The organism is Mesorhizobium sp. WSM4307 (assembly GCF_007003945.1).
GTDB lineage: Bacteria > Pseudomonadota > Alphaproteobacteria > Rhizobiales > Rhizobiaceae > Mesorhizobium.
In genome coordinates, this window is sequence record NZ_VFTB01000015.1 from 111,204 (window position 1) to 163,346 (window position 52,143).

51 protein-coding genes and 1 pseudogene (1 of these 52 cut by a window edge) are annotated in these 52,143 nt (G+C 62.3%); 15 read left to right on the plus strand and 37 right to left on the minus strand.

Annotation, left to right across the window (positions count from 1 at the left end):
* A protein-coding gene (gene mazG, locus FJV83_RS30925; protein ID WP_142887245.1) for a nucleoside triphosphate pyrophosphohydrolase crosses the window boundary here: on the plus strand, positions 1-732 show its 3' portion. The gene continues 93 nt to the left of window position 1, outside the view; the window shows 732 of its 825 coding nt (coding positions 94-825); its start codon lies off the left edge, out of view; it ends in the stop codon at positions 730-732.
* Between the two features lie 61 nt (positions 733-793).
* Here mazG and hflX read toward each other — a convergent pair whose 3' ends face one another.
* The 8 genes from hflX to dusB all read right to left on the minus strand — a co-directional run bounded on the left by hflX (position 794) and on the right by dusB (position 10,930).
* Positions 794-2,185, minus strand: coding sequence for a GTPase HflX (hflX, locus tag FJV83_RS30930; RefSeq protein WP_142887244.1), 1,392 nt, complete (start codon positions 2,183-2,185; stop codon positions 794-796).
* Complete coding sequence (gene hfq, locus FJV83_RS30935; RefSeq protein WP_006202172.1) at positions 2,186-2,431, minus strand: RNA chaperone Hfq; 246 nt, start codon at positions 2,429-2,431, stop codon at positions 2,186-2,188.
* A 145-nt stretch (positions 2,432-2,576) separates the two neighbouring features.
* On the minus strand, positions 2,577-3,440 hold the full coding sequence (locus tag FJV83_RS30940) for a D-amino-acid transaminase (protein WP_095775755.1): 864 nt from the start codon (positions 3,438-3,440) through the stop codon (positions 2,577-2,579).
* A gap of 100 nt (positions 3,441-3,540) precedes the next feature.
* The gene (locus FJV83_RS30945; RefSeq protein WP_095775756.1) at positions 3,541-4,902 is read right to left on the minus strand and encodes a sigma-54 dependent transcriptional regulator; all 1,362 of its coding nucleotides are present in this window, start codon (positions 4,900-4,902) and stop codon (positions 3,541-3,543) included.
* Positions 4,892-7,177 carry a PAS domain-containing sensor histidine kinase gene (locus FJV83_RS30950; protein ID WP_095775757.1) on the minus strand — a complete coding sequence of 762 codons (2,286 nt, stop codon included), beginning with the start codon at positions 7,175-7,177 and terminating at the stop codon, positions 4,892-4,894. Before FJV83_RS30950 ends, FJV83_RS30945 begins: the two co-directional genes overlap by 11 nt.
* Positions 7,178-7,305: 128 nt before the next feature.
* Positions 7,306-8,766 carry a nitrogen regulation protein NR(I) gene (ntrC, locus tag FJV83_RS30955; protein WP_010909344.1) on the minus strand — a complete coding sequence of 487 codons (1,461 nt, stop codon included), beginning with the start codon at positions 8,764-8,766 and terminating at the stop codon, positions 7,306-7,308.
* Positions 8,763-9,905, minus strand: a complete 1,143-nt coding sequence (locus FJV83_RS30960; RefSeq protein WP_095775759.1) for a nitrogen regulation protein NR(II) — start codon at positions 9,903-9,905, stop codon at positions 8,763-8,765. The genes ntrC and FJV83_RS30960 overlap by 4 nt, the downstream gene beginning before the upstream one ends.
* Positions 9,902-10,930 carry a tRNA dihydrouridine synthase DusB gene (gene dusB / locus FJV83_RS30965; RefSeq protein WP_142887243.1) on the minus strand — a complete coding sequence of 343 codons (1,029 nt, stop codon included), beginning with the start codon at positions 10,928-10,930 and terminating at the stop codon, positions 9,902-9,904. Before dusB ends, FJV83_RS30960 begins: the two co-directional genes overlap by 4 nt.
* A 244-nt stretch (positions 10,931-11,174) precedes the next feature.
* Here dusB and FJV83_RS30970 point away from each other — a divergent pair, with 244 nt between their 5' ends.
* The gene (locus FJV83_RS30970; RefSeq protein WP_142887242.1) at positions 11,175-12,398 is read left to right on the plus strand and encodes a bifunctional 2-C-methyl-D-erythritol 4-phosphate cytidylyltransferase/2-C-methyl-D-erythritol 2,4-cyclodiphosphate synthase; all 1,224 of its coding nucleotides are present in this window, start codon (positions 11,175-11,177) and stop codon (positions 12,396-12,398) included.
* Positions 12,395-12,883 (plus strand): CinA family protein, encoded by a 489-nt coding sequence (locus tag FJV83_RS30975; protein ID WP_142887241.1) that lies wholly within the window; start codon positions 12,395-12,397, stop codon positions 12,881-12,883. The genes FJV83_RS30970 and FJV83_RS30975 overlap by 4 nt, the downstream gene beginning before the upstream one ends.
* On the opposite strand, the gene FJV83_RS30980 is transcribed toward FJV83_RS30975, so the two are convergent.
* From FJV83_RS30980 to FJV83_RS31025, 10 genes are all read right to left on the minus strand, one after another.
* Entirely contained in the window at positions 12,880-13,335 is a 456-nt protein-coding gene (locus FJV83_RS30980) for a type II toxin-antitoxin system RatA family toxin (protein WP_142887240.1), read from the minus strand. The two genes, FJV83_RS30975 and FJV83_RS30980, sit on opposite strands and share 4 nt — an antisense overlap.
* 10 nt (positions 13,336-13,345) lie before the next feature.
* Positions 13,346-14,311: a lipoyl synthase gene (gene lipA, locus FJV83_RS30985; RefSeq protein ID WP_095793093.1), complete on the minus strand. Its 966-nt coding sequence runs from the start codon at positions 14,309-14,311 to the stop codon at positions 13,346-13,348.
* 137 nt (positions 14,312-14,448) lie between these two features.
* The gene (locus tag FJV83_RS30990; protein WP_095775765.1) at positions 14,449-14,706 is read right to left on the minus strand and encodes a GlsB/YeaQ/YmgE family stress response membrane protein; all 258 of its coding nucleotides are present in this window, start codon (positions 14,704-14,706) and stop codon (positions 14,449-14,451) included.
* A 99-nt stretch (positions 14,707-14,805) separates the two neighbouring features.
* Positions 14,806-16,251: a dihydrolipoyl dehydrogenase gene (gene lpdA / locus FJV83_RS30995; protein ID WP_095788723.1), complete on the minus strand. Its 1,446-nt coding sequence runs from the start codon at positions 16,249-16,251 to the stop codon at positions 14,806-14,808.
* A gap of 16 nt (positions 16,252-16,267) precedes the next feature.
* The gene (locus FJV83_RS31000) at positions 16,268-16,903 is read right to left on the minus strand and encodes an SGNH/GDSL hydrolase family protein (protein ID WP_142887239.1); all 636 of its coding nucleotides are present in this window, start codon (positions 16,901-16,903) and stop codon (positions 16,268-16,270) included.
* Positions 16,904-16,922: 19 nt separating this feature from the next.
* Positions 16,923-17,207 (minus strand): hypothetical protein, encoded by a 285-nt coding sequence (locus FJV83_RS31005; RefSeq protein ID WP_246691940.1) that lies wholly within the window; start codon positions 17,205-17,207, stop codon positions 16,923-16,925.
* Between the two features lie 14 nt (positions 17,208-17,221).
* Positions 17,222-18,598 (minus strand): pyruvate dehydrogenase complex dihydrolipoamide acetyltransferase, encoded by a 1,377-nt coding sequence (locus tag FJV83_RS31010; protein WP_142887238.1) that lies wholly within the window; start codon positions 18,596-18,598, stop codon positions 17,222-17,224.
* Positions 18,599-18,616: 18 nt separating this feature from the next.
* Positions 18,617-20,002 (minus strand): pyruvate dehydrogenase complex E1 component subunit beta, encoded by a 1,386-nt coding sequence (locus FJV83_RS31015; protein WP_095775769.1) that lies wholly within the window; start codon positions 20,000-20,002, stop codon positions 18,617-18,619.
* Between the two features lie 14 nt (positions 20,003-20,016).
* Positions 20,017-21,054: a pyruvate dehydrogenase (acetyl-transferring) E1 component subunit alpha gene (gene pdhA / locus FJV83_RS31020; protein ID WP_142887237.1), complete on the minus strand. Its 1,038-nt coding sequence runs from the start codon at positions 21,052-21,054 to the stop codon at positions 20,017-20,019.
* 193 nt (positions 21,055-21,247) lie between these two features.
* Entirely contained in the window at positions 21,248-21,571 is a 324-nt protein-coding gene (locus FJV83_RS31025) for a septum formation initiator family protein (RefSeq protein WP_142887236.1), read from the minus strand.
* A gap of 215 nt (positions 21,572-21,786) precedes the next feature.
* On the opposite strand from FJV83_RS31025, the gene FJV83_RS31030 reads away from it, so the two are divergent.
* Both FJV83_RS31030 and FJV83_RS31035 read left to right on the plus strand, forming a co-directional pair.
* Positions 21,787-22,305 carry a MarR family transcriptional regulator gene (locus FJV83_RS31030; protein ID WP_095793096.1) on the plus strand — a complete coding sequence of 173 codons (519 nt, stop codon included), beginning with the start codon at positions 21,787-21,789 and terminating at the stop codon, positions 22,303-22,305.
* Entirely contained in the window at positions 22,302-22,898 is a 597-nt protein-coding gene (locus tag FJV83_RS31035; protein WP_095775772.1) for a gamma carbonic anhydrase family protein, read from the plus strand. The genes FJV83_RS31030 and FJV83_RS31035 overlap by 4 nt, the downstream gene beginning before the upstream one ends.
* A 172-nt stretch (positions 22,899-23,070) precedes the next feature.
* On the opposite strand, the gene eno is transcribed toward FJV83_RS31035, so the two are convergent.
* Complete coding sequence (gene eno, locus FJV83_RS31040) at positions 23,071-24,345, minus strand: phosphopyruvate hydratase (protein ID WP_142875942.1); 1,275 nt, start codon at positions 24,343-24,345, stop codon at positions 23,071-23,073.
* A gap of 199 nt (positions 24,346-24,544) precedes the next feature.
* Between eno and FJV83_RS37600 the strand changes: the two genes are divergently transcribed.
* Positions 24,545-24,670 (plus strand): hypothetical protein, encoded by a 126-nt coding sequence (locus FJV83_RS37600; protein ID WP_095775774.1) that lies wholly within the window; start codon positions 24,545-24,547, stop codon positions 24,668-24,670.
* Positions 24,671-24,731: 61 nt separating this feature from the next.
* Here the strand turns inward: FJV83_RS37600 and FJV83_RS31050 are convergent, their stop codons facing one another.
* The 6 genes from FJV83_RS31050 to FJV83_RS37605 form a co-directional block, all read right to left on the minus strand.
* A complete protein-coding gene (locus tag FJV83_RS31050; protein ID WP_032933411.1) occupies positions 24,732-25,097 on the minus strand; it encodes a PRC-barrel domain-containing protein in 366 nt (121 codons plus the stop codon).
* 81 nt (positions 25,098-25,178) lie between these two features.
* On the minus strand, positions 25,179-25,382 hold the full coding sequence (locus tag FJV83_RS31055; RefSeq protein ID WP_142887235.1) for a dodecin family protein: 204 nt from the start codon (positions 25,380-25,382) through the stop codon (positions 25,179-25,181).
* 84 nt (positions 25,383-25,466) lie between these two features.
* Complete coding sequence (kdsA, locus tag FJV83_RS31060; RefSeq protein WP_019858015.1) at positions 25,467-26,327, minus strand: 3-deoxy-8-phosphooctulonate synthase; 861 nt, start codon at positions 26,325-26,327, stop codon at positions 25,467-25,469.
* Positions 26,324-27,214: a VOC family protein gene (locus tag FJV83_RS31065; RefSeq protein ID WP_142887234.1), complete on the minus strand. Its 891-nt coding sequence runs from the start codon at positions 27,212-27,214 to the stop codon at positions 26,324-26,326. Before FJV83_RS31065 ends, kdsA begins: the two co-directional genes overlap by 4 nt.
* 93 nt (positions 27,215-27,307) lie before the next feature.
* Complete coding sequence (locus tag FJV83_RS31070) at positions 27,308-27,598, minus strand: Dabb family protein (protein WP_095775777.1); 291 nt, start codon at positions 27,596-27,598, stop codon at positions 27,308-27,310.
* A 170-nt stretch (positions 27,599-27,768) separates the two neighbouring features.
* Positions 27,769-27,903 carry a hypothetical protein gene (locus tag FJV83_RS37605; protein WP_257784390.1) on the minus strand — a complete coding sequence of 45 codons (135 nt, stop codon included), beginning with the start codon at positions 27,901-27,903 and terminating at the stop codon, positions 27,769-27,771.
* 281 nt (positions 27,904-28,184) lie between these two features.
* Here FJV83_RS37605 and FJV83_RS31075 point away from each other — a divergent pair, with 281 nt between their 5' ends.
* A complete protein-coding gene (locus FJV83_RS31075) occupies positions 28,185-29,441 on the plus strand; it encodes a cyclopropane-fatty-acyl-phospholipid synthase family protein (protein WP_095775778.1) in 1,257 nt (418 codons plus the stop codon).
* 124 nt (positions 29,442-29,565) lie between these two features.
* Here FJV83_RS31075 and FJV83_RS31080 read toward each other — a convergent pair whose 3' ends face one another.
* Positions 29,566-31,545: a bifunctional 2',3'-cyclic-nucleotide 2'-phosphodiesterase/3'-nucleotidase gene (locus tag FJV83_RS31080; protein WP_142887233.1), complete on the minus strand. Its 1,980-nt coding sequence runs from the start codon at positions 31,543-31,545 to the stop codon at positions 29,566-29,568.
* 149 nt (positions 31,546-31,694) lie between these two features.
* Positions 31,695-32,960 (minus strand): NAD(P)/FAD-dependent oxidoreductase, encoded by a 1,266-nt coding sequence (locus tag FJV83_RS31085; protein ID WP_142887232.1) that lies wholly within the window; start codon positions 32,958-32,960, stop codon positions 31,695-31,697.
* Between the two features lie 162 nt (positions 32,961-33,122).
* Here FJV83_RS31085 and FJV83_RS31090 point away from each other — a divergent pair, with 162 nt between their 5' ends.
* Entirely contained in the window at positions 33,123-33,773 is a 651-nt protein-coding gene (locus tag FJV83_RS31090; RefSeq protein WP_095775781.1) for a 5-formyltetrahydrofolate cyclo-ligase, read from the plus strand.
* A 32-nt stretch (positions 33,774-33,805) separates the two neighbouring features.
* Here FJV83_RS31090 and FJV83_RS31095 read toward each other — a convergent pair whose 3' ends face one another.
* On the minus strand, positions 33,806-34,279 hold the full coding sequence (locus tag FJV83_RS31095; protein ID WP_095775782.1) for an Lrp/AsnC family transcriptional regulator: 474 nt from the start codon (positions 34,277-34,279) through the stop codon (positions 33,806-33,808).
* 157 nt (positions 34,280-34,436) lie between these two features.
* Between FJV83_RS31095 and ald the strand changes: the two genes are divergently transcribed.
* Entirely contained in the window at positions 34,437-35,552 is a 1,116-nt protein-coding gene (gene ald / locus FJV83_RS31100; protein ID WP_095775783.1) for an alanine dehydrogenase, read from the plus strand.
* A gap of 212 nt (positions 35,553-35,764) precedes the next feature.
* Positions 35,765-37,069, plus strand: coding sequence for an outer membrane beta-barrel protein (locus tag FJV83_RS31105; protein WP_142887231.1), 1,305 nt, complete (start codon positions 35,765-35,767; stop codon positions 37,067-37,069).
* A gap of 229 nt (positions 37,070-37,298) precedes the next feature.
* Here the strand turns inward: FJV83_RS31105 and FJV83_RS31110 are convergent, their stop codons facing one another.
* From FJV83_RS31110 to FJV83_RS31135, 6 genes are all read right to left on the minus strand, one after another.
* Positions 37,299-37,766, minus strand: a complete 468-nt coding sequence (locus FJV83_RS31110; RefSeq protein ID WP_095775784.1) for a DUF1203 domain-containing protein — start codon at positions 37,764-37,766, stop codon at positions 37,299-37,301.
* Between the two features lie 181 nt (positions 37,767-37,947).
* Positions 37,948-38,505, minus strand: coding sequence for an OmpA family protein (locus FJV83_RS31115; RefSeq protein ID WP_095793103.1), 558 nt, complete (start codon positions 38,503-38,505; stop codon positions 37,948-37,950).
* Positions 38,506-38,605: 100 nt separating this feature from the next.
* Positions 38,606-39,169, minus strand: a complete 564-nt coding sequence (locus tag FJV83_RS31120) for a GNAT family N-acetyltransferase (protein WP_142887253.1) — start codon at positions 39,167-39,169, stop codon at positions 38,606-38,608.
* Between the two features lie 5 nt (positions 39,170-39,174).
* The gene (sseA, locus tag FJV83_RS31125) at positions 39,175-40,071 is read right to left on the minus strand and encodes a 3-mercaptopyruvate sulfurtransferase (RefSeq protein ID WP_142887230.1); all 897 of its coding nucleotides are present in this window, start codon (positions 40,069-40,071) and stop codon (positions 39,175-39,177) included.
* 39 nt (positions 40,072-40,110) lie between these two features.
* Complete coding sequence (locus tag FJV83_RS31130) at positions 40,111-40,854, minus strand: alanyl-tRNA editing protein (RefSeq protein WP_142887252.1); 744 nt, start codon at positions 40,852-40,854, stop codon at positions 40,111-40,113.
* The gene (locus FJV83_RS31135; RefSeq protein WP_095793106.1) at positions 40,854-41,888 is read right to left on the minus strand and encodes a cysteine synthase A; all 1,035 of its coding nucleotides are present in this window, start codon (positions 41,886-41,888) and stop codon (positions 40,854-40,856) included. The genes FJV83_RS31130 and FJV83_RS31135 overlap by 1 nt, the downstream gene beginning before the upstream one ends.
* A gap of 226 nt (positions 41,889-42,114) precedes the next feature.
* On the opposite strand from FJV83_RS31135, the gene FJV83_RS31140 reads away from it, so the two are divergent.
* Entirely contained in the window at positions 42,115-42,936 is an 822-nt protein-coding gene (locus FJV83_RS31140) for an SDR family oxidoreductase (RefSeq protein ID WP_095775789.1), read from the plus strand.
* A gap of 94 nt (positions 42,937-43,030) precedes the next feature.
* Positions 43,031-44,005, plus strand: coding sequence for an alpha/beta fold hydrolase (locus FJV83_RS31145; RefSeq protein ID WP_095775790.1), 975 nt, complete (start codon positions 43,031-43,033; stop codon positions 44,003-44,005).
* 107 nt (positions 44,006-44,112) lie between these two features.
* Here the strand turns inward: FJV83_RS31145 and FJV83_RS31150 are convergent, their stop codons facing one another.
* On the minus strand, positions 44,113-45,534 hold the full coding sequence (locus FJV83_RS31150) for a DEAD/DEAH box helicase (protein WP_142887229.1): 1,422 nt from the start codon (positions 45,532-45,534) through the stop codon (positions 44,113-44,115).
* Between the two features lie 391 nt (positions 45,535-45,925).
* On the opposite strand from FJV83_RS31150, the gene FJV83_RS31155 reads away from it, so the two are divergent.
* Complete coding sequence (locus FJV83_RS31155; protein ID WP_095775792.1) at positions 45,926-47,458, plus strand: acyl-CoA carboxylase subunit beta; 1,533 nt, start codon at positions 45,926-45,928, stop codon at positions 47,456-47,458.
* Positions 47,459-47,469: 11 nt separating this feature from the next.
* Here the strand turns inward: FJV83_RS31155 and FJV83_RS31160 are convergent, their stop codons facing one another.
* On the minus strand, positions 47,470-48,999 hold the full coding sequence (locus FJV83_RS31160) for an NAD(P)H-hydrate dehydratase (protein WP_142887228.1): 1,530 nt from the start codon (positions 48,997-48,999) through the stop codon (positions 47,470-47,472).
* Between the two features lie 354 nt (positions 49,000-49,353).
* On the opposite strand from FJV83_RS31160, the gene FJV83_RS31165 reads away from it, so the two are divergent.
* Positions 49,354-49,692: a P-II family nitrogen regulator gene (locus FJV83_RS31165; protein ID WP_006205430.1), complete on the plus strand. Its 339-nt coding sequence runs from the start codon at positions 49,354-49,356 to the stop codon at positions 49,690-49,692.
* 62 nt (positions 49,693-49,754) lie between these two features.
* Complete coding sequence (glnA, locus tag FJV83_RS31170) at positions 49,755-51,164, plus strand: type I glutamate--ammonia ligase (RefSeq protein WP_010909302.1); 1,410 nt, start codon at positions 49,755-49,757, stop codon at positions 51,162-51,164.
* A 616-nt stretch (positions 51,165-51,780) separates the two neighbouring features.
* Here glnA and FJV83_RS31175 read toward each other — a convergent pair.
* Positions 51,781-52,036, minus strand: a pseudogene (locus FJV83_RS31175) (transposase); the annotation flags it as partial.
* Between the last annotated feature and the right edge of the window lie 107 nt (positions 52,037-52,143).

Consider the following 52,143-nt stretch of genomic DNA (forward strand, 5'->3'; position numbering starts at 1 on the left):
TTCTCGACCATCGCGCCCTATACGATCGAGGAAGCCTACGAGGTGGCGGATGCCATCGCGCGCGGTGACCTCAACGATCTGCGCGATGAGCTCGGCGACCTCCTGCTGCAGGTCGTCTACCACGCGCAAATGGCCGAGGAAGCGGGCGAATTCGCGTTCCCGGATGTCGTCCAGGCCATCACCACCAAGATGATCCGGCGCCACCCGCATGTCTTCGGCGACCAGGAAGCCCGCGGCGCCGGCATGGCCAAGGGCATGTGGGAGAAGATCAAGGCCGAGGAGAAGGCGGAGAAACGGCAAGGCCGTCTCGCGCGCGGTCTCGACCCCGAAGACAATGGCAAGGGATTTCTGGACAGTGTTCCGGTCGCCCTGCCCGCTTTGACGCGAGCGCTAAAACTTCAGGAGAAGGCTGCCCGTGTCGGCTTCGACTGGAGCGAGGCAGCCCCCATCCTCGACAAGATCGAGGAGGAGATCGGCGAGTTGCGCGAGGCTCTGGCGAAGGGCGAGACGGCCTCGATCAAGGACGAGTTCGGCGACATGCTGTTCGCCGTCGTCAATCTCGGCCGTCATCTCAAGCTCGATTCGGAAGCCGCTTTGAGCGGCACCAACGAAAAATTCCGGACGCGCTTCCACTATGTCGAGCAGGCTCTCGAGAAGTCCGGCAACACACTGGAGAAGGCCACCCTGAACGAGATGGAAGCGCTCTGGCAGGAAGCGAAGAGCGCGAAGTAGGCCTGTAGATCGGCAATTCGGGACGGAAACGCGTTTACACTTTTCCTATAGTTGCTCCGACCTAGCCGTTGTTTTTGCGACGCAATCGGCTTTCGATCTCTTCGCGGGCGCTTTGTGTAGCCTTGAGCGAGATGGTGGCGCTGCCGTCTTCATTGTCGGTGCGCGAAACGATATCGCCATTGCGATACAGCCAATCGACAAGGCCAAATTGTGCCGGCTCGATCGTCACCGTCAGATCTTCGAGCTCGCCCGCCATGCGCGTCTCGATGAGCGCCTTAAGCGCATCGATGCCCTCACCGGTCACCGCCGATATGGCGATCGGCGGACCCTTGCTGCCGTCTGCGGCATCGGCAAGCAGGCGGCTCCTGTTGCCTTCATCCAGCAGATCGATCTTGTTCCAGACTTCGATCACACGCTTGGTGTCACCGGCGTCGACACCGAGGTCGGCCAGGATGCGCTCGACATCCTCGGCCTGTGCCGCCGTGTCGGGATCGGAAATGTCGCGCAGATGGATGACGAGATCGGCCTCGACCACCTCTTCCAGAGTGGCGCGAAAAGCCGCGATCAAATGCGTCGGCAGGTCGGAGATGAAGCCGACCGTGTCAGACAGGATGATCGGCGTGCCATGCGGCAGGCGCACGCGGCGCAGCGTCGGATCGAGCGTGGCGAACAGCATGTCCTGCGCCAGTACGTCCGCCCCGGTCAGCCGGTTGAACAGCGTCGACTTGCCGGCATTGGTGTAGCCGACGATCGCCACCACCGGGAACGGCACCTTCTTGCGCTTGGCGCGATGCAGGTCGCGGGTGCGACGCACCGTTTCCAGCTCGTGCTTCAGCTTGATGATCTTTTCCTGCAACTGCCGCCGGTCGGATTCGATCTGGGTTTCGCCGGGACCGCCGAGGAAGCCGGCGCCACCGCGCTGGCGTTCAAGGTGGGTCCAGCTGCGGACCAGGCGGCCCTTCTGATAGTTGAGATGGGCAAGCTCGACCTGCAGCGTGCCTTCCTTGGTGCGGGCGCGCTCGCCAAAGATTTCTAGGATCAGCCCGGTTCGGTCCAGAACCTTGGCATGCAGTTCCCTCTCGAGATTGCGTTGCTGCACCGGGGTCAGCGGATGGTCGACGATGACCAGCTCGGCGTCGTTGTCCTTGACGAATTGGGCGAACTCTTCGACCTTGCCGCTGCCGAGCAAGGTTGCTGGACGCGGATCGTTGACCGTCACGACAGCCGTATGGACAGGGTCGAGATTGATGGCGCGCGCAAGGCCGACCGCCTCGTCATGGCGAGCGTCGGCCGAACGCGTCAGCCGCGGGCGGTTGGTGTCGTCGTCGCCGCGCGGCTGACGGGCAAGCACGGGCACAATGACGACGGCCCGGGTCGGCCCCATGGCTTCCGTCCCGGGATGATGCGCTGGTTTTCCGCGAACCGTGCCGTCCGCGTCCTTCTCACGTGCCAATCAGGCGCCCTGGCTTTCCTCGCCATCGAACATCTGAACCGGCTGGCTCGGCATGATCGTGGAAATGGCGTGCTTGTAGACGAGCTGGGAGTGACCGTCGCGGCGCAGCAGCACACAGAAATTGTCGAACGAAGTGACCACGCCGGTCAGCTTCACGCCGTTGATGAGGAAGATGGTGAGCGGGTTCTTGCTCTTGCGAACTGAATTCAGGAACAGGTCCTGAAGATTTTGCGATCGTTCCGCCATTGTTCTTGTCTTTCGCCGATCCCCTTCGGTTTGCAAGCCAATGCGCCAAATTGTCGGGCACATGTCAAGCGCGCAAACACCGTCTTGTCGTCAGTAACGACAAGCAGAACGAGATATATTGATGTTCATTCCACCTGTGCGGTTATCAGGCTGGACTTTTTTCCGCAATGTCAAAAAAGGCCTGCCGTAACGAAAGTGTCACTGAGCCGGGGTGCCCGTTGGCCACAGGATCGCCGTCAATGGCCACGACCGGCATGGCGATCGTCGTGGCGGAACTGATGAACGCCTCGCGCGCCGCCTTGGCCTCGGCGACGGAAAAACCGCGCTCTTCGATCTTCAGGCCGAGCTTCGCCGCAACCTCGAACATGGTCGTGCGGGTGATGCCGCGCAGGATGCCGTGATCGGCCGGTCTGGTAACCAGGACGCCGTCCCTGGTGACGATCCAGGCGTTGGACGAGCCGCCTTCCTTGACGTTGCCTTCGGGGTCGACGAACCATGCCTCCTGCGCGCCGGCCTCCTTGGCTTTTTGCTTGGCCAATACATTGGGCAGCAGTCCGACGGTCTTGATATCGACCCGGTCCCAGCGATTCTCTGGCACGGTAATGATCGAGATCCCGGTCTCGGCTCGCTTTGCTCCAGCCGCCGGATCGGCCTTTTTGGCAGTGACCACCAAAGACGGCTTGGTGTCCGCCGACGGGAAAACAAACTCGCGGCTGGCGACACCGCGCGTTACCTGCACATAGACCAGGCCGTTGACGACATGGTTGCGGTTGACCACTTCGCGCAGAATGAGCGGCAGCACGTTGCGCGCGACTGGCCATGCAATCGACAGTTCGGTCAGCGAGCGGTTGAGCCGGGCAAGATGGCGCGGCATGTCGACGATGAAGCCGCGCGCCACCTCGCAGACCTCATAGACGCCATCGGCGAACTGATAACCGCGATCCTCGATATGCACGGAAGCGTTCGCGTGAGCGACATAGCGCCCGTTGACATAGGCAATGCGCGGCATTGGCGACCCCTGAAAAATCTCGGGCCTTCTTATGCGATTCCGCCGCCGCCGTAACCGGCAAATGCTTGGACCACGCGCTGTTCAGCACAGGTCCCGCGCGTCAGACGCCCAGCGACTTCAGTTTGCGGTGCAGCGCCGAGCGCTCCATCCCGATGAACTCGGCGGTCTTCGAGATGTTGCCGCCAAAGCGGTTGATCTGGGCGATCAGATAGTCCTTCTCGAACTGTTCGCGCGCCTCGCGCAGCGGCAGCGCCATGATGTGCTGGTCGGACTGATTCGGCGTGCGCGGCATGACATCGCCGATCTCGGACGGCAGAAGGTCCGCGGTGATCGGCGCATCGACGTCGTCGCCGCGCGCCAGGATCATCAGGCGCTCGACATTGTTGCGCAGCTGACGCACGTTGCCCGGCCAATTGTGCGCCTGCAGCACGGCAAGCGCATCGTCGCCGATACGGCGCGGCTTGATGCCGGCCTGGCGGGCGATCTGCTTCATGAAATTGTCGACGAGATAGGGAATATCCTCGCGCCGTTCGGCCAGCCCCGGCACCATCACCGGAACCACCGCCAGGCGATGATAGAGATCCTCGCGGAAACGCCCGTCGGCGATCATGGCTTCCAGGTTCTGCGAGGTCGAGGAGATGATGCGGACATCGACCTTGACCCGTTTGGTGCCCCCTACCCGCTCGAACTGCTGCTCGACCAGCACACGCAGGATCTTGTTCTGCGTCTCGCGCGGCATGTCGGCCACTTCATCGATGTAGAGGATGCCGCGATGGGCTTCTTCCAGCGCGCCGACCTTGCGCTCGACACCGTTCGATTCGGTGCCGAACAGTTCGATCTCCATGCGCTCGGGCGTGATGTTGGCAGCGCTCAGGGTCACGAACGGCCCGCCCTTGCGGGCCGACAGCGTGTGGATGGCGCGCGCCGCCAGTTCCTTGCCTGATCCGGACGGGCCGATGATCATCACACGGCTGTTGGTCGGCGCGACGCGCTCGATGGTCTGGCGCAGTTGGCTCATCGCCGACGACATGCCGATCAGGTCGAAGGTTTCGCCGCTGCGCTGCTTGAGGTCGGAAACCTCGCGCCGCAACTTCGAGGTTTCGAGCGCACGCTCGGCGATGAGGATCAGCCTGTCGGCCTTGAACGGCTTCTCGATAAAATCGTAGGCGCCACGGCGGATGGCCGAGACCGCCGTTTCGATATTGCCGTGACCGGAGATCATCACCACCGGCAGAGTGGGATGCATGGTCTTGATCTCGTCGAGCAGCGCCAGACCGTCCAGGCGCGAGCCCTGCAGCCAGATGTCGAGGAAAATCAACCTCGGCGCCCGATCGGCTATGGCCGCCAACGCGCTGTCGGCGTCAAATGCCGTACGGGTTTCGTGACCTTCGTCGCTCAGTATGCCTGCGACGAGCTCGCGGATGTCTTCCTCGTCATCGACGATGAGAATATCAGACGCCATTACCGACCTTTTCAGTTTCTCTTTCGTGTTCCGTCTTGCCTTCGCCGCGCAACGGCGTGACGGCCGCGGGCGGCAGGATGATGCTGATCATCGCCCCGCGGCCGCCATGGAAGTCCGCAGGCGCATCATGAAGTTCCAGCCTGCCGCCATGGTCCTCCACGATCTTCTTGACGATAGCGAGACCAAGCCCGGTGCCCTTCTCGCGCGTGGTCATATAGGGCTCGAGCAACCGTTGGCGATTCTCCCGCGGCAGACCTTTGCCATTGTCGATGACGTCGATTCGAATCGCGCCATTCTGACGGCCGGCTTGAATCCGGATTATGCCGTGCGAACCGTCCTTTTGTTCCAGTCCGTCGATCGCCTCGGCGGCGTTCTTGATCACATTGCCGAAAGCCTGCGCCAAAAGGCGGCTGTCGAACGTGCCCTTGAGCGGTTCGTTGCCGAAAATCCGCTCGAAGGTGATGTCGGCGCGGCTGACTTCGACCAGGAAGGACGCCTCACGCAGCGATTCGCGCAGATCGATGGCCTTCATCTCGGGCTTGGGCATGCGCGCGAAAGCGGAGAATTCGTCGACCATGCGGCCGATGTCCTCGACCTGCCGGATGATGGTGTCGGTGCATTGGTCGAAAACCTCACGGTCTTCGGTGATGACCTTGCCATAGCGGCGCTTGATGCGCTCGGCCGAAAGCTGGATCGGCGTCAGCGGGTTCTTGATCTCGTGGGCGATGCGCCGCGCCACATCGGCCCAGGCGGAAGAACGCTGCGCCTGGACCAGATCGGTGATGTCGTCGACGGTCACGACGTAGGATTTCTCCTCCGAGCCGTCATCGCCCGCCTCGACGGTGATCTGCACGTTGAAAGTACGCTCGGTCCCGGCGCGGAAAAACGTCACCTGCTCTCGGTAGACGGGCTTGCCCGACTGGCGACCGATCTCGAAGACACGGCCAACATGCGGCAGAATGGCGGAAAGGTTCTGCCCGAGTGCGGCACTGGCGGAGACGGCCAGCATCGATTCGGCTGAACGGTTGACGATGGTGACGATGCCGTAGGGATCGACGCCGATGACGCCGGCGGTGACACCGGCAAGCACCGCTTCGGAAAAGCGCCGCCGTTCGTCGATCAGGTCCTTTGCCGACAGGATCTCGTTGCGTTGCGATTTGAGCTCCAGCAGCATCTTGTTGAAGGTGTCGCCCAGCGAGGCGACGTCGCCGTCGGAAGGCCTGACCGGAACCGCGACGTCCAGATTGCCTGTCGCCACCTCGTCGGCGGCGCCGATGAGCTGGCGAATCGGCCGCACGAGACGGTCGGCGACCGCGATGCCGGTCCAGATTGCCGACAAGATGATGATCAGCGTCAGCGACAGATAGGGCAGCGCGAAGGCCACTTGCGAGGTGCGCCTGTTGTCTTCGAGATTGCGATACTCGTCGGTGTTGGACCTGACGATCTGCCGCGCCTTGATCACCTCGGGATCGACAAGGCGGATGGTGTAGAGGTAGAGGCCCTCGATCTCGCGCAGCTTGACGATGGCGCCCATGATGTTGCGGGTGCGCGGCTCTATCAGCACCGGTTTGCCGTCGGTGGCGCTGCTGACCGCGCCTTCCGGCGGTTCCGGCATGGCGAAATCGGCATCGGTCTGCGCGCTCATGACGAACGAACCGTCGGGCTTGATCAGTGCCGCATGGGCCAGCGACCGGCCCACCGCCTCCTTGTTCAAGAGGTCGAGAAAGCCTGTGCGATCAAGGCCGTAGAGTGTTCGCGACGCGTCGAGATCATAGGCCATCGACAGCGTCGTGCCCTGCAAGTTGCGGGCATTTTCCTGAACATAGGCATCGGCGATCGATAACGAGGAATTGACGATCGTCTTGGTGCGAATCTCGAACCAGCGATCGAGGCCGATATCGAGCGTGATCGAGGCGATAATGGCCACCATGATGGCGGGAATGGCGGCAACCAGCGCGAACATGGCAACGATGCGCACATGCAGCCGCGAGGCCGCCTTGCCATGCCGGCGCGCCATGACGATGCGATGCACCTCGCGCCCGACCAGCGCCATGAGGAACAGCACGAAAGCGGCGTTAAGCGCGATCAGCGCCCAGGTCGTCCTGGCGTCAGGCGCGATCGGCGTCGCGCCGACCAGGATAGTGAATGAAATGGCCGCCATGACCAGCGCGCCGACGACCGCCACCACGCCGGGCAGCGCCAGCAAGCGGCGTCCGTCGCGCGCGCCGGGTTCGCTGAATAGCGGTTGGTTGAGTACAGGTGCCTGCGGAGCCATGTCGCCGTCTGGGAGCCAATGATTGCGTCCGATCTATGCAACGCATTGTGGCGATTATGCAACAAGTGTGACAATGGCGGAAATCTTTCGCCGCTCAGTCCCCTGAAAAGAGTGCGTCAGACCAGCACTCAGCCCGGCCGCGACGATTTATAGACGTTGACGCCCAGTTCGCGAATCTTCTTGCGCAGCGTGTTGCGGTTCAGCCCCAGCAGTTCCGCAGCCTTGATCTGATTGCCGCGGGTTGCCGTCATCGAGGCCAGGACCAGCGGATATTCGACTTCGGACAGGATGCGCTGGTAGAGCCCGGCTGGCGGCAATTCGCCGGCAAACGAGGCGAAATAGCGCTGCAGGAAATGCTCCACCGCCTGGCCGATGGAAAGGTCGTCGGGAATGAGGTTGCCGCCGCCGGGGACCACGGGGCGCTCGCCGGTCTTCAGCTCCGCCTCGATGATTTCGGCGGAGATCTCATCCTGTGAATAGAGCGCGGCCAGCCGGCGAACCAGGTTTTCCAGTTCGCGCACATTGCCCGGCCACGGGTAGCGCTTCATCAGTTCGATGCCGCCGGATGAAATACGCTTGGTCTGCAGCCCTTCCATTTCGCCGAGCTTGAAGAAGTGGCGCACGAGATCAGGCACGTCCTCGGAGCGCTCGCGCAGCGCCGGCAACCTCAGCGGAACGACATTGAGACGATAGAACAGATCCTCGCGGAACAATCCCTGGTTGATTAGGGTACGCAGATCCTTGTTGGTGGCGGCGACGATGCGCACATCCGTCTTGATCGGCGTGCGGCCGCCGACCGTCGTGTATTCGCCCTGCTGCAGGACACGCAGCAGGCGCGTCTGCGCCTCCATCGGCATGTCACCGATCTCGTCGAGGAACAGCGTGCCGCCCTCGGCCTGCTCGAAGCGGCCGGTGGAGCGGTTCTGGGCGCCGGTGAAAGCGCCCTTCTCGTGGCCGAACAGTTCCGATTCGATCAGGTCGCGCGGGATCGCCGCCATGTTGATGGCAACGAACGGTCCGCCGCGACGGCGGCCATATTCATGCAGCGCGCGCGCCACCAGTTCCTTGCCGGTGCCGGATTCGCCCGAGATCATCACCGTCAGGTCGGTCTGCATCATGCGCGCCAGCATGCGATAGATGTCCTGCATGGCCGCCGAGCGGCCGACCAGCGGCATCGTTTCGGGCTGCTCGTCGGGCCGCGCATCGATTTTCGGCCGGCGGGGCTCCGACAGCGCCCGGTTGACGATATTGAGCAGTTCGGTCAGGTCGAACGGTTTCGGCAGATATTCATAGGCACCGGTCTCGGATGCACGGATTGCCGTCATGAACGTGTTCTGGGCGCTCATGACGATCACGGGCAGCTCCGGCCGCGCCTTCTTGATGCGCGGCAGCATGTCGAAGGCGTTCTCGTCCGGCATGACGACGTCGGTGATGACAAGGTCGCCTTCGCCCGCCGCCACCCAGCGCCACAAGGTCGAGGCGTTGGACGTAACGCGCACCTCGTGGCCGACGCGCGAGAGAGCCTGGTTGAGCACGGTGCGGATCGCCGCATCGTCATCGGCGACGAGAATATTGCCGCGAGCGGTCATTTGCGGTCTCCTTCACCGTCTTCTTCAGGGCCGAACGGCGTTTCCTTCCAGGCCGGCATCAGGATGCGGAAGGTGGTCCCGCGCGGGGTCGATTCGCATTCGATGATGCCGCCATGCTCGCCGACGATCTTGGCGACCAGCGCCAAGCCCAGTCCCGAGCCGTTCGGTTTGGTGGTGATGAAGGGATCGAACAGGATCGGCAGGATATCCTCCGAGACACCGGAGCCATTGTCGCGCACGCAGAACTCGAGCGGCAGCGACACGCGATCCTGCGTGCCTGGAACCGAAACGCGGATGCCCGGCCGGAAGGCAGTCGACAGCACGATCTCGCCATGGGGGTCGCTGCCGATTGCCTCGGCGGCGTTCTTGACCAGGTTCAGGAACACCTGGATCAGTTGGTCGCGATTGGCGAATACCGGAGGCAATGATGGATCATAGTCCTCCAATATCCTGATTTTCTTCGCAAAACCGTTCTTTGCGATCGCCTTCACATGGTCGAGTACGACATGGATGTTGACGGGGTAGCGATCGATCGGCCGCTCGTCGGAAAACACCTCCATGCGATCGACCAGCGAGACGATGCGGTCCGTCTCGTCGGTGATAAGCCGGGTCAGTGCGCGGTCTTCATCGGAGGCGGATAGTTCGAGCAGTTGCGCGGCGCCGCGGATGCCGGAGAGCGGGTTCTTGATCTCGTGGGCGAGCATCGCTGCCAGGCCGGTCACAGAGCGTGCGGCACCGCGATGCGTCATCTGCCGGTCGATCTTGTCGGCCATCGACCGTTCCTGGAACATGACCACGACGGAGCCCGGGAATTCCGTCACTGGTGCGACATAGAGATCGACGACCTTCTCGATGCCGAGGCGTGGCGACGACACATCGACCCGATACTCGTTGACCGGAGCCCGACGCTCGCGCACCTGATCGACCAGGGTCAGCAGCGGACTGCCGAAGGGGACGAGCTTGGACAGCGTGTTGCGCGCCAGCATGGTCGCGCTGGAGCGAAAGAAATCCTCGGCATCGGCATTGGCGAAGGTGATGAACCCGTCCTCGCTGATCATGATCACCGGGCGGCGGATGGTGTTGAGGACGATCTGGGCGGCATCCACCATTTCAGTTCCCTGGCCAGCGGTGGCGTTCATGCGGCGCTCCGCAGGCTCAAGGGTTGCGGATCGCGCGAAAACACATTGCGCAGCAAGGCAATGACGCGGGCCGGATCGAACGACGTCAGGATGGCCTTTCGGTGGTCGTCGGCGACGCCAACGGCATGGCGATCGAGATACCAGCCCAGATGTTTGCGCGCCTGGCGCAAACCGCTCTCGACGCCATAAAGCGCCAGCATGTCCTCGTAGTGGCCGACGATATAGTCGGCCAGAGCCGCGGGAGTCTGCGGCACGTTGGCCGCCGTTTGGCCTGCCGCAGCTGCCGCGATGCCACCGGCGATCCAGGGCGCGCCGTAATGCGCGCGACCGACCATCACAGCGTCGGCGCCGGATTGGCCGAGAATGGCGGCTGCCTCGGCCGGGGAACAGACATCGCCATTGGCAACGACCGGAATGGACACGGCTTCCTTGACACGGGCGATGGCGCGCCAGTCGGCCTTGCCCTGATAGAACTGGCAGCGCGTGCGGCCGTGCACCGTCACCATCTTGACGCCCGCTTGCTCGGCCCGGCGCGCGAGGATGGGCGCATTGAACGCGCCTTCGTCCCAGCCGAGCCGCATCTTGACCGTCACCGGCACCTTGACCGCGCCGACCACAGCCTCGATCAGCGACAGCGCATGGTCAAGATCCAGCATCAATGCCGAGCCGGCATAACCACCGGTGACCTTCTTGGCCGGGCAGCCCATGTTGATGTCGATGATGTCGGCGCCCTCGCCTGCGGCAATCCGTGCGCCTTCGGCCATGTGGATCGCTTCGCGGCCGGCTAGCTGCACCATATGGACCGGCAGGCCGGAATGCCGTATGCGCAGGTCGAAGCCGGCCCTACCCTTGGCGAGTTCGCCGCTTGCCACCATTTCGGACACGACCAGGCCCGCGCCATGCGCATGGGCGCGCTGCCGGAAAGGCTCGTCGGTGATTCCCGACATCGGCGCGAGGAATACGCGGTTGCGGATTTCCACGCCGCCGACGTTCAAAGGCGCGGCCAATCTGGTTGAGTTAACCATGCACAAAAACCAAGCATGTCCATTCGTTGCACATTCTCTAGCCATATCAGCGGCAATGTGCAACGCGGAATGACGTCACATTGAGGCGCAATCGGGAAAATTCCAGAGCCTTGGGGATTTGCCGTGGCCAAGGCGCCGCGCGTCCTTCATGCCGTGTGAAGGAGGCTTTTGAGTTCATATTTGACGCACGATCTTTTCGGAAAACCAATTACACTTTTGGGGATCGTGCGCTAAGCCAATCGCCATGACTGACGGAAGTGAAAACTCGAGCGCGACAGGTGGGGTTGCGGTGGTGATCGTCGCCGCCGGCCGCGGCGCTCGTGCCGGGCAGGCCAACGGACCCAAGCAGTACCAGAACATTGGCGGCCGCGCTGTCATTGCGCACACGCTGGAGATGTTTCTGACCCATCCGCGAACTGGCCGGATCGTTGTCGCCATCCACGCCGACGACCACGAATTGTTCCGGCAAGCAGCGGGCGCACAGGCACAGCGCGTCACTGCCATCATTGGCGGACCGACCAGGCAGGAGTCCGTTCGGCTCGGGCTGCTGGCGCTGAAGGACCACGCGCCGGGCCAGGTTCTGATTCACGACGCCGTCCGCCCGTTCGTCGATGCGGAGTTGATCGACCGCACCATCGCCGCCATCGGCGAGAACGAGGGGGCGTTGCCCGCCCTGCCCGTCGCCGACACGCTGAAGCGCGAGTCGGCCGCCGGCGTGGTCGCGGAGACCGTTTCCCGCAGCGGGCTGCACGCGGCGCAAACGCCGCAAGGTTTTCCCTACGGGCCGATCCTTGCCGCGCACGACAGGGCCTACCAACTGGGCAGGCTGGATTTCACCGATGACGCGGCCATCGCCGAATGGGCGCAGATACCAGTCAATCTCGTTCCGGGCTCGCCGGACAATGTCAAACTCACCTGGGCACGGGACATCGCCATGGCGCACCAGCGGCTTTCCAGCGAACGCACGCATTTCCCCGACATCCGCACCGGCAACGGCTACGATGTCCACGCCTTTGAGCCCGGCGATCACGTCACACTGTGCGGCGTCGCCATTCCACATGACAAGAAACTGTCCGGTCATTCCGATGCCGATGTCGGCCTGCACGCCTTGACCGACGCCCTGCTGGCAACCTGCGGCGCCGGCGACATCGGCACGCATTTTCCGCCATCCGATCCGCAGTGGAAAGGTGCGGCGTCGCGGATCTTCGTCGAACACGCGGCGAAGCTGGTGCGCGAGCGCGGCGGACGCATCGCCAATGCCGACGTCACATTGATCTGCGAGGCGCCGCGCGTCGGGCCGCATCGCGAGGCGATGACGGCAGCCCTGTCGCGGATGCTGGGGATTTCCGCCGACCGTATCTCGATCAAGGCGACAACCAACGAAAAATTGGGCTTTGTCGGTCGTGAAGAAGGCATTGCGGCGATCGCCACCGCCAGCGTGGTGTTCCCCGGCGAGGTGCCGGAATGAGCAACGCCGAACTGGCCATTGCCCTGTTCGAGGCCTGCCGCGAACGCGGCATCATGGTGGCGACGGCGGAAAGCTGCACCGGCGGCATGATCATCGCCGCGCTGACCGACATTGCCGGTTCCTCGGCCGTGGTCGATCGCGGCTTCATCACCTATTCCAACGACGCCAAGATGGACATGCTTGGCGTTTCAGCGGCGACGCTCGAGGCGCATGGCGCGGTGTCCCGCGAGACGGCAATCGAGATGGCGGCCGGAGCACTTGCCCATTCGCGAGCGGGACTAACCCTTGCGGTCACCGGTATCGCCGGGCCAGGCGGCGGTTCGGCGCAGAAGCCTGTCGGCCTGGTGTGGTTCGGCGTCGGGCTGGAAGGTCAAACCGTGACGGCCGAACACAGGCAGTTTGCCGATAAGGGCCGCGATTTCATCCGCCGTGAGACGGTCGGGCACGCCCTGGAACTTGGACTGCGAGCGCTTGGCCGGAATTAGGTCGACGCGACGCCATAGATGACGTCGGCACGCTTTTCGAAAGCCTCGGCGAACATGCGGAAGGCACGGTCGAACATGGTGCCCATCAGCGCGCCCAGGATACGGCTCTTGAACTCATAGTCGATGAAGAAGCGAACGGCACAGCCGGCGCCATCGGGCTCGAAACGCCAGACATTGCTCAGATATTTGAACGGACCATCGATATACTTCACGTCGATGGCGTTCTCGTCGGGCTTCAAAAGCACCTGCGTCGTGAAGGTCTCGCGGATCGCCTTGTAGCCTATGCTCATGTCGGCCAGGAGAACGGTACGTCCGTCACGCTCCTTGCGCGAGCGTACCGTCAGCGCTTCGCAAAGCGGCAGGAATTGCGGATAGGCCTCGACATCGGCTACCAGCGCAAACATCTGTTGCGGCGTATGGGCGACGCGGCGGGTGGCTTCGAATTTCGGCATTCAACCAGCGCTAGACCGACTTCTGAAGCTGTGCTTCCCGCGCCGCGCGGAGCCGGGCGAAATCGTCGCCGGCATGGTGCGATGAGCGCGTCAGCGGGCTCGATGCCACCAGCAGGAAACCCTTGGTCCGGCCAATCGTCTCGAAGGACTTGAACTCTTCGGGCGTGATGAAGCGGATCACCGGATGGTGCTTCTTCGACGGCTGCAGATACTGGCCGATGGTCATGAAGTCGACATTGGCCGTGCGCAGATCGTCCATCAGCTGCAGGATCTCGTTCCGCTCCTCGCCCAGGCCGACCATGATGCCGGACTTGGTGAAGATCGACGGATCGAGTTCCTTGACCCGTTGCAACAGCCGGATCGAGTGGAAATAGCGGGCACCCGGCCGAACCTTCAGATAATTCGACGGCACGGTTTCGAGATTGTGGTTGAAGACGTCGGGCTTGGCCGCCACCACAATCTCCAGCGCGCCGTCCTTGCGCAGGAAATCAGGCGTCAGGATTTCGATCGTCGTCGACGGCGTTGCCGCGCGGATCGCGCGGATGACATCGGCAAAGTGCTGCGCACCGCCATCGGCAAGATCGTCGCGGTCGACGGAGGTGATGACGACGTGGCTCAGCCCCATCTGCCGGACGGCATGCGCGACGCGGGCCGGCTCGTCGGGGTCGAGTGCGGTCGGAATACCGGTGGCGACATTGCAGAAGGCGCAGGCGCGCGTGCAGATCTCGCCCATGATCATGAAGGTGGCGTGCTTCTTGTCCCAGCACTCGCCGATGTTGGGGCAACCAGCCTCTTCGCAGACCGTCACCAGCTTGTGCGATTTGACGATCTCGCGTGTCTCGGCATAGCCCTTGGAGACCGGCGCCTTGACGCGAATCCAGTCCGGCTTGCGCAACACCTCCTGGTCGGGCTTGTGCGCCTTCTCGGGGTGCCGCAGCCGTGGCGCGTTGGCGATCGTGTCGAGGACAGTAACCATCTGGACCCTGGCTTTTCTCGCGACCGCCCGTCGGCGATCGTCACTTCATCGTCATCTAGGACTTTTCGGCGCAAAGAAAAAGGCAGCGGCGGCGCATGCCGCTACAACCGTTTTCGCATAGCCGGGAACGGTACCGACTAGCGGCGCACCAGGCGACCGACCCAGATCAGCAGGCAGGCACCGATGAAGCCGGTGATCAGATAGGCGGTCCAGCCGACGCCGAACGGGCCGAAATTGAGCGCCTGCAGGATGGCGTTCAACACGATCGCTCCAACGATGCCCATGATAATGTTCATGAAAATGCCAGTGTTGCTCTTCATGACCATTTCGGCGAACCAGCCTGCCAGGCCGCCGATAATGATGGCTGCGATCCAGCCCACGCCGTTCAAGTGCATATGCCTTCTCCTTGCGCGCGTAAAAATGCATGCGGAAACGAGCTGCCTTGCCGTCGAACTCCTGCGGCTTTCGCGGTTGAGTCTCTTGCGGCGAATCTATCATGCGTTCAGCGCGCGGCCATAGGCGTCGAGCACGCTCTCCTTCATCATCTCCGACAGCGTCGGATGCGGGAAGATGGTGTGCATCAGCTCTTCCTCGGTCGTCTCCAAGTTCATCGCGACGACAAAGCCCTGGATCAGTTCGGTCACCTCGGCGCCGACCATATGGGCGCCGAGCAGCTGACCGGTCTTCTTGTCGAAGATGGTCTTGATGAAGCCCTGATCCTCGCCAAGCGCGATCGCCTTGCCGTTGGCGGCGAACTGGAAGCGGCCGACGCGGATATCCTTGCCTTCGGCCTTGGCCTTGGCTTCCGTCAGGCCGACGGAGGCGACCTGCGGATTGCAGTAGGTGCAGCCGGGAATCTTGAGCTTGTCGATGGCGTGCACGCCGGGGAAGTTGGCGATCTTTTCCACGCACACAACGCCCTCATGCTCGGCCTTGTGGGCAAGCATGGGAGGGCCGGCGACATCGCCGATGGCGTAGATGCCGGGTACGTTCGTCTTGCCGTAGCCGTCGACGACGACGCAGCCGCGGTCGGTCTTCACGCCGAGCGCTTCAAGGCCGAGATTCTCGATATTGCCCTGGACGCCGACGGCCGAGATCATGCGGTCGGCGGTGATCTTCTCGACCTTGCCGTCCTTCATCTCGACATGCGCGGTGACCGAGTTGGCGCCCTTCTCGACCTTGGTCACCTTGGCTTCGAGAATGATCTTCATGCCTTGCTTCTCGAACTGTTTTTGCGCGAATTTCGAGACTTCGGCGTCCTCGACCGGCATCACCGCCGGCAACAGCTCGACCACCGTCACCTCGGCACCCATGGTGCGGTAGAAGGAAGCAAATTCGATGCCGATGGCGCCCGAGCCCATCACCAGCAGCGATTTCGGCATCTCCTTTGGCACCATGGCCTCGAAATAGGTCCAGATGAGCTTGCCGTCCGGCTCGATGCCGGGCAGCGCGCGCGGCCGCGCGCCGGTCGCCAGGATGATGTGCTTGGCGGTGTAGGTGCCCTCGCCCTTGACGCCCTTCGGCACCGGCGGCTGCGGTTCCATCGGCTTCTTGGCCGTCTTGGAGACGACGACCTCGCCGGGTTTCGACAGCTTGGCTTCGCCCCAAATGACGTCGACCTTGTTCTTCTTCATCAGGAAGGCAACGCCGCCATTGAGCCGCAGCGAGACTTTGCGCGAGCGATCAACGACGGCCGAGGTGTCGACGCTGACCTTGCCGTCGAGCTTCAGGCCATAGTCCTTCAGATGGTCGGAATAGTGCATGATCTCGGCCGAGCGCAGCAGCGCCTTGGTCGGAATGCAGCCCCAGTTGAGGCAGATGCCGCCGAGATGTTCGCGCTCGACGATGGCCGTCTTGAAGCCGAGCTGGGCGGAACGTACCGCCGTGACATAGCCGCCGGGGCCGGAGCCGATGATGATGACGTCGTAGTTCTCAGCCACGGATTTTCTCCTTCAATCACAATTCCAGCATGACGCGCACGACCGATGTCAGCGTCTTGCCGATGTTTCGCGTGTTTTCGGCATCGAGATGGACGCCGTCGAGGGGTGTGGTTTGCGCCACCGTGCCGGCATCGAAGAAGCCGCAGCCGACTTCGTCGGCGAGCGCCGCATATTGCGGGGCGAGCTGCTTCGACGCCTCGTCGCCGCCGGCAAACATGTCCCTGAAGTCGGCATTTTCGGTGCGGCTTACAACGGGCGGCGACACAATGAGTATCTGTGGCGCCGGCCAGTCGAACGGATAGTCATGACCGCGCACGATGTCGATCAACCGTTGGATGCCTTGCTTGGCCGCGACCGGATTGCCGTGGATCCAAGGCTTCATGTCGTTGGCGCCGAGCATGATGACGATCAGATCGATCGGTGCATGCGTCGTCAGCACCGTCGGCAACAGCCGCGCGCCGTTGCGATCGGCACCTGCCAGATGGTCGTCGAAGGCCGTGGTGCGGCCATTGAGTCCGTCGGCGATAACCTGGACGCCACTGCCAAGCCCGGTCTGCAGGACGCTTGGCCAGCGGTCTTCCAGCGCATGGCGCCCGCCTTCGGCGTTGTAACCCCAGGTCAGCGAGTCGCCGTAGCAAAGCACCGTCTTCATGCGTTCACCTGTGCATTCATCAAACCGCGCCCCAACCGCCAGCGTACGAACAGCCAGTGGACCAGCACCGTGGCCAAGCTTGGCAAGACCAGGCCGGCGACGAGTCGATGATCGCGGGTGCATTCGAAAAAAACTTCGCAACGAAAAACACAATCGTCACGACAATGGTGACAAGCGCGGACGCCATGAACACCAGCATGTATTCTTCCCGGGCCTGCGTTGCGGTGGCCAGTCCCAGCGCCGTCAGACCGCCGGCAAACCAGGAAATGAAAAAGGCGAAAAGGCTGGTGAAGAACTTCCGCACAGCCTTTTCCTTTCCTAGACCAGCATGCCCATCGGGTTCTCGATCAGCCGCTTGAAGGCGACGAGCAGTTCCGCGCCGAGCGCCCCGTCAACCGCGCGATGGTCGGTCGACAGCGTCACCGACATCACGGTGGCGATTTTGATCTCGCCATTCTTGACCACCGCCCGCTCCTCGCCGGCACCGACCGCCAGGATCGTCGCATGCGGCGGGTTGATGACGGCGGCAAAATCCTTGATGCCGAACATGCCGAGATTGGAGACGGCCGTCGTGCCGCCCTGATACTCTTCCGGCTTCAGCTTGCGGCTGCGGGCGCGGCTGGCCAGGTCCTTCATCTCGTTGGAGATGGTGGACAGCGTCTTTTCATCCGCATGCCGAATGATCGGCGTGATCAGGCCGCCGGGGATCGACACGGCAACGCCGACATCGGCATGCTTGTGCTTGACCATGGCGCTTTCGGTCCATGACGCATTGGCATCCGGCACCGCCTTCAGCGCCATCGCCATCGCCTTGATGACCATGTCGTTGACCGACAGCTTGTAGGCAGGCACGTCACCCTTCTCGGTCTTTTTCATTGGTGCGGCCGCATTGATCTGCGTGCGCAATGCCAGCAACGCATCGAGTTCGCAGTCGAGCGTGAGGTAGAAATGCGGGATGGTGGACTTGGCCTCGACCAGGCGACGCGCAATGGTCTTGCGCATGTTGTCGTGCGGGACGAGTTCGTAGGAGCCGGGTTCAAACAGCTTCAGCACCTGGTCGTCCGACATCGCTTTCACCGCCGGAGCAGCGGCGGCAGGTGCACCGGCAGGAGCCTTGGCGGCGGGCTCAGCCCTGGCCCCGCCACCGGCAATCGCGGCATCGACATCGGCCTTCACCACGCGGCCATGCGGGCCGGTGCCGGTCACGGCTGACACATCGACGCCGGCTTCCTTGGCGATACGGCGTGCGAGCGGCGATGCGAAGGTGCGCTCGCCAGTCGCATGGCCATTGGCGACCGGAGCCGGCTCTGCCTTCGGAGCGGCTGCGGCAGCAGGTTCAGCCTTTGGTGCCTCAGCCTTTGGTGCCTCAGCCTTGGGAGCGTCCGCTTTCGGCGCTTCGGCTTTCGCCGGTGCGGTACCGCCACCGCTTTTCGCGGCGGCGCCCGCATCCTCGCCCTCAGCGGCAAGCACGGCGATCAGCGCGTTGACCTTGACGCCTTCGGTGCCGGCGGGAACGACGAGCTTGGCGACCGTGCCCTCGTCGACAGCCTCGACCTCCATAGTCGCCTTGTCGGTCTCGATCTCGGCGATGACATCGCCCGGCGAAACCTTATCGCCTTCCTTGACCAGCCACTTCGACAGATTGCCCTCTTCCATCGTGGGCGAGAGCGCCGGCATGGTGATGTTGATTGGCATTTTGTCCTCCCGGCCGGTTCAGCGATACGTGACGGCTTTGACTGCCTCGATGACCTCGCCGACATTCGGCAAGGCCAGCTTTTCGAGGTTGGCCGCATAAGGCATCGGCACATCCTTGCCGGCAATGGTGATGACCGGTGCGTCGAGAAAATCGAAGGCGCGCTGCGACACCTGGTTGGCGATATGGTCGCCGACCGAGCTCTGCGGATAGCCTTCTTCGACCACGACAAGCCGGTTGGTCTTCTTGACCGAAGCGATGATGGTGTCGAGGTCGAGCGGGCGGACGGTGCGCAGATCGATGATCTCGGCGTCGATGCCCATGCCGCGCAGTTCGGCTTCGGCCTTGACCGCGTAGGTCATGCCGATGCCGAAGGAAACGATGGTGACATCCTTGCCTTGCTTGTGGATGCGGGCCTTGCCGATCGGCAGCACGAAATCATCAAGCTTCGGCACGTCGAAGGATTGGCCGTAGAGGATTTCGTTCTCGAGGAAGATGACCGGGTTCGGGTCGCGGATGGCTGCCTTGAGCAGACCCTTGGCGTCGGCGGCCGTATACGGCATCACCACCTTCAGGCCAGGAATGTGGCTGTACCACGCGGCGTAACACTGCGAGTGCTGGGCGGCGACGCGGGCAGCAGCCCCGTTCGGTCCGCGGAACACGATCGGCGCGCCCATCTGGCCGCCGGACATGTAGAGCGTCTTGGCGGCCGAATTGATGATCTGATCGATCGCCTGCATGGCGAAGTTGAAGGTCATGAACTCGACGATCGGCTTCAACCCGGCCATCGCCGCACCGACGCCGACGCCTGCAAACCCATGCTCGGTAATCGGCGTGTCGACGACGCGACGCGGCCCGAACTCCTGCAGCAACCCTTGGGTGATCTTGTAGGCGCCCTGGTATTCGGCGACCTCCTCGCCCATGACGAAGACATCGCCGTCGCGGCGCATTTCCTCGGCCATGGCATCGCGCAGTGCTTCGCGCACCGTGGTCGAGACCATCTCGGTGCCCGCGGGGACATCCGGGTCAGCGGCAATCTCGGTCTTCGGCGCCGCCGCGACAGGTGCCGCGGCCTCGTTCTTCGCCGCAGTTGGCGCCGGCGCAGCCGTTTCAGCCTTGGCGGGCTCTTCGCCAATACCTTCGCCGGCCTTGTCGGTGTCTTCGCCGTCAACCGCAAGCACGGCGATCACCGCGTTGACCTTGACGCCTTCGGTGCCGGCGGGAACCACGATCTTGGCAAGCGTGCCTTCGTCGACGGCTTCGACTTCCATCGTCGCCTTGTCGGTCTCGATCTCGGCGATGACGTCGCCGGCGACGACCTTGTCGCCCTCGTTCTTCAACCACTTGGAAAGATTGCCCTCTTCCATGGTCGGCGAGAGCGCGGGCATGAGAATTTCGATCGGCATGTCCTGGCCCTCCCTTACAATACGATATCGGTCCAGAGCTCGGACGGATCCGGCTCCGCATCGTTCTGGGCAAATTCGGCGGCGTCGGCGACGATGTCGCGAACCTCCTTGTCGATGGCCTTGAGTTCGTCCTCGGTCGCCCATTTCTTCTCGGTCAACCGCGCCTTGACCTGTTCGATCGGGTCATGCTGGGAGCGCATCTTCTGCACTTCTTCCTTCGAGCGGTATTTCGCCGGGTCGGACATCGAGTGACCACGATAGCGATAGGTCTGCATTTCGAGAATGATCGGCCCGTTGCCGCCGCGGCACCATTCGGTCGCCTGATCGCCGGCGGATTTGACCGCGCGCACATCCATGCCGTCGACCTGAATGCCGGGAATCTTGAACGAGGCGCCACGATGCGAAAAATTGGTTTCGGCCGACGAGCGCGACACCGAGGTGCCCATGGCGTAGCGATTGTTCTCGATGATGTAGATCACCGGCAGCTTCCACAGCGAGGCCATGTTGAAGCTTTCATAGACTTGGCCCTGGTTGGCGGCGCCGTCGCCGAAATAGGTCAGCGAAACGTTGTTGTTGTCGCGGTAGCGGTTGGCGAACGCCAAGCCCGTGCCGAGCGACACCTGCGCGCCGACAATGCCGTGGCCGCCGTAAAAATGCTTTTCCTTGGAGAACATGTGCATCGAGCCGCCCTTGCCCCTGGATAGGCCGCCACGGCGTCCGGTCAGTTCGGCCATGACGCCGCGCGGGGAAAGCTCCATGGCCAGCATGTGGCCGTGGTCACGATAGGCCGTGATCATCTGGTCGCCATCAATCAGCGCCATCTTCATGCCGGTGACGACAGCTTCCTGGCCGATATAGAGATGGCAGAAGCCGCCGATGAAGCCCATGCCGTAGAGCTGGCCGGCCTTTTCCTCGAAGCGGCGGATGAGCAGCATGTGCCGATACGCGGCAAGCTCCTCATCCTTGGTGAATTCAGCAGGCTTGGGCGCGGAAAGCCCTGATTTGGCTTCGGATTTGGATTTGGCAGGCGCTTTTCTGGCTGCGGTGGCCATGCATCACTCCCTGTTGGCGTCTCTTTGCGGACATTAGGGCAGGATGAAATCCGCCCTGGGAAGATCAGCTCTCCCCACCGATTTATGCAAGGCTAACACGCGTTAGAGCGTTGCGCCATGACGAATTTGCATAGCTGGCATGCGCCTAAGCGATTAAAATCATTGAAAATATTGCCGATTAACTGAAATTCAGTTATTTCGACGAGGGCGGCAGCATGATGGTGATTTCATCGGCCTGGGACAGATTGAGCGCCCTGCGCGCCTGTTCGTCAAGCATGTCCTTCTCCAGCGTGCCGTCATGCATCAGCCGAACGCGCCGTTCGAGTTCCATCCGGCGCGCCTTGATCGCATCAAGCTGAGCCTGCAGAGCAACGGTCTGGGCTTCCAGCTGATATTTCGAATTGATGCCGAACTCGCCGTGATAGGCATGGAAGCCGAAATAGGCGAGAAACACCACGCAAAGCGAGGGGATGATCAGCCGGCCGGTATTTCTCTGCTTGTGCTGACGCGTCCACATGATCCGAATCCCCGCCGCCGCGAACTCATGCGGCTCGCATCTTTTTCGCCCGATTGTGCTTAACGGACGGTTACGTGCCGTGGGGTTTGGCGAGCGGGGCATGACCTGGCCCGGCAAGTTGCATCCGGCCGTCGTTTTTTTCAATCCTTTGCAGTCGTGCAGCTTGCATGCGGAAAAGCGGTTGACGTTCTGCCGAAATAACATATGCATACGCTATGCAATTATTGGACGCCAACAAACTCGGCGCGCTCGGCGCCATGATTCGCGACAGGACGGAAGCCTCGTTGAGAGAGCTTTCACCAAGTGCTGCGGCGGTGCTGTCGATGCTGCATTTCAAACCCGGGTTGACGACGACAGAACTCGCCGAGGTCGTCGGCGTCAGTCAACCGACAGCCGTGCGTTTGATCGACGGCCTGGAACGGCAGGCGCTGATAGTGCGTGGCAGCCCGGTGGGTCGCGTCACTCCGCTGTCGCTGACGGAGACTGGCCACGACCAGGTAAGGGAAATGCAAGCTCTTCGGCTCGCCGCGCTCGACGGATTGCTGTCTGCGCTGCAGCCGGACAAGCGGCGGCACTTTGCTTCCATGCTGGACGAGATCCTTGCCGGCGCGACGACTTCCCGCGCTTTCGCGAGAACAACGTGTCGCCTCTGCGAGCATGACCTTTGCGGGCATGAGATTTGCCCGATCGGCTGCCGCGCGGCTGAGATCGAGAGAGAGGAGAGCGAGCGATGATCGTTTCTTATGCAGGGCATTCGCCTGCGATCGACACCGATGCTTGGGTCGCCCCGGATGCCACAGTATGTGGCGATGTCGTCATTGGCGCTGGCAGCCGGATCATGCACGGCGCCCGCCTTGTGGCGGAGGCTGGCGGCTCAATTCGCATTGGCCGCGACTGTATCGTGTTGGAAAATGCAGTGATCCGGGCCACAGCGAGTCATCCTTGCACCATGGGGAACCATTGCCTTGTAGGCCCTAACAGCCACGTGGTTGGCGCGGAAATCGGCGATGACGTTTTTGTCGCTACAGGCGCGGCGGTGTTCCATGGTGCGCACGTAGGCCGCGGATCGGAAGTCCGCATCAATGGCATCGTTCACCTGCGTACCCGCCTCGAACCTGGTACGGTCGTACCGATCGGCTGGATTGCCGTCGGCAATCCAGCTCAGATTCTGCCTCCGGACCAGCATGAAGCGATCTGGTCTCACCAGAAACCGCTCGATTTCCCAGGCTTCGTCTACGGTGTCGAGCGAGACTCGCCGGATATGATGCAGAAAATCACTGCAGACCTCTCGTTGGCGCTAGGCGTGCATCGCACGGAAAGCGCTTGAGCGCTTCCCGCCGCAGCAGAAGCGTTCCAGTTCGAGCTCGGCAGTGCATGTCGCCCAAAGCTTGCTCATGGGGCCAGGACCGAGGGTGCGCAGCGCGTCACACGAGGCCGTGTGACGCGCGTTGGCGGCAGCGAATGACCCGCCCTACACATTCCCTGGAATTTGGCCCGGATCAGGCCTTCAATACCGACTTGCCGGCGTAACTCGCCTGCTTGCCAAGCTCTTCCTCGATGCGGATCAGTTGGTTGTATTTGGCCATGCGGTCGGAGCGCGAGAGCGAACCGGTCTTGATCTGCCCGCAATTGGTGGCGACGGCGAGATCGGCAATGGTCGAATCCTCGGTTTCGCCCGAACGGTGCGACATGACAGCGGTGTAGCCGGCCTTGTGCGCGGTCTCGACGGCATCGAGCGTTTCCGTCAGCGAGCCGATCTGGTTGACCTTGACCAGGATCGAATTGGCAACGCCCATCCGGATGCCGTCGCGTAGACGCGCCGTGTTGGTGACGAAGAGGTCGTCGCCGACCAGCTGCGTCTTCTTGCCGATCAGGTCGGTCAGATACTTCCATCCTTCCCAGTCGTCCTCGGCAAGGCCGTCCTCGATCGAGATGATCGGATAGTCGGCGGCGAGCTTGGCGAGGTACTTGGCCTGGGCCTTGGGATCGCGCGTCTTCTTCTCGCCGTCATAGACGTAATTGCCGTCCTTGAAGAACTCGGTGGCGGCGCAATCGAGGCCGAGCGCGATTTCCTCGCCCGGCTTGAAGCCGGCCTTCTCGATCGATTCCATGATGAAATCGAGCGCCACCGGCGCGCTCTTCAGGTTCGGGGCAAAGCCGCCCTCGTCGCCGACATTGGTGTTGTGGCCGGCATCCTTCAGCTTCTTGCGCAGTGTGTGGAAGATTTCCGAGCCCCAGCGCACGCCTTCGCGCAAAGTCGGCGCGCCGACCGGCAGGATCATGAATTCCTGGAAGTCGATCGGGTTGTCGGCATGAGCGCCGCCATTGATGATGTTCATCATCGGCACAGGCAGGATATGCGCCTTGGTGCCGCCGACATAGCGATAGAGCGGCAGGCCGGCCGCGTCGGCAGCAGCCTTCGCCACCGCCAGCGAAACGCCGAGAATGGCATTGGCGCCGAGCCGGCTCTTGTTGGGCGTGCCGTCGAGCTCGATCATGGTCTGGTCGATATGGATCTGGTTCTCGGCTTCCATGCCGCCGATCGCCTCGAACAGCTCGCCATTGACCGCCTCTACGGCCTTGAGCACGCCCTTGCCGAGATAGCGGGCGCCGCCGTCGCGAAGCTCGACGGCTTCATGGGCGCCGGTCGAGGCGCCCGACGGCACCGCGGCGCGGCCCATCGAACCGTCTTCGAGTACGACATCGACCTCGACGGTCGGGTTTCCACGGCTGTCCAGGATTTCACGTCCGACAATGTCGATGATGGCGGTCATTGCGATGTCCCCGATTGATCTGACGAAAGGTCGCGCCCGTCTTAGCCAAAGCGACGCAAAAGGCAATCCGGCCATGGCCGAATAGTGCCACCAGCCCGATTCACGAAGCGCAAATTTCTGTCATCATAAGTCATGCGCCCGGACATCCATTTCGGGTTATGGCTGTTGTCGCGCGGGGCGAAACAGGAGGAGTTTCGCCATGTCCGAGTTGAGCGGTATCGTGAGTTTGTTCCTGATCGCGGCGGCGTTGCTGACGTCGTGCGACACACAGCAATCGCCGCCAAAGGCCCTTGCGCCTTTGTCGGCGTTGAGCACCAGCGAATAGGCGTTCGCGTTGAATAAAAAAGGACCCCGTCGAGACGGGGCCCTTTTTGATCGTGGCTGCATCAGTGCCAGTAGGGCGTGACCTTGTAATATTCATAGGATGCGTCTCGCGCCGCCTCGCCATCCGCGCCGGCCAATTCGTTGATCGAATAGGCGGGTGCTGCTTTCAGCTGCTCCTTCGAGAAGGGCACGACATAACCGCCCCTGTTCTCGTCGTAGTCGAGGCTGGCCCAGGGAATGGCGTGGTACTTCTCGCCGATGCCGAGAAAACCGCCAAAGCCGATCACCGCGAACATGATGCCGTTCGACGTCTTGTCGAGCATGATGTCCTCGATGCTGCCGATGCTCCTGCCTTCAGTATTGTAGACCGACGTGCCGATGACGCGCGAAGCGGCTATGGCTTCGGTGTGGCCTGTCTGTGTTGTCATAATCTGCTCCGTTGTCGTTGAACTCTGCTTTGACAATGAGGGGCGCGGGTGAAAGTTCCCGACTTTTTCGGCGTCGGCCAATCACTCCGCGAGGATGAAAGTCACCTTCATGTTGACGCGATAGGCAACGATCTTGCCGTCCTCGACGACGATCTTCTGATCCTGGATCCAGGCGCCTTCCACGTTCTTCAGGGTTTTCGCAGCGCGGCCGATTCCCTTCTCGATGGCGTCCTGAAAGCTCTTCTTCGACGACGAGGTGATTTCGGTGACGCGGGCGACGGACATGGCTTCCTCCTGGCAACACGCTCATTTGCCGGCCAAGCGTACAACCGGCCCCTCCCGACCACAAGCACGGCAGGAAGCGCAGGCTCAGCGGCCCTTCGCGATCCGGTCGAAAGCCATCAGCCTTTCCAGGAGGGCCGGCATATCCTTCAGCGGCAGCATGTTGGGCCCATCGGAAGAGGTCGAATTGTCAGGATCCTGATGGGTCTCGATGAAGACGCCGGCGACACCGACGGCTACGGCCGCACGGGCCAGCGTCTCGACAAAGCGGCGCTCGCCACCGGACGAGCCGCCCTGCCCGCCTGGCTGCTGGACCGAATGCGTGGCGTCGAAGATCACCGGCGCGCCGATCTCGGCCATGACAGGCAGCGCGCGCATGTCAGACACCAGCGTGTTGTAGCCGAAGGACGCGCCACGCTCGGTGGTGAGCACATTGGCGTTGCCGGAACCGGTGATCTTGGCGACCACATTCTTCATATCCCAGGGCGCGAGGAACTGCCCCTTCTTCACGTTGATGACCTTGCCCGTTTTCGCGGCGGCGACCAGCATGTCAGTCTGGCGCGACAGAAAGGCTGGGATCTGCAGCACATCGACATGCGGCGCGACGATCGCGCACTGTTCCTCGGTGTGGACATCGGTCAGCACGGGGAGCGAAAATTCCTTGCGCAACTCGTCGAAGACCGGAAGTGCGGCGTCCATGCCGGCGCCGCGCGTTGCCGACAGCGAGGTGCGGTTGGCCTTGTCGTAGCTGGTCTTGTAGACGAGGCCGATGCCGAGCTTGGCAGTCAGTTCCTTCAGCGCGCCGGCCATGTCGAAGGCATGCTGGCGCGACTCGAACTGGCATGGGCCGGCGATCAGCGCCAAAGCCGCCTTGTTGTCGAACACGACATTACCGACCGTTACCGACGAATTGGGTGCCATCGAATTGGGCACTTGGGGCTTGTTCATTGTATCTCCCGGAAGATGAAAGCCGCGCCCTGTCCGGATGCCGGCCGCACGACAATATCAGTGCCCGCTATATCGTGCTGGACAGCATCGGCTGCAAGCAGGCTCGACGTGGCATCGATGCTGCGGACAGCAAAGACGATCGCGGCGAAGCGCAGCTTTGTGGACGAACCCGCCGGAATGCCAAAGCGAGCGGTGAAGAATTTGGAGTCGAGCACGCTCAAGGTTGCGTTTGGCAGGAAAAACGTCCCGCCCTCGCCGCTGGCAGCAGGATCGTTCGCCGCGATGGACACCAGCCTATGCTGTTCGGCGGGCTGGTCGCTGATCGCCACCACCTCCAAAATGCCGGTGGCGCCATTGGCGTGGGCCTGCAAAGCCGTACGGTCCAAGTCAGGCGCATTGATCCGCTGACAGGCAAACAGGAACGCGTCGGTTGCTCCGCGGGTCGCAGCAAAGGCGAGCTTGAACGATGCGATATCGCTCTTGCCCAACGTATCGGCGAAAGCGCGCGAAAAGCTCAGAATGTCTCCCGCCGACAGACCGGCGCCGACAAAGCGTGCATGGTCGGCATCGGCATTGTCGGTCGCCAGGACCACAGCCGAAAACCCCTCATCGCCACGGCTGTCGCGATAGAGGCGATCGCGCGCGACGAAGACGTTGCCGGCGGCCGTCGCATCGATCGCTGCCTGCTCATCGCCAATCGCGAGCGGCTCCAGATAGGTGCCGTCGGCGAGGAAGACGCAGCAGTTTACCGTTCCAAAGGGATGGACACCGGTCGGCGCAACGACGAAGCCCAGCGCAGTGAGCCGGGCTCGCGCCACCTCGAGGTTCTGCGTCGGCAGAACGAGATGGTCAAGCGGATGCGTGCCGGTGGTTGGTCTGTCGGTCATCGGGCGCGGTGTGCATCATTCGGGAGCGCGGTTCAAGGCCGTTTCCGGTCGGCGGCCGCAGGCACTTGTCGAGATCCAGAACCGCGCCCGGGATCAGCTGCCGGCGACGACATCGGCGGAATAGCGCAGTTCGCGTAACGGTTTGACCTTGGCTGTGGTCTGCGCATAGAGCGGATGCGCCTTGTAGGCGGCCAGCGCCGCGTCGTCGGCGAACTCGGCGTAGACGACGACATCAATTTCATCCGACAGCGGGTCGACCTTGGTGTTCAAAGTGACCTCGAAGAAACTGGAATGCGGAATTTTGCCGAGTGCCAGCAGGCCGGTGCGCACCGCCTCCACATCCTCCTTGCGCCGCGCGCTGAAGAAAACGATATGCCGGATCAATCCCGCCTCCTCGATCTGAATGCCGGGGTCTTTTGTGACGGCGGTTTCGTCGCGTCAACCGTTCATGGCGCCACGCGTCCTTGCGACGCGCCCCAAACGATGCGGGTGCCAATCCCGCGGCGCCGGGCACGTCGTGCGACGCGCCAGGCTGCGCTCTTCGGGAGGGAAATTCAGGCCTTGCCGGTCACGTAACGCACGACGTGGTTGAGCTCCCTGACCGAGATGTCGAGATACCGGCCCTGGTTGTAGAGACCGTCCCAGATCAGGAAAAACGCGATTGCCGCAATGACGATTACATAACGCATGGCTAAAGCTATCGCACATGCGCTGCGACGGCCATAGACGTTTTGGATCGTGGACAGCAGCAACTTGACGCAAGGCGCCGATGCCAGACGCCACGTGGCACAGCCCAGCCAGTGGCCTGCCTCTTGAAGTTCCCCCTCATCACGTGGAAGATTGTGGCAGGCATTCACTGGGAAGCACTGGGAGCTACCTGGACAGGCAAGGCTTTCGAACCTGGCGAATGATCCAAGAGAACCGTGACCCGGCATTTTGCGCCGGCACCACGGAAATCCAGGGGCGTGAAATGGCAGACGGGGACCATCAAAGCGTAGCGCCGGGCGAAGCGGTCAGGCTCGACGAGTTCAATTTCGCCGAGATCGTCAAGGGCCTGCCCGCCAAGGCGCGCATGGTGCTGTCGGCGGCAATGAACCTGCCGCGCGGTTCGCTCAAGGTCAGGATGCCGGATGGCCGCGCCGTTCTGGTTGGCGGCAAGGGGCCCGGCCCGGACGCCGAGCTGGTGCTCAAGAACTGGCGCCTGCCAGGCCGCGCCTTTTCCGGCGGTACGATCGGCGTTGCCGAATCCTACATGGACGGCGATTGGGAAAGCCCCGACGTCACCAGCTTCCTGGAATTGTTCGTGGTCAATTCGGCGATCGGCGAACGCGTCGCTGGCGGCGCCAGCTGGCTCATCAACACCGTCCAGCGCATCCGCCACTGGTTCAACGAGAACACACGCACCGGTTCGAAGCGCAACATCTCGGCGCATTACGATCTCGGCAACGCCTTCTACAAGGAGTGGCTCGATCCGAGCATGACCTATTCCTCGGCGCTCTACGCGAATGGCGCCAACGACCTGGAGAGCGCCCAGGCCGCCAAATATCGGGCGCTGGCCAGGGACACGGGTATCGGCGGAAAGGACCATGTGCTGGAGATCGGCTGCGGCTGGGGCGGTTTTGCCGAATTCGCGGCACGCGAAATCGGCTGCCGCGTAACCGGGCTGACGATCAGCCGCGAACAGCACGATTTCGCCAAGGCACGCATCGCCAAGGCCGGGCTTGCCGACAAGGTCGACATCAAGTTGCAGGATTACCGCGACGAAACAGGGACTTACGACCGAATCGCCTCGATCGAGATGTTCGAAGCGGTCGGCGAGAAATACTGGCCGGTGTTCTTCTCGAAGATGAAGTCCTGCCTGAGGCCCGGCGGCACCGCGGGCCTGCAGATCATCACCATCAACGAGGCCTCCTACGACACCTATCGCGCCAGGCCGGATTTCATCCAGCGCTATGTGTTCCCGGGCGGCATGCTGCCAACACCGTCGATCCTGAAGGCGCTCGGCAAGGACCATGGCCTCGCGCATCTGTGTGAGCGCGTGTTTCCCAACGACTATGCGCGCACGCTCGCCGAATGGCGCAACCGCTTCTGGGGATCCTGGGAGAAGATCGTGCCTCTCGGCTTCGACGACCGCTTCAAGAAGCTCTGGGAGTTCTACCTGCACTATTGCGAAGCCGGTTTCCGCGCCAGCTACATCGACGTGCGGCAGGTGGTCTACAAGGCGTAGGCTTTACACGCGTCGGTATCATTTGCCTGCGGCAGACGCCGATACCCCGCAACGGAAGCCGCCGTTTCGCGACCAGGCCCACGCTTGTATGGCGTGGGCCTGTCTCCAAGGGATCGCCGATCCCTCAAAGAAGGATGCGATATTTCGCAAACCCTGCTTCGCCCTCGCCCGCCGGTTCGATCTTCAGCGCCTTCACATCGGCAATGAAATCCTTTGCCTTTACGCCTGTCTCGAACACGACGCTGGTTCCCGGCAGTGGTGCGAACGACCAGTTGCCGTCGGCCGACGGGTTGATCGTGCCCTGGCTCACAATGTAGCGAACGATGACGTCGCGGTTGGTGTCCGGCGCCTCGTAGATGATCTTCGAGGCATTGATGTCGGGGAAATTGCCGCCGCCGCCGGCACGGTAATTGTTGGTCGCAACGACGAATTTCTGATTGGAATCAATTGGTTTGCCGGCGAACATCAAGTCGACGATGCGATTGGCGCCGGCATTTGCCACTCCGCCCTTGGTGTCATATTTCGGCGGCTGCGCGAGATCGATCTTGTAGGAGACGCCATCGATGACATCGAAATTGTAGGATGGGAAATCGGTGTTTATGAGAGCCTGGTCGGCCTTCCCCACCTCTATCCTGTTGAAAATGCCGGCCGACATCTCCAGCCATTCCTTCACCTGGGCCCCCGTGATCTCCACGGCCCGCACGGTGTTCGGGTAGAGATAGAGGTCGGCGACGTTCTTGATGGCGATGTCGCCGGCCGGCACGTCGGTATAGTAGTCGGCGCCGTTGCGCCCGCCCGCCTTGAAGGGAGCAGCGGCCGACAGCAGCGGCACGTCCTTCCACTGCGTACTTTTGAGAATATCCTTCAAGTACCAGGTCTGCGCCTGGCTGACGACCTGCACCGACGGATCGTCGGCGACCAGCGCGAAATAGGAATAGAGCGGCGCGGAGGTCTTGCCGACCGGACGGCGCACATAGGTCAATGTCGCCTGGTGGTCCTGTTCGAGGGCGGCGATGATGCGCTTGTCGTCGGGGACAGTCGGCTTGTTCTTGTTGTCGACGCGCTCGAAGATCGGCCGCGCTTCGGAGGTCGCGGAGACAACCTTCCATTTCGATCCGTCACGCTCCAGCATCAGGTCGATCAGACCCATATGCGAGCCCCAGAAACCGCCCATCACAGCGGGCTTGCCCTGCAGCGTGCCTTTCTGCGTGTCGACGCCTTCGAGCGACTGGAAGTCCTTCTTGCCGGGGAACACCAGATGCTGGTGGCCGGTGAACACGGCATCGATGCCATCGACGCCGGCAACGAAGAACGAGGCGTTCTCCATCATGTCGCCCTGCTTCACGTCGATGCCGGAATGCGAGAGCGCGATGACGATGTCGGCGCCCTCTTCCTTCATCTGAGGCACCCAGGCCTTGGCCGCCTCGACGATGTCTCGCGTCTTGACGTTGCCTTCGAGATTCTTGAGATCCCAGACCATGATCTGTGGCGGCACGAAGCCGATGATGCCGATCCTGATCGGCTGTTCGGCGCCCGAACCGTCCTTGATCTTCTTGTCGAGGATCACATAGGGCTTGAGATAGAGCTTGTCGTCGCGCGGGTTGGCGGCAAGCTCGGTGCCGCGGATCAGATTGGCGCAGACGAAGGGGAAATTGGCGCCCGCCAGCACCTTGTCCAGGAAGGAGAGGCCGTAGTTGAACTCGTGGTTGCCGAGCGTCGAGCACTCGTAGCCCAGCAGGTTCATGCCTTTCATGATCGGATGCAGATCGCCGTCCTTCAGGCCCTTCTCGTAGGCGATGTAGTCGCCCATCGGGTTGCCTTGCAGCAGGTCGCCATTGTCGATCAGCATCGAATTGACGGCTTCCTTGCGCACCGCGTCGATCAGCGACGCCGTGCGCGAGAGACCCATCGTGTCGTTGGCTTTGTCGGCGTAGTAATCATAAGGCAGCACGTTCACGTGGATGTCGGTGGTCTCCATGATCCGAAGATGCGCCTGGTTGGCTTGAGCGCGGGCGGAGAAGGGATGAAGCACGATCAGCGCCCCTGTGGCTGCGGCGCCGGCGAGGAAACCGCGGCGGGAGACTGGATGGAGCAGTTGCGACATGTTTTCTCCTCATTGACGACGTGACACGCCCTGCCCCAAGCGAACTTCGCGCCGAAATCAGCTCAAGTCCATTCAAGAAGTCGCGCGCATCCGCACGTCAATCCATCAGCACCAGATGACGGGCGGATGAATGGGACAGCGAAGAAGAGTCAGGTCTTGTCGTTGTCACCCTGGGTGATCAGCCGGGCGCTGCGCTGGCCCGTCACGTAGATCCATAGCCAGCTCAGGGAAACCGCAAGTCGGTTGCGGAAACCGATCAGGAAATAGATGTGCGCGATGCCCCACAGCCACCAGGCGAGCCAGCCCGTGAGCTTGATCCAGCCGAAGTCGATCGCGGCGGCGCGTTTGCCGATCGTCGCCAGATCGCCGGCATGTTTGTATTGAAATGGCCGCGTGGTGTCGTCACCGCCGAGCCTGGACTTGATGGTCGCGGCGACGTGGCGACCCTCCTGCTTGGCGGAAGGCGCCACGCCGGGTACCGGCCGTCCATCGGGCCGCAGCACAAGGGCGGCGTCGCCGATGACGAAAATCTCCGGGCTGCCCGGCACGCTGAGGTCAGGCTCGACGAGCACCCTGCCCGCGCGGTCCGCCTTCGCTCCCAGCCATTCGGCGGCGGGCGAAGCGGCAACGCCAGCTGCCCACAGGATCGTTCGGGCTGCCAGCTGCTTGTCGCCAAACACGACACCTTCGGCGTCGCAGCGTGTGACGGCCCGGCCGAGCTCGACCGTCACGCCGAGCCGCTCGAGCGCCTTGCTGGCATAATCTGAGAGTTCTGGCGCGAAATTGGCCAGGATGCGGTCACCGGCCTCGATCAGCACCACGCGCGTTTGCCGCGTGTCGATGTTGCGGAACTCGCCGCGCAGCGTGTCGTGCGCCAGCTCGACGATGGTGCCGGCCAGTTCGACGCCAGTCGGCCCGCCGCCGACGATCGCAATGGTCAGCAGCGCCTGGCGTCTGGCGGGATCGGTTTCCCGCTCCGCCTGCTCGAAGGCCGTGAGAATGCGCCGGCGAATGGTGGTGGCGTCCTCCAGCGTTTTCAGGCCTGGCGCGAAAGGCTCCCATTCGTCGTGGCCGAAATAGGCGTGACGGGCGCCGGTGGCGAGCACCAGCGTGTCATAGGCGACTGTGCTGCCGTCGTCGAGCAATACGCGTTTGCCGGTACGGTCGACGCCGGTGACATTGGCCAGCAGCGTCGTCACGTCCTTGCGTTTGCGCAGAAGATGGCGGATCGGCCAGGCAACCTCGGAGGTCGCCAGCGCGGTCGTCGCCACCTGGTAGAGCAGCGGCTGGAAAAGATGGTGGTTGCGCTTGTCGATCATGGTGATGCGCACGGGCTGTCCAGCCAGCGCGTGGGTGAGTTCGAGGCCGCCGAACCCCGCGCCGACGACGACAACATGGTGGCTGACCTGGTTCATCTCGTTCACCCCAATGGCAAGATGCCTGTCCCGGATGTAGGTATTTTTGTGCAATGCAACAACAGAAGGATAGTGCCCGGGACTCGCCGTCCCATGTCGTGAATGCACAAGTTGTATCGTGTCGCGAGGTATAGCGTCACCGAATACGCTATGAGGTGACGCATGGCCAACAATCATGACGACCAGGGTCCGGCACAGTATGCCTCGCCGCCCTGTTTCATGCATGAACTCGATCCGGAATTCCGGGCGCCGCTGTCCGACTGGACCGATGTGCGGCGCTGGCGCAAGGCCGAACGCGAGCGGCTGATCGCAGCCCGCCTTGGAGTTTCGGCCGACGCGCGAACGGCAATGTCCCGGCGCATCGCCGAAGGGCTCGACACGATCATAGGCGAGATCCGCGGTCGCATGGTCAGCCTTTACTGGCCGTTTCGCGGTGAACCGGATCTGCGGCCATGGATGGCGTCCGTCAACGAGCGCGGCGGCAGCACGGCGTTGCCCATCGTCGTCGAGAAAGGGCACCCCCTGATCTTCCGTGCCTACAAACCGGGCGACCGATTGGAAAAGGGCGTCTGGAATATCCCGATCCCGGCCGAGGGCGATCCGGTGCTGCCGGACATCGTCATCGCGCCGATCGTCGGCATTGATCCGGCAAATTATCGCCTGGGTTATGGCGGCGGCTTCTTCGACCGCACGTTGGCCGCCATACCGTCCAAGCCGCTGGTCATCGGCGTCGGCTACGAACTGCAGCGCATCGCCACCATCTATCCGCAGCCGCACGACATTCCGATGAATCGGATCGTCACTGAAGCCTGAAGCCTATTTAGAGCAAGGTCAGGCCGGCAAGCTCAAGCCATCTCCGGCTTCATGCCCATGGCGGTGCGGTCGACGATTTCGCGCAAAGCGAAGGACGAGTTGATCTTGGTCACATGCGGCATCGCCGACAGCCATTCCTTGTGGATGCGCTCATAGTCGACCAGGTCTTTCGCTGCGATGCGCAGGATGTAGTCGTACTCGCCCGACATCAGGTGGCAGGACAAGACATTGGGGCAACGCTTGATGGCTGCTTCGAAATCCGACAGCGTCTTCTCGAACTGGCCCGACAGCGATATATGCACGATCGCCGTCATCCGATGGCCGAGCGCGGCATTGGACAGCCGGGCGTGGTAGCCACGAATGGTTCCGGATTTTTCCAAATTATCGAGCCGGCGCGAACAGGCCGACTGCGACAGGCCAACCTTCTCCGCGAGCGCCGCATTGGGTATCCTGCCGTCCTTCTGCAAAGTCTCAAGAATGGCGATATCGATCCTGTCGAGCGGCATTTTTCGTGAATCCTGCGAATATCCTGCTATTTCGCGCAAGGATTATCGAAACCTGCCTGTCCGCGCAAGCGCATTCGCAAACACTTGCGAGCCGATTCATGGTTCACTCCGACAATACAGGGAGTGAGCCCAAAAGGGCCCGGATCAGGAGAAGAAAATGCGCGTCGGCTGCCCCAAGGAAATCAAGAACCACGAATATCGTGTCGGCCTCACACCAGGCTCGGTCCGCGAATATGTGGCGCACGGCCACGAAGTTCTGGTCGAAGCCGGCGCCGGCGCCGGCATCGGTGCCGATGACAACGCCTATCGCGCCGCCGGCGCCAGCATCGCCAAGACCGCCGCCGACGTGTTCGCCAAGTCGGACATGATCGTCAAGGTCAAGGAGCCGCAGCCCAATGAGTGGGTTCAGCTGCGCGACGGCCAGATCCTCTACACCTACCTGCATCTGGCTCCGGATCCGGAGCAGACCAAGGGCCTGCTCGCTTCGGGCGTCACGGCGATCGCCTACGAAACCGTGACCGACGATCGTGGCGGCCTGCCGCTGCTCGCGCCGATGTCGGAAGTCGCCGGCCGCCTGTCGATCCAGGCCGGCGCCACGGCGCTGCAGAAGGCCAATGGTGGCCGCGGCGTGCTGCTCGGCGGCGTGCCCGGCGTGCTGCCCGGCAAGGTCACCGTGCTCGGCGGCGGCGTCGTCGGTCTGCACGCGGCCCGCATGGCCGCCGGCCTTGGCGCCGATGTCACCATCATCGACCGCTCCATCCCGCGCCTGCGCCAGCTCGACGACCTCTTCGCCGGCCGTGTGCACACCCGCTACTCCACCGTCGAGGCGCTCGAGGAAGAATGCTTCTCGGCCGACATCGTCGTCGGCGCCGTGCTGATTCCCGGTGCCGCAGCACCGAAGCTCGTCACCCGCGAAATGCTGTCGGGCATGAAGAAGGGCTCGGTGCTGGTCGACGTCGCCATCGACCAGGGCGGCTGCTTCGAGACCTCGCATGCGACGACTCACGCCGAGCCGACCTACGAGGTCGATGGCGTCATCCACTATTGCGTCGCCAACATGCCAGGTGCGGTGCCGGTCACTTCGGCCCACGCCCTCAACAATGCGACGCTGCACTACGGCTTGCAGCTCGCCGACAAGGGCCTGAAGGCGCTGGTCGACGACCATCACCTGCGCAACGGCCTCAATGTCCACAAGGGCAAGATCACCAACCGGGCGGTCGCCGAAGCGCTCGGCTACGAGTTGGTCGAGCCGAAAGCTGTTCTGGCCGCCTGATACACCCAGAAAAAGTCAACTTGCTATTGTTGCCCGCCGGTCCACGCCGGCGGGCTTATTATTGGCCGATCTAGGGCGGTGGCCTGGTTACTGGGCAGAACAGTGTCAGCCGCAGGTTTTGGTTTGCCCAAAACTGTTGCACATTTGTCATTCCTAATCTGACCGACTCCCTGCTAGAGACGCGGCGGGTTTATTGATTAGGGGTTTGGGCTATGTTTCTTCGCGTTTCCGCGAAATCTTTCCTTTTAAGCGCAGTTTCTGCAGTGGCTTTGATGTCTGCCGCGCATGCTGCCGATGTGGTGCAGCCGGTCGAGGCGTCCGGTTTCAACTGGAGTGGGCTGTATGTCGGCTTCGGTGTGGGTGCAGGTGCCAACGTTCATAAACTCAGCAGCGACTTTATTCCGATTTCGCTGAACGGCATTGGCGGTGAGGGTGTTTACGGCGAGCTGACCGCTGGTTACGACTATATGGTGTCTCCCCGCTTCCTGCTCGGCGGATTGCTGGACGTCCACGTGGGCGATATCAAAACCAAGATCGATGCCGCCGGTTTCAACGCCTCGATCCAGGAGACATACGGTTTCGACGCTGGCCTGCGCGTCGGCTATCTGTTTACCCCGAACACACTGGGCTACGTGCTCGGCGGCTATTCCTGGCAGAAGTACAAGCTCGATACCAATGCTGGCTTCGGCTTTGATTGGGACCAGAGCGGCTACTTCGTCGGCGGCGGCATTGAAACGGCCATCAACAGCAACTGGACGATCAAGACAGAGTACCGTTATACGCGCTTCGGCACCAAGGAGGATCTCCTCTCGGAGGCCGGCCTTATCGGAGCTCCGGATGGCCTTCTCAACCTCGATACGTCGCGGCATACGTTCCAGATTGCGGCCAACTATCGTTTTGGCGCCCGGAATGGCGGCGGTGCTACTTTTGAAACCCCTGCATACAACTGGACCGGCTTCTATATCGGCGGCGCGGCTGGCGCGGGTGCGTCCGTGCACCAGATCGAAATCCCGCCGCTCGGCGGCGCCAAGTTCAATGGCCTCGGTGGCGAAGGCGCGTTTGGCGAGTTGAACGTTGGTTACGACCAAGACTTTGGCAACTGGGTTGCAGGCGTTATGGTCGACGCCCGCTACTCCGGCATGACCTCGAAGCTGGACCTTGGCGGCGGATCGATCAATGTCGACACCGACTACGGTTTCGACGTGCTCGGCCGCGTCGGCATGAAGATGAACGAATCGACGCTTGCCTACGCACTGGCTGGCTACAGCTGGCAGCATTTCGACATAAATGCTTCCGACCCGATCGGCGATATCCTCGACTGGGGTTCCAGCGGTTTCTCGGTTGGTGGCGGTCTGGAAACGGCAGTGTCCAGCAACGTCACGGTCGGTGTCGAGTATCGCTATTCGCAGTTTGCCAAGAAGGATTTCTCGTCGGAGTTGGGGCTGCCCGACGACTCCATCACATCCACTTCTTCTTTCCATACCGTGCGTCTCGGCGCGAAGTACAAGTTCAACTAAAGCCCTCCAGGTAAAAGTTGCGGCCCGCCGGCCTAGCCGGCGGGCTTTTTTTGCGCTGAAGGCTTTTGCGCTGGACCCAAGCAACAAAAAAGCGGAGCCAAAGCCCCGCTTCCTCGGTATCGAGATTGCCGCCGGTTCATCCGCGGTCGGCCAATCTATCGACAATCGGGTTCTATCGCATCTATGCGACGGGAGTACGACAGGCTTCCCGAGCGCAGTCCTTTGCGTTTCAGGCCCGCTCAATCCGGCACTGGTAGCAGTTGTTACGCGCCGAGCGGACATGCACATAAGCGATGTCGTCGCGCTCGAACAAAGTCTCGGCCCGTGCCGCAATCGCTTCGGTAGGAATGACCCCGCCACTGCCGTAGACGATTCGATCATCCCTGCCATAGCCGCGCACGATGTAGTCCGGGCTTTCGAGGACCTCGGGAAGCAATTCGGTCTCGGCCGCACGCTCGCACTCTTCCGCATGCAGAAAGATCGGCCCGGTTTCAGCATAGGGCTGAAGCTCCGGAAAGGGGCGGTAGGCAAGGATGAGATAGGCATCACCGGCGGCGATGTTCTTCAGGCAATGCCGGCAAGGCATGCCGTCGCCGTCGGAAATCCTCCGCTCTGGCCTCTGGCCGTAAGCGTCGAGACCGCCGCGTTGCAGCGTCCTGACTTGTTCGCTGGGTAGCGCCTTGAACTGAATGGCCATGATGAAAACCTCCGGTTTGCTGACCGGAAATTATGTGCTCGGGCCAATGTTTCCCACCCGATTCTTGCCAAGGGATCGAGGGACCGATCCGATGTCGGTCCCTCCCATAGATCAAAAAGCATCATCGATAGGGCCGACCGATTAAAACAAGCCAGCTAATTAAAGTTGATCGAACCCTGGTTCACCGAATGAAATCGTCGAAGCGTCGCAATGTCACCCTGCGATTCTGCCAGTTTTCGTTCTGCGTCGGCACGAGCAGGAACTCCTCGCCGTAGCCCACGGTTTCCAGGGCATAGCCGGGCACGCCGAATTCGCGCACCAGCGTACGTTTCAACGAAGCGGCCCGTCGTTCGGAAAGGATCTGGTTCGACTGGAAGGAACCGACGGCATCGGTATGCCCTTCGATCAGCACGCGGGCGCCGGGATCGCGGCGCAGGATGCGCCGCAGCGCGTCGGCGATATTCTCGATCTTGTCGTATTGCGAACTGGAAATAGCCGCCGAGCCGAAGGCGAAATTGATCGACTGGATGTCGATCGAGCGCGCCATGCGGCGCAAATCCGGCCGGCGCTTGAATTCGCGGATGGTGACACGCTCGTTGGGCCGCAGCCTCACCCGGGGCGCCGCCTCGAGCTTGCGCTCGATCGTCGCGGCCGAAGGCGTCGTCGCCTGGGCGGCGGCAAGGCTCGGCATGGCGATCGCTGCGATCAGCGCGGCGACGAGTGTACGGCGTGTCAGCATATCTATTTCTCCTTCGGCCTCGGCCGCATTGATGATGCGGGCAAGATGGCAAAGGCAGGCTGAAGCGCCGATGAACGGCCGGTTCAGGTTCCGGCCAATGTCACGGGCGCATGACGCTGGCCGAGCGCTCGGCGAAAGGCAGCGGATGCACGACCTCGTTCTTCTGCGCGACCGGCTTGAAGCCGAGCTTCTGGTAAAGCGGCAGAGCTGCCGGATGGTCCAGCGTGCAGGTCTGCACCGTTACCCGTTTTGGCCCATGCGACCAGGCGGCTGAAATCGCCGAACCCAGGAACCAGCGGCCAATGCCTTGCCCGGTGGCATGTTCCATCATGCCGAAATAGGCGAGTTCGACTTCATCAGGCAGATGCGGCTTGAGGTCAAAGAAGCCGGCTGGCGCGCCGTCGAGGTAGAGCACCCTAATGTCGCGGTCCTCGCGGTGGATGCCGGCCGAAAGCTCCTCATCGTCCAGCCTGAGAACATTCACCCAATGCCATTTGCGGCCGACCCGGTCCATCAGATAGCGATAGAAATGCAAGGGGATGTCCTTGGTCTTCAGCAGCGCGATCTGGCGGTTGTAGGGCACTGGCGGGGAGACCGCAGGAGGGGCATGCATTTCGAGAAAAGTCACCGTGACTTCAATGTCCTGCAGCACACCGTTTTCCATCGCGTTCATTCCTTGCCGCCCTTGGCGGGGCCGGTCTTGGCGGGGCCAACCGTCGCGGGGCCGGTCACGACAGGCGTATCGGAGAGCCCGCCCCATTCGGTCCATGAGCCGTCATAAAGCCTGTTGTCGGTGTGGCCAAGCGTCTCCAGCGCGAGCGTAACCACCGCGGCGGTGACACCGGAGCCGCAAGACGTGACGACGGGCTTCGACAGGTCGATGCCGGCGTCCTCGATCACCTTGCGCAAACGGTCCTTCGACAACAGCATGCCGTTTTCCGACAGTGCGGAGTACGGCACGTTGCGTGCGCCCGGCATATGGCCGGAGCGGACACCCGCGCGCGGCTCGGGCTCGACGCCGGTGAAGCGGCCGGGTCCACGGGCATCGGCAATCTGGCTGGCGCCGGTCCCGACGATCCCTCGCATGTCGGCGAGGCTGGCGACGCGGCCGGCGTCGAAATCGGCATGGAACACGCTTGGCGCGATCTTCGTCGGCTCAGACGTTACCGGGCGGCCGGCCGCCTTCCAAGCGTCGAAACCGCCATCCAGGATATAGGTCTGGAAAACACCCATGATGCGGAACATCCACCATGCCCGGGGTGCCGAGAAGAAACCCGGACCATCATAGACGACAATGGTGTCGTCGGCGGACACGCCCATCGCACCGACATATTGCGCGAAATGCTGAGGCGAAGGCAGCGTGTGCGGCAAGGCAGCGTCGGGATCCGACACCGCGTCCTGGTCCAGGAAGCGGGCGCCTGGAATATGGGCGGCATTGTATTCGGCGCGCGCGTCGCGCTTTTGCGCCGGCAGGTACCAGGACGCGTCCACGATGGTCAGGCCGGGCTCGCCCAGGCGCGCCTGCAGCCAGTCCGCGTCGACGGTGAAAGGACTGTCTTCGGCCATTCTGGTTCTCTCTATTGCGGGTAGGGCAAGGGTTGCGTGTCAGGCGGCCGGCATCGGGCCGAAACGGATGCGGAAGCGCCTGTTCTCGCGACCCTTCTTTTCGATCTTGCCGATGTGGATTTCACCGATTTCGCCGGTGCTTTTCACGTGCGTGCCACCACAGGGCTGGCTATCGACCGCGCCATTCTCACCAATGCAGACCAGGCGGATCCTGCCGGTGCCGACCGGCGGCCGGACGTTCTTCGACTTGACCAGGCCGGGGTTAGCGGCGAGTTCCTCGTCGCTGATCAGCCTGGTGAAAATCGGATGATCGGCGCGCACCAGATCCATCAGGCTGGCGGTGACCTCTTCCTTCGAGAAACTGGCGTCCGGAATGTCGAAATCGACCCGGCTATCGTCCTCGGAAACCGCCGCACCGGTGATTGGAAACGGACAAACGACGGTAAGCAGATGGCAAGCCGCGTGCATGCGCATCAACAGGTGCCGACGTTCCCAGTCTATCGCGAGGTTGACCTTCTCGCCAACCGCCAGATCCGCCTGCTCCGGCGCCGGCACATGGATGATCTCGTCCTTGGTCTCACCTGTGATGGTGGCGGCAATGGCGATGCGGCTGCCATCGGCACGTACGAGATAGCCGGTATCGCCCGGCTGGCCGCCCGAGGTGGCATAGAAGATCGTCCGGTCGAGGATGATGCCGCCACGATCATTGACTGCGGCAACCGCCGCATCCGCCGTACGCAGATAGGCGTCGTCGCGAAACAGCGCTTCCGTCTTGTGCGCCATCATGCGACCTTTTCGAAAGGCACCGAAATCTTGCTCTGCAGTTCCATCCAGCCCGGCACCGGGAGATTCTTCTCACGCAGGAATTCCGGATTGAACAGCTTCGACTGGTAGCGTGTGCCGTAGTCGCAAAGAATGGTCACGATGGTGTGGCCCGGGCCCAATTCCCTGGCGAGCCGGATAGCGCCGGCAATGTTGATGCCGGTCGAGCCGCCGACGCACAGGCCTTCTTCCTGGATCAGGTCGAAGACGATCGGCAGCGCGTCCTCGTCCTTGATCTGGAACGAGAAATCCGGCGTGAACCCTTCGAGATTGGCGGTAATACGCCCTTGCCCGATGCCTTCGGTGATCGAACTGCCTTCGGACTTCAATTCGCCGCTGGTATAGAAACTGTAGAGCGCGGCGCCAAGCGGGTCGGCAAGCGCGATTTTCACATCCTTGCTCTTGGCCTTCAGCCCGAAAGCGACGCCGGCCAGCGTGCCGCCTGAACCCACCGCCGAGACGAAACCGTCAACCTTGCCGCCGGTCTGGGTCCAGATTTCCTCCGCCGTGGTGCGGATATGCCCATCGCGGTTGGCGACATTGTCGAACTGGTTGGCCCAAATTGCGCCATTGGGCTCGGTCCTAGCCATCTGCTCGGCCAGCCGCCCCGACAGTTTCACGTAATTGTTGGGGTTCTTGTAGGGCACGGCCGGCACCTCGATCAGCTCGGCGCCGAGCAACCGGATCGTGTCCTTCTTCTCCTGGCTCTGCGTATCGGGAATGACGATGACGGTGCGATAACCCAATGCCTTGGCGACCAGCGTCAGCCCGATGCCCGTATTGCCCGCCGTGCCCTCGACGATGACGCCGCCCGGCTTCAACAGGCCGCGCTGTTCGGCGTCGCGGATGATGAAAAGGCCGGCGCGATCCTTGACCGATTGCCCCGGATTCATGAATTCGGCCTTGCCCAGGATCTCGCAGCCGGTTTCTTCGGACGCTTTGTTAAGGCGGATCAGAGGCGTGTTGCCGATCGCGTCGATCACAGAACGGGGCATTCAGGATTCCTTGTGTGCGTGCGCCGAAACCCTAGAAACCCGAAGCTTCGGTTTCAAGGCAAGAATTCGCCTGGTCCAGTCGCATTTCCGGCACTGCTGTGCGTCTACACCCTTTGCAGCCTGCTCGATATCCCACAGTTCATTTGCATCCGTGGTCGAAAAGCACTCTTTTCATTCGATTCCCTGACCGCTAGAGCAAGGCACCAACAACTCGGCAGGGCGCAGCATGACACTCTATCGGGCCGATCCGAAACACGGCGTCGCCTGGGTCACGGGCGGCAGCAGCGGCATTGGCCGCTCGCTGGCCAGGGATCTGGCGTCCCAGGGCTATGCGGTGGCGGTAACGGCACTGGACGACGATCCGATCGACACGCTCATCGTCGAGACCGCGCAGATGCCGGGCAGCGTCACGGCCTTTCCCTGCGACGTCACGGACGAGCCGCGCATGGCAAGAACGGTGGCCGCGATCGAGAAGGAGCTCGGCCCCATCGTGCTCGCCGTCTTCAATGCCGGAAACTACATTTCGACACCTGGAGAGGCTCTTGTCGTCAAGGACTTTCGCCGGTCCTTCGAGGTCAACTATTTCGGCATCATCAACGGCTTGGTGCCGGTCGTGGAGTATATGCGCGTGCGGTCGCGCGGCCACGTCGTACTGGTCGGATCGGTCACCGCCTATTTCGGCTGGCCAACCACGGCCGCCTATGGCGGCACCAAGGCGGCGATCAACATCCTGGCCGAATCGCTGAAGTATGATTTCGACAAGATGAACATCCGCGTCCAGGTGATAAACCCCGGCTTTGTCGACACGCCGCTGACCGAAAAGAACATGCTGCCAATGCCAGGCCTGATGCCGGTCACCCGGGCGACGCGCCGCATGGTGAAGGCAATCAAATCCGGCGGCTTCGAAGTCACTTTCCCGTACCGCACGAGCTGGCCGCTGAAATTTCTCGCTTTGTTGCCCAGGCCGATAAGCCGATGGGTGATCACCTTGATGACCAGCTGGAAGGCACGGCCGCTGCATTACGAGCGCAAGTCACCCAACGAATAGGATGCCCACAGGATTTGGTGGTGCGACGGCCTGAACGGTCGTTGCCTGTTCATGGCCACCGCCATAGGCTTGTTGTTGTTGCGTGGAGTCTGCGATGGGGCGACGGATCGTGCTTGCTGTGCTGACCCTGGTCGCCGTCCTCGCATTGGCTTTCGTCTTCGGCCCGCGCGTTCCCGTCGACACCACGATCCGCTTCGATCCTTCCGTCATCGGTGACGATCCGCAGGCCTATGTGGCGAAGGTGGAAGCCGCCGTGCCCGGTATCCGCGACGGGCTCGAGAAGGAGATCGTCTGGGCCAACCCCATGGTGCATGCCAAGACGCCGCTGTCGATCGTCTACATCCACGGTTTCTCGGCCTCGAAGGGCGAGGTCCGCCCCCTGCCCGACGACGTGGCCGACCTGCTGGACGCCAATCTCTTCTACACCCGCCTGACCGGTCACGGGCGGGACGGCGCGGCGATGACGCAAGGCAGCGTCAACGCCTGGATCAACGACTATGAGGAAGCGCTCGCCATCGGCCGGGCGATCGGCGACAAGGTGATCGTCATCTCGACCTCGACCGGCGGCTCGCTGGCGGCATGGGCGGCAACGCAGCCGGGTGCATCGGATGGGGTGGCGGCGATTGCATTCATCTCGCCCAATTTCGGCGTCAAGGCATCCGGCGCCGAGATCCTGACGATGCCCTGGGGCAAGCAGATCGCGGAACTCGTCATCGGCAAGGAGCGCAGTTTCGTGGCGCGCAACGCGCTGCACGAGAAATTCTGGACCACCAAATATCCGGTTGCCGCGACGCTGCCGATGCAGGCGTTGACGGAACTCGCCTATAGGGCGCGGGTGGAGAAGGCTGATATCCCTGCCCTGTTCATCTTCTCGGATTCGGACAGGGTGGTGCGGCCAGACCGCACCCGCGAAATCGCCGGGCGCTGGAGGGCACCGCACGAACTGGTGCCGGTCGACGACACCGGCGACCCGGACAACCATGTCATTGCCGGCGATGCGCTGTCGCCATCGACCACGGCATTTCTGGCGCAACGGATTGCCGTCTGGATCGAGGCGGTGGCGAAGTAAGGTGCGCAGACGAAAAAGGCGGCTGAAGCATCGCTTCGGCCGCCTTTTTCTGTGTCAATCAGGCAACCAGCCAAGCGCCAAGGCTTGGCCGGCCTTCATGAGGCTGGTCAGGCAGCCCGCGCTGCCGGACGCTTGCCGCCGAAACGGCGCTTGTTGTTGCCCTTGAAAGGCTTAGCGCCTTCCGGCTTGCGCTCACCGGCAAAGGCCGGCTTGTCGCTGAAGCGCTTCTTGCCAAAGCCGTTGCCCTTGTTCTCGCCGCCCGGCCGCCGGCCGTCACGACGGCCATTGCGGTCGTTGCGATCATTGGCGGGCTCGAAGCGTTCGTGCTTTTCAGCCGGATTGCGCTGCGGATCGGGGCTGCCGAGATGGTCGGCGACGATCGGCAGTTTGGTGCGGATGATGCGCTCGACCTGGCGCAGCTTGCTGTTTTCCGAAGGATCGCAAAGCGTGATCGCAATGCCGTCCATGCCGTTGCGGCCGGTGCGGCCGATGCGGTGGACATAGCTTTCCGCCTCGTCCGGCAGGTCGAAATTCACGACATGGCTGATGCCGGGGACGTCGATGCCGCGCGCCGCGATGTCGGTCGCGACCAGAATGCGGACCGATCCATCGCGAAAGTCGTTCAGCGCCTTCTGACGGGCATTCTGCGACTTGTTGCCATGGATGACGGCGGCCTTGAAGCCATCGCGCTCGAGATCCTTGGTCACCCGGTCGGCGCCATGCTTGGTGCGCGAAAAGATGATGACGGACTTCATCGCCGCGTCGGCAAGCATCGTCGACAGCACCTGGCGCTTCTGCTTGGTGCGGGCGAAGACGACGCCCTGGACGATCTCGGCCGCCGCGGTGCTTTGCGGCGAGACTTCGATACGGACCGGGTTCTTCAGAAGACCCTTGGCCAGTTCGGCGATCTCGTCCGGCATGGTGGCCGAGAACAGCGCCGTCTGGCGGTCAGGCGCGGTCGCCTTGGCGATGCGCTTGACGTCGTTGATGAAGCCCATGTCGAGCATGCGGTCGCCCTCGTCCAGCACCAGCCATTTGGTGTCGGAGAGGATGAGGTCGCCCTCGCGCACCAGGTCGGTCAAGCGGCCGGGCGTGGCAATCAGGATGTCGACGCCGGGAGCAACCTTCTTCACCTGGCTGAAGCGCGAGACGCCGCCCAGCACGAGTGCCGTCGAGACATGCGCGCCCTTGGCGAGGATCTTGATCGTGTCCTCGATCTGCACGGCGAGCTCGCGGGTCGGCGCCAGGATGAGCGCACGGGTCGTCTTGGCGCGCCGCTTGGTGCCGAGCGCGATGATCTTCGACAGGATGGGCAGCGCAAAGGCCGCGGTCTTGCCGGAGCCGGTCTGCGCGATGCCAAAAATGTCACGGCCTTCCAGCTGCGGCGGGATGGCCTGCATCTGGATCGGCTTCGGCTCCGTGAAGCCGGCATTGTGGGTGGCCTTGAGCAGCGCACCCGTGATTCCCAGCGCTGCGAAGCCGGAGAGTTCCACGGTTTCGTTGCTGGGCAATGTGTTTTCGTTGGTCAAAATATTCTTCTTTCACGCGGCTTCTTGGCCGCAAACATCAATGGCGGCAGGGCGCAACCTGCCGTCGAAAAACTGATATGAAACGACAAGGCGGGCGGACGCGTGCGTCCGCTCGGCTGCGCTGTCGTGCCCGCAGGCATCATGCCACGGGGCTTTTTCGCCGCCTTACCGATTTGCCGGAAAGAGGGAAAACAGACGCAACCAGTCTCATTTGTCGAGAAGGCCGGAATCTCCCGGCCCAAGCGCCTATGGGCTGCATATGGCTGAGTTCGCCCCGGAATGCAAGGGGCGTCATGTTGCAGCGCAGCAAAACCGGCTGGGAAAGCCGACGCTTGCACTCCCCGACGGGCATCATTACCACAAATGCAGCTTCTATTTTGGGGACCGAGCGATGAAGGACGTGCTGAAGGAACTCGAGCGCCGGCGCGACATCGCCCGCATGGGTGGCGGACAGGCGCGCATCGACGCCCAGCACAAGAAGGGCAAGCTCACCGCGCGCGAACGCATCGAGGTGTTCCTCGACGAAGGCTCGTTCGAAGAGTTCGACATGTATGTCGAGCACCGCTCGACCGATTTCGGCATGGAGAAGACCAAGATCGCCGGCGATGGCGTCGTCACCGGCTGGGGCACGGTCAACGGCCGTCCGGTCTACCTCTTCGCCAAGGATTTCACCGTATTCGGCGGCTCGCTGTCGGAAGCGCATGCCGAAAAGGTCATCAAGGTGCAGGAGATGGCGCTGCGCAACCGCGCGCCGATCATCGGCCTCTACGATGCCGGCGGCGCGCGCATCCAGGAGGGCGTGGCGGCGCTCGGCGGCTATGCCGAGATTTTCCAGCGCAACGTGCTGGCCTCCGGCGTCATTCCGCAGATTTCGGTGATCATGGGTCCGTGCGCCGGCGGCGACGTCTATTCGCCCGCCATGACCGACTTCATCTTCATGGTGCGCGACACCTCCTACATGTTCGTCACCGGCCCGGATGTGGTGAAGACCGTCACCAACGAGACGGTGACCGCCGAAAGCCTCGGCGGCGCTTCGGTGCACACGACGAAGTCCTCCATCGCCGACGGCGCCTATGACAATGACGTCGAGGCGCTGCTGCAGATGCGCCGGCTGGTCGACCTGTTGCCGGCCTCGAACACATCTGACATTCCCGAGATCGAATGCTACCAGTCGGTCACTGACCACGATTTGTCGCTCGACCGGCTGATCCCCGACACCGCCAACAAACCCTACGACATCAAGGAGCTGATCCTGAAGGTCGCCGACGAGGGTGACTTCTTCGAAATCCAGCAGAGTTTCGCCAAGAACATCGTCACCGGCTTCGGGCGCGTCGAGGGCCGCACCGTCGGCTTCGTCGCCAATCAGCCGATGGTGCTGGCCGGCGTGCTCGATTCCGACGCCAGCCGCAAGGCGGCGCGCTTCGTGCGCTTCTGCGACTGTTTTTCGATCCCGATCGTCACCTTCGTCGATGTGCCGGGCTTCCTGCCCGGCACCGCGCAGGAATATGGCGGGCTGATCAAGCACGGCGCCAAGCTGCTGTTCGCCTATGCCGAAGCGACCGTGCCGAAGATCACCGTCATCACCCGCAAAGCCTATGGCGGCGCCTATGACGTGATGGCCTCGAAACATCTGCGTGGCGACATGAACTATGCCTGGCCGACGGCGCAGATCGCGGTGATGGGCGCCAGGGGCGCGGTCGAGATCATCTACCGCAAGGACATTGGCGACGCGGAAAAGATCGCGGCCCATACAAAGACTTACGAGGATCGCTTCCTGTCACCCTTCGTCGCCGCCGAACGCGGCTATGTCGACGAGGTGATCATGCCGCACTCGACCCGCCGCCGCATCGCCCGGGCGCTGCGGATGCTGCGCAACAAGGACATGCAGAACCCCTGGAAGAAGCACGACAACATCCCGTTGTGAAGCGACGGCCTTCAGCGCCCGCCTCGATCCGCAACCAGTTCGCGCAGCACAGGCACCAGCGCCAGCGGCAGATCCTCGGCAATCAGCCCCGCACCGAACCGGCTGCCGGCCTCGGCATGGATCCAGACCGCGGCGCAGGCCGCTTCGAACGCCGGCATGGCTTGCGCCAGCAGACCGGCTGATATGCCGGACAGCACGTCGCCAGACCCGGCAGTGGCAAGCCAGGCCGCGCCATTGGAATTGACCGCCGCCCGGCCGTCGGGAGCAGCGATCACCGTGTCGGCGCCCTTGTAGACGATAACGGCATTGGCTCGTGCGGCCGCCGCGCGTGCCTTGTCGAGTTTGGACGAGGCATTGTCAGAGGCGATGTCAGGAAACAGCCTGGCGAACTCACCGTCATGCGGCGTCATTACCAGGGCTGGCGCATGTGGCCTGCGCGCCGCTTCGAACAGGACGTCCGGCGCGTCGCGAAACGCGGTGATCGCGTCGGCGTCGAACACGAGGCCATCAACCTGTGTGGCAGCAGCTTGAGCCTGTCCGGAGGCGAGGAGTGCCAGCCCAAAGGTCCGCGTTTTGTCACCAACGCCGAAGCCGGGGCCAAGAACGAAGGCCGAAGGCCGGCGTTCGCCGACAAATTCCCTGATGTCGGCGACATCATCGGTTTTGCGCAGCATGATCGAGGTCAGATGGCCGGCATTGACCTGCATGGCATTGCCCGGCGACAGCACGGTCACCGCCCCTGCTCCGCTTCGAGCCGCGGCAAGCGCCGACAGCCGCGCTGCCCCGGTGGCGCTCGGCCCGCCGGAAAAGACGCCGACATGGCCGCGCTTGTACTTGTGTGCGTCGACAGCCGGCACCGGGAAATCGCGCAGCCAATGCGCCGGCCCGTTCTCGAATATCCGGGGCTGGAGCCGTGCGATGATGTCGTCGCCGATGCCAATATCGGCGAGCACGATGTCGCCGCATCGCTCCCGGCCCGGCTGGAGCAGATGGCCTGGCTTCTTGCGCGCGAAGGTTACCGTGACGGCGGCGGCAAATGCCACGCCCAAAACTCTGCCGCTGTCGCCGGAAACGCCCGAGGGCAGATCGACCGCGACAACCGGCAAACGCCGATCGGTGGCGACACCCACCGCCCTGGCGGCATCGCCCGACAGCGGCTTGGACAGCCCTGCCCCATAAAGCGCATCGACCAGGATCGAGCCGGGCTCCGCTTCAAACCTGGACAGCGGCCGGGGCGCGATCGGGCACTCGGCCGCGGCTAGTGCCGCGTCGCTTTGCGGCCTCGGCGCACCGGACGCCCAGATCGTCGTGGCAACGCCGCTGCCGACCAGGATGCGGGCGACGACATAGCCGTCGCCCCCATTGTTGCCGGGCCCGCACAACACATGGACATGCGTCGCTGACGGGTAACGCCTGAGAACTTCGCCCGCGACCGCTTCGCCGGCACGGCGCATCAGGCCGATGCCGTCGATTGGACCGGCGGCAATCGTCAGCCGGTCCGCCTCGCCCATTTCGGCGGAAGTAAGAAGTTCATCGCTCATGGATTGCCGATCCGCATTCGATCAAGCATTGTCCAGTTTTCGAGCCGACGCAAACAAAGAGGAGCGCATCACCAACTGCGGCCATGCCACCAAGGCGGGTATCAAGGCAAAATCGCACACCAGATGAGCATCCTGCCTAATTGTTAGGCGGACGCAATCATGGGGACTGTGTCGCTTCAGCAGGCCATGCCGCATCCGATACTGCGAATGACGCGAATTTGCATCTCGGCGCGGCATAGGTTGGAAATCGTATGAAACCGCTTCGAATCCAGCTATCTGGCACAGTTCGTGCTTGATGGAGGCGCAAGCGGGGGTTCACAACCCGTTTTTTTGGCAGTGGAGGCCACTTTTTACATGAAAAAGATCGAAGCGATCATCAAGCCATTCAAGCTGGACGAAGTGAAGGAAGCGCTTCAGGAGGCCGGACTGCAAGGCATCACCGTGACCGAGGCCAAAGGCTTCGGGCGTCAGAAAGGCCATACCGAACTCTATCGTGGCGCCGAATATGTCGTCGATTTCCTGCCCAAGGTGAAGATCGAGGTCGTGCTCGGCGACGACGCGGTCGAAGGCGCTATCGAGGCCATCCGCAAGGCGGCCCAGACCGGCCGCATTGGCGACGGCAAGATCTTCGTCTCCAATATCGAGGAAGTCGTGCGCATCCGCACCGGTGAGACCGGAATGGACGCGGTCTGACGCCACCAGCCTTCCAAGAAACGTCATCCATCAAAAAACGTCATCAAACAGGGATACATGACATGACGACAGCCAAAGACATCATGAAGCAGATCAAGGACAACGACGTGAAATTCGTCGACCTGCGCTTCACCGACCCGAAGGGCAAACTGCAGCACGTAACGATGGATGTCGTCGAGGTCGAGGAAGACATGTTTGCCGATGGCGTCATGTTCGACGGCTCCTCGATTGCCGGCTGGAAGGCCATCAACGAGTCCGACATGGTGCTGATGCCCGATCCGGACACGGTCCACATGGACCCGTTCTTCGCCCAGTCGACCATGGTCATCCTGTGCGACATCCTCGACCCGGTCTCGGGCGAATCCTACAACCGCGACCCGCGCGGCACGGCCAAGAAGGCCGAAGCCTACATGAAGTCGGAAGGCATCGGCGACCAGATCTTCGTTGGCCCGGAAGCCGAGTTCTTCGTGTTCGATGACGTCAAGTACAAGGCCGATCCCTACAACACCGGCTTCAAGCTCGACTCCACCGAACTGCCGTCCAACGACGACACCGACTACGAGACCGGCAATCTCGGCCACCGCCCGCGCATCAAGGGCGGCTATTTCCCGGTGCCGCCGATCGACAGCGCGCAGGACATGCGCTCCGAGATGCTGACCGTGCTCGCAGAAATGGGCGTACGCGTGGAAAAGCATCACCACGAGGTCGCGGCTGCGCAGCACGAACTCGGCATCAAGTTCGACACGCTGGTCCGCAACGCCGACAAGATGCTGATCTACAAGTATGTCGTGCATCAAGTCGCCAACGCCTATGGCAAGACGGCCACCTTCATGCCGAAGCCCATCTTCGGCGACAATGGCTCGGGCATGCACGTCCACCAGTCGATCTGGAAGGGCGGCAAGCCGACCTTCGCCGGCAATGAATATGCCGGCCTGTCCGAAAGCTGCCTGTTCTACATCGGCGGCATCATCAAGCACGCCAAGGCGATCAACGCGTTCACCAACCCGCTGACCAACTCCTACAAGCGTCTGGTGCCCGGCTATGAAGCGCCGGTGCTGCTCGCCTACTCGGCGCGCAACCGTTCGGCCTCCTGCCGCATCCCGTTCGGCTCGTCGCCGAAGGCCAAGCGCGTCGAGGTCCGCTTCCCCGATCCGGGTGCGAACCCCTACCTCGCCTTCGCCGCCATGCTGATGGCCGGCCTCGACGGCATCAAGAACAAGATCCACCCGGGCCAGCCGATGGACAAGGACCTCTACGACCTGCCGCCGAAAGAGCTGAAGAAGATCCCGACCGTCTGCGGTTCGCTGCGTGAAGCCCTCCAGAGCCTCGACAAGGACCGCGGCTTCCTGAAGGCCGGCGGCGTCTTCGACGACGATCAGATCGACAGCTACATCGAGCTGAAGATGGCCGAGGTGATGCGCTTCGAAATGACCCCGCATCCGGTCGAATACGACATGTACTATTCGGTGTAAGAACCCGTACCGGTAGCGTTGAAAAGGCCTTTGAAGGATATCCGCCTTCAAGGGCCTTTTGCTGTTCGTCAATGCTCATCGACCAATGCTCACCGATTGGCGCGCACGTCGCCAGCCACGCAAGCGCTGCTATTTCGTTCCAAAGATCGTTTGATGTCCCGTGCCAGGGTCGTGACCACCGGCGGAAATCACAAATGGAGGCTTGTGGGTGGCAGTTTCGAGCGCGCAATCGAACGCCAGGAGCGAGCGGCGCACTGCCTCAGGCTGCAATGCCCGCTCGTCCGGCGCCCCCGCCAATGCCGTCGTTCAAGAAACCCCGCCCCGTTCGAACAGCATCGCTTTGGCGTAACCACATGGCCACGAATACGCATGCCGCAGCGTGATCTGTCAACGTCGCCGGACGAAGGTATAAATCGCCGATTTCGATGTATGAACAGAGGCTTATAGAAAGGATCGTTGGACTACGGATGAGATGAAACAGGCCGTTTTCCGGGCTTTTCCGGCGAAGTGGAAAGCGCACCACACCGGTGGCGGCAAGTAGTATCAGCCAAAAGCCTCTCCATCCGGCAAATTTGCCCGGTCTTTTTCAACCTGACTTTTTTTGGGGGTATTCGCTCCGCCAGGCGACATTGACCTCGATCTCGCGTAGCAACTGCCTTTCCGAGCGCACGCCGAACAGGTAGCCCACAAACAGCGCCTTGAACATCAAAGTCGGATCAAGCGGCGGCCGGCCATTGTCGGCGCAGTAGAGCGGGTGCCGTCAGATCGTGGATGAGGGAAAAGTCGACTGCGCGGTCGATCTTGCGTAACAGGTGGTCAGCAGGATCCAACTGATCCAACGTTACCATCTCAAGCGCGGGTCGCTTCAACATGACCCATTGAATCAAAAACCCCCGGCAATTGTGAACTGACCCCCGAAAGTTGGACACAACCTTCGGGGGTTTTGCATGTCCAAACACAGTGCGCGCTTCAAGCGGTC

Coding starts and splice junctions, on each gene's coding strand:
- hfq (WP_006202172.1), bottom strand. CDS start 2,431: ATGGCGGAACGATCGCAAAATCTTCAGGACCTGTTCCTGAATTCAGTT.
- FJV83_RS30940 (WP_095775755.1), bottom strand. CDS start 3,440: ATGCCGCGCATTGCCTATGTCAACGGGCGCTATGTCGCTCACGCGAAC.
- FJV83_RS30945 (WP_095775756.1), bottom strand. CDS start 4,902: ATGGCGTCTGATATTCTCATCGTCGATGACGAGGAAGACATCCGCGAG.
- FJV83_RS30950 (WP_095775757.1), bottom strand. CDS start 7,177: ATGGCTCCGCAGGCACCTGTACTCAACCAACCGCTATTCAGCGAACCC.
- ntrC (WP_010909344.1), bottom strand. CDS start 8,766: ATGACCGCTCGCGGCAATATTCTCGTCGCCGATGACGATGCGGCGATC.
- FJV83_RS30960 (WP_095775759.1), bottom strand. CDS start 9,905: ATGAACGCCACCGCTGGCCAGGGAACTGAAATGGTGGATGCCGCCCAG.
- dusB (WP_142887243.1), bottom strand. CDS start 10,930: ATGGTTAACTCAACCAGATTGGCCGCGCCTTTGAACGTCGGCGGCGTG.
- FJV83_RS30970 (WP_142887242.1), top strand. CDS start 11,175: ATGACTGACGGAAGTGAAAACTCGAGCGCGACAGGTGGGGTTGCGGTG.
- FJV83_RS30975 (WP_142887241.1), top strand. CDS start 12,395: ATGAGCAACGCCGAACTGGCCATTGCCCTGTTCGAGGCCTGCCGCGAA.
- FJV83_RS30980 (WP_142887240.1), bottom strand. CDS start 13,335: ATGCCGAAATTCGAAGCCACCCGCCGCGTCGCCCATACGCCGCAACAG.
- lipA (WP_095793093.1), bottom strand. CDS start 14,311: ATGGTTACTGTCCTCGACACGATCGCCAACGCGCCACGGCTGCGGCAC.
- FJV83_RS30990 (WP_095775765.1), bottom strand. CDS start 14,706: ATGCACTTGAACGGCGTGGGCTGGATCGCAGCCATCATTATCGGCGGC.
- FJV83_RS31000 (WP_142887239.1), bottom strand. CDS start 16,903: ATGAAGACGGTGCTTTGCTACGGCGACTCGCTGACCTGGGGTTACAAC.
- FJV83_RS31010 (WP_142887238.1), bottom strand. CDS start 18,598: ATGCCAATCAACATCACCATGCCGGCGCTCTCGCCCACGATGGAAGAG.
- FJV83_RS31015 (WP_095775769.1), bottom strand. CDS start 20,002: ATGCCGATCGAAATTCTCATGCCCGCGCTCTCGCCGACCATGGAAGAG.
- pdhA (WP_142887237.1), bottom strand. CDS start 21,054: ATGGCCACCGCAGCCAGAAAAGCGCCTGCCAAATCCAAATCCGAAGCC.
- FJV83_RS31025 (WP_142887236.1), bottom strand. CDS start 21,571: ATGTGGACGCGTCAGCACAAGCAGAGAAATACCGGCCGGCTGATCATC.
- FJV83_RS31030 (WP_095793096.1), top strand. CDS start 21,787: ATGCAATTATTGGACGCCAACAAACTCGGCGCGCTCGGCGCCATGATT.
- FJV83_RS31035 (WP_095775772.1), top strand. CDS start 22,302: ATGATCGTTTCTTATGCAGGGCATTCGCCTGCGATCGACACCGATGCT.
- eno (WP_142875942.1), bottom strand. CDS start 24,345: ATGACCGCCATCATCGACATTGTCGGACGTGAAATCCTGGACAGCCGT.
- FJV83_RS37600 (WP_095775774.1), top strand. CDS start 24,545: ATGTCCGAGTTGAGCGGTATCGTGAGTTTGTTCCTGATCGCGGCGGCG.
- FJV83_RS31050 (WP_032933411.1), bottom strand. CDS start 25,097: ATGACAACACAGACAGGCCACACCGAAGCCATAGCCGCTTCGCGCGTC.
- FJV83_RS31055 (WP_142887235.1), bottom strand. CDS start 25,382: ATGTCCGTCGCCCGCGTCACCGAAATCACCTCGTCGTCGAAGAAGAGC.
- kdsA (WP_019858015.1), bottom strand. CDS start 26,327: ATGAACAAGCCCCAAGTGCCCAATTCGATGGCACCCAATTCGTCGGTA.
- FJV83_RS31065 (WP_142887234.1), bottom strand. CDS start 27,214: ATGACCGACAGACCAACCACCGGCACGCATCCGCTTGACCATCTCGTT.
- FJV83_RS37605 (WP_257784390.1), bottom strand. CDS start 27,903: ATGCGTTATGTAATCGTCATTGCGGCAATCGCGTTTTTCCTGATCTGG.
- FJV83_RS31075 (WP_095775778.1), top strand. CDS start 28,185: ATGGCAGACGGGGACCATCAAAGCGTAGCGCCGGGCGAAGCGGTCAGG.
- FJV83_RS31080 (WP_142887233.1), bottom strand. CDS start 31,545: ATGTCGCAACTGCTCCATCCAGTCTCCCGCCGCGGTTTCCTCGCCGGC.
- FJV83_RS31085 (WP_142887232.1), bottom strand. CDS start 32,960: ATGAACCAGGTCAGCCACCATGTTGTCGTCGTCGGCGCGGGGTTCGGC.
- FJV83_RS31090 (WP_095775781.1), top strand. CDS start 33,123: ATGGCCAACAATCATGACGACCAGGGTCCGGCACAGTATGCCTCGCCG.
- FJV83_RS31095 (WP_095775782.1), bottom strand. CDS start 34,279: ATGCCGCTCGACAGGATCGATATCGCCATTCTTGAGACTTTGCAGAAG.
- ald (WP_095775783.1), top strand. CDS start 34,437: ATGCGCGTCGGCTGCCCCAAGGAAATCAAGAACCACGAATATCGTGTC.
- FJV83_RS31105 (WP_142887231.1), top strand. CDS start 35,765: ATGTTTCTTCGCGTTTCCGCGAAATCTTTCCTTTTAAGCGCAGTTTCT.
- FJV83_RS31110 (WP_095775784.1), bottom strand. CDS start 37,766: ATGGCCATTCAGTTCAAGGCGCTACCCAGCGAACAAGTCAGGACGCTG.
- FJV83_RS31115 (WP_095793103.1), bottom strand. CDS start 38,505: ATGCTGACACGCCGTACACTCGTCGCCGCGCTGATCGCAGCGATCGCC.
- FJV83_RS31120 (WP_142887253.1), bottom strand. CDS start 39,169: ATGGAAAACGGTGTGCTGCAGGACATTGAAGTCACGGTGACTTTTCTC.
- sseA (WP_142887230.1), bottom strand. CDS start 40,071: ATGGCCGAAGACAGTCCTTTCACCGTCGACGCGGACTGGCTGCAGGCG.
- FJV83_RS31130 (WP_142887252.1), bottom strand. CDS start 40,854: ATGGCGCACAAGACGGAAGCGCTGTTTCGCGACGACGCCTATCTGCGT.
- FJV83_RS31135 (WP_095793106.1), bottom strand. CDS start 41,888: ATGCCCCGTTCTGTGATCGACGCGATCGGCAACACGCCTCTGATCCGC.
- FJV83_RS31140 (WP_095775789.1), top strand. CDS start 42,115: ATGACACTCTATCGGGCCGATCCGAAACACGGCGTCGCCTGGGTCACG.
- FJV83_RS31145 (WP_095775790.1), top strand. CDS start 43,031: ATGGGGCGACGGATCGTGCTTGCTGTGCTGACCCTGGTCGCCGTCCTC.
- FJV83_RS31155 (WP_095775792.1), top strand. CDS start 45,926: ATGAAGGACGTGCTGAAGGAACTCGAGCGCCGGCGCGACATCGCCCGC.
- FJV83_RS31160 (WP_142887228.1), bottom strand. CDS start 48,999: ATGAGCGATGAACTTCTTACTTCCGCCGAAATGGGCGAGGCGGACCGG.
- FJV83_RS31165 (WP_006205430.1), top strand. CDS start 49,354: ATGAAAAAGATCGAAGCGATCATCAAGCCATTCAAGCTGGACGAAGTG.
- glnA (WP_010909302.1), top strand. CDS start 49,755: ATGACGACAGCCAAAGACATCATGAAGCAGATCAAGGACAACGACGTG.